Origin of the sequence: Pantoea sp. VS1, from assembly GCF_002207995.1 — a bacterium.
In the GTDB taxonomy this organism is placed as follows: domain Bacteria; phylum Pseudomonadota; class Gammaproteobacteria; order Enterobacterales; family Enterobacteriaceae; genus Pantoea; species Pantoea dispersa.
Window position 1 is genome coordinate 505,815 of sequence record NZ_NHZE01000013.1, and the last position, 55,275, is coordinate 561,089.

Below are 55,275 nucleotides of genomic sequence, written 5' to 3' on the forward strand. Positions count from 1 at the left end.
GAAAATTGCTTCAGCGATTTCCGGTGAAGTGTGACGTAAGGTCGCCCATTCGCCCACGTGGTGAGCTTTAAACTGTTCTGTTGCCATAACTCTCTCCTGTTGGGAATTTATCCTTTCAGTTTTACCGCCAGACCGGCGACGTATTGGCCCTGATAACGGGCAATTTCCAGTTCTTCCGCCGAGGGCTGGCGCGATCCATCACCGCCCGCCAGCGTGGTTGCGCCATACGGCGTACCGCCACGCACCTGCGAAATATCAAACAACTCTTTGGTGCCGTAGCCGATGGGCACAATCACCATGCCGTGATGTGCCAGGGTGGTCCACACCGAGGTGATAGTCTGCTCCTGACCGCCGCCAGTGCCGGTAGACGCAAACACGCTGGCAATCTTGCCGTACAGCGCGCCAGAGGCCCACAGGCCGCCGGTGCGGTCCCAGAAATTACGCATCTGACCGGACATGTTGCCGAAGCGCGTCGGGGTGCCGACGATGATGGCATCGTACTGCGGCAGGTCGTCCGGTTTGGCTTCCGCCGCCGGCTGGTTAACCTTCCCGCCGACCTGAGCAAACCGTTCGGCATCCATACTTTCCGGCACGCGCAGAATGGTGACTTCTGCACCGCTCACGCTCATCGCACCGTCCGCCACCGCGTTAGCCATGGTTTCGATATGTCCGTACATGGAGTAATAAAGCACCAGAATTTTTGCCATCGTGTTTTCATCCTGTGGTGTAAGGAACAGAAAGAAGTATAGAAGAGGCTGCGCGCTATGCTGGTCAGCCATTGAACAGTCACGGAGATCGCGCTGCGACTTCTGCCGCTAACCGCTTGTTTTTCAGCTGAATATCTCGTCATAAAAACGATGCTAAGCGGTTTATCTGTTGCAAAGTATGAATATGTGCCTGATTGTGCGCATCCATTGGCTATGCTTTAAGCGGGTGTGGCGAGATATTACGCACCTGACCTGACACTGTTAGCGCAGTGAAATGTCTTCACCACCTATGCTCAATACCTGGAGGAAATGATGGCTCAACATCGTGGAGGATCAGGCAACTTCGCGGAAGATCGCGAAAGGGCCGCGGAAGCGGGTCGAAAAGGCGGTAAAAACAGCGGCGGGAATTTCAGAAATGATCCGCAGCGTGCTGCCGAAGCAGGTGAAAAGGGGGGACGCAGCCGCGCAAAAAAATAGTGCGTCTGTGACGGTATCCCCGGCCGCCGGGTACGCCCGGCGGTTACAATGATTGCAATTTGCCCGTCTAATCAGCAAAAATGTGCGCCAGTCCTCTATTCTGGTGCGTTATGTCTGCTTCCACTTCCCGCCTCAGCCTGCGTATTACGCGTCAGGAGCTGGTACTTATTTTTATCACTATGGTCTGGGGTGGCACCTTTCTGGTGGTGCATCGCGCCATGGCGCATTCGGGGCCGTTCTTTTTTGTCGGGCTGCGTTTTGCTACCGCCTCGCTGCTGCTGGCCTTTTTCTTTCGCCGCTATTTGCGTCACATTACCTGGCTGGAAATCAAAGCGGGTACGCTGATTGGCGTGGCGATTGCCGGTGGTTACGGATTGCAAACCTGGGGTATGCAAACCATTTCCAGCAGCCAGTCGGCGTTTCTTACCGCGCTTTACGTGCCGGTGGTGCCGCTGTTGCAATGGCTGTTTCTGCGCCGGCCGCCGGGCCTGATGGCGTGGCTGGGCATTTTGCTGGCGTTCACCGGTCTGGTGCTGGTGGCAGGTCCGCAGGATGGCAGCCTGACGCTGAATGCCGGTGAGATCGCCACGCTGCTCAGCACCCTCGCCATTGCCGCCGAGATCATTCTTATCAGCCGCTACGCCGGACAGGTCGATGTGCGCCGCGTGACGCTGGTACAGCTGCTGGTGGCCTCGGCCTGCGCCTTCGTGCTGATGCTGCCCAACGGCGAATCTTTACCCACGTTATCGGCGCCGCTGCTGTTCAGCGCGCTGGGCCTCGGCGCGGCCAGCGCGCTGATTCAGGTCACCATGAACTGGGCGCAGCGCAGCGTCTCGCCGACGCGCGCCACGGTGATTTATGCCGGCGAGCCGGTGTGGGCCGGTGTGGTCGGACGCATTGCCGGCGAACGGTTACCGGCCGCGGCGCTGCTGGGCGGCGCACTGATTGTCTGCGGGGTGATTGTCAGTGAACTGCGCCTGCGGCGCAAAAAAGCGGTGCCGGAGCAGGCACCGCAGAAGCCTTAAGGCTGCGGGCGCGCCGCCGGCTGGGTCAGCGCGGCACCGCGTCGCTGCAGAATTGCATTGAGGATAATGGCACCGAAGGTGGCCGTGCCGATGCCGCCGAGGGTAAAGCTGCCAATCTTCAGCGCAAAATCCCCGGCGCCGAGCACCAGCGTGGTGGCCACCATAATCAGATTGCTGTTCTGGCTAAAATCGACATGGTTTTGCACCCAGATACGTGCGCCGGCCACAGCGATTAAGCCAAACACCACAATTGAAGCGCCGCCAATCACCGGGCCGGGAATGGTGTGGATGAGCGCGCCGAACTTAGGCGAAAAGCCCAGTACCAGCGCAATCAGCGCCGCAGCGACAAACGCCAGCGTGGAGTAGACTTTGGTCACCGCCATCACGCCAATGTTTTCGGCATAGGTGGTGACGCCGCTGCCGCCGATGGAGCCGGACAGCATGGTTGCCAGGCCGTCGCCGACGAACGCGCGTCCCATCCACGGATCGAGATTACGCCCGGTCATGCCCGCCACCGCTTTAATATGGCCGAGGTTCTCCGCCACCAGAATAATCGCCACCGGTGCGATCATCACGATTGCCTGCATATCAAATACCGGCGCGGTGGTGTGCGGCAGACCAAACCACGCGGCGCTGGCCACGCGGCTGAAATCCACCGGCTTGCCGAAGCCCATGACGTTGGTCAGCAGAGCGTACAGCGCCCAGGCGACAATCAGCCCGACCAGAATCAGCAACCGCTGCACCATACCGCGGGTGAACACCGCCACCAGCCCGATGCACAGCACCGTCATCACCGCCATCCAGCTATCAAACATCGAGGCGGAGACGCTGTGCACCGCAATCGGTGCCAGGTTAAGGCCGATGGCCATCACTACCGCACCGGTTACCACCGGCGGCATCAGCCGTTCAATCCAGCCGGTACCCACTTTCATCACCACCAGGCCAATCAGCGTGTAGAGCGCGCCGCAGGCAATAACGCCGCCCAGCGCCAGCGCCAGGTTGGGATTGAGCCCCTGACCGTTGAAGCCGGTAATGGCGATCACCACGCCGACAAACGCGGCGCTCGATCCGAGATAACTCGGCACGCGACCACCGGTAATGACAAAGAACAGCAGGGTGCCGATACCGGAAACCAGAATCGCCAGGTTGGGATCCAGCCCCATCAGCAGCGGCATCAGCACCGTTGCGCCAAACATTGCTACCGCATGCTGCAGGCCCAGCACGAACGTCTGCCCGAGCGGCAGGGTTTCGTCGGGGGCAATCAGCCCGTTATCGCTCATGGCTGACTTTTTCTGCCAGCGGGGGAACCAGGAACTCGCCATCGTCTTCTCCAGGGTAGTGGTCGAACCGGGCCGCACGGTGCGGCGTTAGCGGGCGTCCTGCCGTGAAAGGGCATGGTAGCGACGGTCAAACCACATCAGACCGGGCTGGGCATCATGGCGCTCCAGCGCCATCACGTTGCAAAACAGAATGTCGTGTGTCGCCACGCTGACGACCTGCGTGATGGTGCAGTCGAACGCCATCAGCGCCCCCTGCAGCAGCGGTGCGCCGCTGCGCTGCGTGTACCAGCGGGCGGCGGCGAAACGTTCGGTCATCGGGGTTTTGCCGCCAAACAGCGTCGACAATGACTCCTGCCCGGCGGCCAGGGTGTTCACGCACAGCACGCCGTTATCGCGGAAGAGGGGCCATACCGACGCGTTGCGATTGAGGCAAACCAGCAGCGTCGGCGGCGTATCACTGACGCTGCACACCGCGGTGGCGGTAAAACCGGCGCGTCCGGCGGGACCGTCGGTGGTGATGATATTGACCGCCGCGCCCAGGCCAGACATGGCATCGCGGAAAGCCTGCTGGCTCACTTCGGGCAGCAGGGGCAGTTCATGTACGCTCATCATCGGCTCCGTGATTAGCTGGCGCGGCGAGCCGGCGTGGCGGTGTCCGCCAGCCAGCGCAGCAGCAGCGCATTAAAGTTGTCGGCATCGGTCACGCTCATGGCATGGCCGCCCCACGGCATCTCAATCAGGCTGCCGTTGGGCAGCGCCTGCGCCAGCTGCGGCGAGCAGCTCCACGGCACCAGCAGGTCATCCTGACTGCATATCGCCAGCACCGGCTGGGTGATTCGCGAGGCGTGCGGACGGAAATCGGCCGATTTCAGCGCGTGCAGACGCCGCAGCAGGTTCTCCATGCCCTGGAAATGCGCCACGTGATGCACATCCTCCGCGCTGATGCGCGACTGATGGCGTGCCAGCCATTCGGCCGGATAAAGAAACAGCGGCTGCGCGCGCACAAACGCTTCAACACCAACGTTGAGCAGCAGATCCTGGCGCACCTGGAAGCAGCGCTCGGTGTGGGCATCCAGCGCCAGCCAGCCGTTAATCACCACCACGCGTCCCACGCGCTGCGGATAATCGAGTGCCAGCTGCAGGCCAATCAGCCCGCCAAGCGCATGGCCCACGATGTCATACTGTTCGATGCCGTGCTCCGCCAGCGCGTCGGCCAGTTCCGCTGCCATCATCGCCATGCTGTAACCTTCCGGCAGCGTATCGGGGCTGCGACCGGTACCGCGCTGATCGTAGGTCACCACGCGATAGTGTGGCGTCAGTGCCGCCAGCTGCGGTTGCCAGAAAGCGGCCACGCCGCCCAGCCCGGACGACAGTACCAGCGTCGGCGCGTCGGGCGCGCTTAATCCCTGAATGTCCAGATGCATTACGCCTCCTGCCGGCCAATGTGTGCCACGCTGGCGATTTCAATCAGCGCATCGGGTTTCACCAGACCGCACTGAATACAGAAGCGCGCCGGTTTGTCGCCGGGAAAATAGTCGGCATACACCTGGTTTACCGCCGCGTAGTTGCTCCAGTCGGTGATGAAAATCGAGTTGAAAGTAACGTCCTGCAGGCTGCCACCGGCGGTCTCGATCACTTTTTTGATGGTTTCCAGCACGTGGCGGGTTTGCGCCGCCGCATCCCCGACGTGCACCACGTTGTTGTCGGCATCGAACGGCAGCGTACCGGAAACGTACACCACGCCATCGGCTAAGGTGCCGGGTACAAACGGAGCGATCGGCGTCGTGGTGCCGGGAGGAATAATCACTGTTTTAGGCATGACTCAGAGTCCTTATTATTAAGCGTGCAGGTGAAACGGCGGTTACGACTTCAGCGCCTCGCAGAAGGTGTCGGTATCGCTGACCCAGCCAAAAAAGGTTTCAATGTTGAACAGCGCCGCCTGCTGAGCAAACGACGGTCCGGCCTGATGGGTGGCATCGGCCAGCACCACGCCGAAATACTCGAGGAAAAAGCCGTCGCGCAGCGTCGATTCCACGCAGACGTTGGTGGCAATGCCGGTAAACACCAGATGACGAATACCGCGGCTGCGCAGCATGCTGTCGAGCGGCGTGTTGAAAAAGCCGCTGTAGCGCGGTTTGGGCAGCACGATATCGCCGGCTTGTGGCACCAGTTCATCCACCAGCGCATAATCCCAGCCGCCTTTTGCCAGCAGCGTGCCTTGCAGCTCCGGCCGCTGACGCATGGTTTTCAGCGCGTTGGATTTATGGAAATTGGGCGAACCGGCGTCACCGGCTTCGACATACTGATTATCCCAGCCGTTCTGGAACCAGATGATCTGCATCCCTGCCGCGCGGGCGGCGGTGACCGCCTGATGAATCCGGGCGATAACCGGCTGCGTGGCGGAGACATCAAACCCGGCCAGATCGAGATAGCCGCCCTGGCTGGCGTAGGCGTTCTGCATATCCACCACAATCAGCGCGCTTTGCGCCGGCGGCAGGGCGATGGCTTCCGGGCGCGCCGGCAGAGTCACAGCAGGCTGGCTGCTGCTGTGGGCACAAACGACGGTATTCATTATGCAACCTCCTTGTGGGCGTCCATCAGCGCGCGGCGGCACGCCATCAGCGGCTGGATACGTTCACCAAAATCTTCAATGCCCTGCAGGAAATCATCAAAGGTCAGCAGCACGCCTTCGGTGCCTTCCACCAGCGCCACTTCATCCAGCATGCGTGCCACGCTGGCATAAGAACCGACCAGCGTGCCCATATTGATATTGACGGCAGAGGTCGGATCCGCCATCTGGCGCACATTGGTGTCGCTGCCGGATTTGGTGTCCTGCTGGCTCTGCGTGGTGAGCCAGGCGAGGGCTTCCTCGTCAGCACCGGCTTTGTAGTGTTCCCATTTGGCGCGCGCGGCTTCGTCGCTTTCGGCGGCGATAATCATAAACAGCACGTAGGAACCGACGTCGCGCCCGGTTTTGTCCGCGGCCTGTTTCATGCGTGCGGCGGTGGGCGCATAGGCGGTCGGGGTATTGACGCCCTTGCCGAAGCAGAAGTTGTAATCAGCGTATTGCGCCGAAAAGGCCATGCCGGCATCACTTTGACCGGCGCAAATCACCTTCATCGGCTTCTGCGGCTGCGGACTGACGCGACAGTCGTTCATGGTGAAGAACTCACCTTTGAAGTCGCTCTGGCCAGTGCCCCACAGGTCGCGCAGCACCGTGACGTACTCCGTCAGGTAGTTGTAGCGGCTGGCAAAATATTCATCGCCCGGCCACAGCCCCATCTGCTCATACTCCGGCTTCTGCCAGCCGGTGACCAGATTGACGCCGAAGCGGCCGCCGGAGATGGAGTCGATGGTGGCGGCCATGCGCGCCACGATGGCAGGCGGCAGCGTCAGGGTGGCGGCGGTGGCGTAGATTTCAATGCGTGAGGTCACCGCGGCCAGCCCGGCCATCAGGGTGAAGGACTCCAGGTTGTGGTCCCAGAATTCGGTTTTGCCGCCGAAGCCGCGCAGCTTAATCATCGACAGGGCAAAGTCGAAGTGATAGTGCTCAGCCTTGAGCACAATCGCTTTGTTGAGCTCAAAGGTCGGCTTGTATTGCGGGGCATGCGTGGAGATGAGCCAGCCATTGTTGCCAATCGGAACGAAAACGCCAATTTTCATGTGAAACCTCTCTGCATTGAACATGGATTGCTTCACGCGCTGCGTTGCTTCCTGCACGCATCCTGCGGGCGGCGCTCGATCACAAAATTGCAAAGCCTGTGCCACAATTTTAAAAGTGATACATAACAATCAGTTAAAATTGGCGACGTAATGAATCCTGAGTGACTGGTCCAAAACAGACCATCTGGTCAAAACAAGTTGCACGTTTTTCATGCGTCATCTGAGCGAAAAAGGTGCAGGGCACAGCATTAGGCAGGAAACAGGGCGTTTGTTATGATGCGATTTCGCAGGATGGAAGAGGTAACAGTGTGAAAAGCGATGAAAAAAAGCCAGGACGCCGATCGCGGGCCGTTGCGGCGAAACGGGCAGCTATTCTGGAAGCGGCATTGGCCTTCTTCTCGCAGTTTGGCATTCACGGCACCAGTCTGGATAAAGTGGCTGAGCGCGCGGACGTCTCAAAAACCAATTTGCTTTACTACTATCCGTCAAAAGAAGTGCTGTATGTGGCGGTACTGAAAGAGATTCTTGATGTGTGGCTGGCGCCGCTGCGTGCGCTGCGTCATGACCAGGATCCGCTGGTTGCCATCCGCAACTATATTCGTCTCAAGCTGGAAGTGTCGCGTGACCACCCGCAGGCATCGCGCCTGTTCTGCCTGGAGATGCTGCAGGGCGCGCCGCTGCTGAAGGGCGAGCTGGCGGGGGATTTAAAAGCGCTGGTGGATGACAAAGCGGCGATTATCGAACAGTGGATCGCCGAAGGGCGTATTGCCGGCGTGCAGCCGCAGCATCTGTTCTTTCTGCTGTGGGCGACCACACAGCACTACGCTGATTTCGCGTCCCAGGTGGAAGCCATCACCGGCCAGACGCTAAACGATGCGGAATTTTTTGCCCAGACGCTGGATAACGTTCAGCGCATGATCATTGAAGGGATCCGCGTGCGCTGATCCCGAAGGCTGACCAGGAGAGTGCATGGATTCGCTATCACAACTAACGCTGGGCGCGGCGGTGACCGTGGCCGTAATGGGCAAACGCGTGCCGCTGTGGCAGGCGGCGCTGGCGGGGGCGGTCGCGGGCACGCTGCCGGACCTCGACGTGTTTATCGACCACGGCGATGCCATTCGCAACATGACGCTGCACCGCACCGAGAGCCACGCGCTGCTGTGGCTGACGCTGGTGGCACCGTTACCTGGCTGGCTGGTGGCCGGCGTGACGCGCAGCCGGCAGCACTGGCGCGCCTGGTGCCTCGCCGTCTGGCTGGCATTGATCACGCATCCGCTGCTGGACCTGACCACGGTGTACGGCACGCAGCTCGGGCTGCCGCTGACCGATTACCCGTTCGCCATCGGCAGCATGTTCATCATCGATCCGCTCTACACGCTGCCGCTGCTGATCGCCCTAATCGTCGCACTGTGGCGGCGGGATGCGTGCGGGCTGCGCTGGAATCAGGCCGGATTGCTCATCAGCACGCTGTACCTGGGCTGGAGCATGGTGGCGCAAAGTGTTGCTACCCGGCATATTGAGCACCAGCTGACGCAGCAGGCTGTGCAGCCGCAGCAACTGCTGGTGACGCCCACCGCGTTTAACACGCTGGTGTGGCGCACGGTAATTATCACGCCGCAGCGCTACGGGGAAGCCTGGTGGTCGCTGCTGTCGCCCGATCGTCCCTTACAGATCCGCTGGTACGATCGCCATCCCGCGCTTTTTGCCCCGTTTAAAGGCCAGTGGCACGCAGAACGCGTTGCGTGGTTCAGCCATGGATTTTATGCCATGCGCCAGCAGGGCAACGACACGCTGATCGTGGATTTGCGCATGGGGGAAGAGCCGGATTACACCTTTACCTTTAATCTCGGTCCCGCCGCAGCGCCGGCAGCAGCACCACAGCGGGAAGATTCGCTGCGGCCGTCGCTGGCGCAGGCGTGGCACAAATTCACAGAACGCTTATAACGAAAAAGGCCCGCATAACCGGGCCTTTTCGTTTAGGTGGATCAGGCTTTACGCCGGCGTAGCAGCCAGCCCATGGTCAGCACCACAAACCACAGTGGCGTCACCATCAGCGCCTGGCGCGTATCTTCCTGCAGGGTCAGCAGCACCAGCACAAAGGCAAAGAAAGCCATGCACACCCAGCACATCAGCTTGCCGAGTGGCATTTTGAAGCGTGACGCCGCATGACGCTGCGGATGCTGTTTGCGGTAGGCCAGGTAGCTGCACAGGATAATGGTCCAGACAAACATAAACAGAATCGCCGAGACCGTGGTCACCATGGTGAAGACCGTCATCACATCCGGAATCAGATAGATCAACGCCACGCCAGCCAGCAGACACAGGCAGGAGAAGAACAGGCCGGTGGTCGGCACCGCGCGCGCTGAAAGGCGGCCAAACGCTTTATGCGCCACGCCCTGTTCCGCCAGGCCATACAGCATGCGACTGGTGGAGAAGATGCCGCTGTTGGCTGAGGAGGCCGCGGAGGTCAGCACCACAAAGTTAACGATGCTGGCAGCGGCCGGCAGGCCAATCAGCACAAACATTTCAACGAACGGACTGCGATCCGGCATGACCTGGTTCCACGGCGTCACCGCCATGATCACCAGCAGCGCCAGCACGTAAAACATGATGATGCGCAGCGGGATCGCGTTGATGGCGCGCGGCAGAACTTTATGCGGATCTTTGGTCTCCGCCGCCGCCGTACCCACCAGTTCAATGCCGACAAAGGCAAACACCGCAATCTGGAAGCCGGCAAAGAAACCGCTCAGCCCTTTCGGGAACATGCCGCCGTGATCCCAGATATTGCTCAGCGCCGCGTGGCTTCCGTTCGGCGAAGGGTAGTGCAGGCTAACCAGCACAATACCGGTGATGATTAACGCCACGATGGCGACGATTTTGATAATGGCGAACCAGAACTCCATCTCGCCAAACAGTTTCACCGTGGCGATGTTCAGGGCAAGGAAAACAAACACGCACAGCAGCGCGCTCATCCAGATCGAAAAGTCCGGGAACCACAGCTGGAAATAGGCGCTGATCGCCACCACGTCGGCGATGCCGGTCACCACCCAGCAGAACCAGTAAGTCCAGCCGGTGAAATAACCGGCCCACGGCCCGAGCAGATCGGCGGCAAAGTCGCTGAAGGATTTGTACTCAAGGTTGGAGAGCAGCAGCTCACCCATGGCGCGCATCACAAAGAACAGCATAAAACCGATGATCATATAGACGAAGATGATCGACGGACCCGCCAGGCTGATGGTTTTACCGGAGCCCATGAACAGACCGGTGCCAATGGCACCGCCGATAGCGATAAGCTGGATGTGACGGTTATGCAGGTTGCGCCGGAGTTTTTCCGGCTGTTCGGCCTCAATGGGCGCCGCTTTAGATTGATCAACCATAAAAATATCTTTCCTGTCTTGATGTTGTGTCAGCTCTGCTGGCTGTTGAATAACGTGCTGTTGCACAGGGCAAGAGGGCATAAGATAGAGGAAAGGCGGCCACTCTCGGTAATGGTTTTTAAACCTTTGTGCCCTTTTGCGTGCTTTACCGTGTCAGTAAATATTTACATGGCGCGCCGTGCCGTCATTTTGCGTAAATGTTCTGCAAATGAGCCGCTTGCACCACGCAGCGCTGCGCAGGGTTCTACACTTGTCATTTCGATGAACCCGGAAAAAGTGAGGCAGCGTGCGCGCTTTGCTCGCGATAGTGCTGCTGGCCCTGTGCGGCTGGTGGAGTTTACCCTGGCTGAAAACGCATCTGCCGCCACAGTGGAATCCGTTTATACCGCTCCAGGTTACCGATCCGCCAGGCTGGATGACGCGCTACAAGCTGCAGCGGCTGAGCAGCGATCCGGCCGCGTGTCTGGCGGTGATGCGCGCGGCCAGCGCGCAGGGCAGAGTCAGTTTCCGTGAGGTGCCGCCGCTGCAGGGCGATTGTCCGATTGATCAACCGCTGCGTATCAGCCGCTTCGGTGAGGTCACGCTGAGCAGCAGTTTTCTTGCCAGCTGTCCGATGGCGGTGGCCAGCACGCTGTATGTTACGCGCAGCAATGCGGCGCTGCAGCAGGCCGGCATTACCTCGCCGCTGCGCCGCATCGCGCACGTTGGCAGTTACGCCTGCCGCAATATTTATCACCGCCAGGAAGGACGCCGCAGTGAACACGCGACGGCGGAGGCGTGGGACATCACGGGGTTTCAGCTGGCGGACGGGCGCTGGCTGCAGGTAGGCAAAAACTGGCAGCAACCGCCGCAGGCCGCTGCCGGTTTGCACGCGTTATGGCGCAACGGCTGTGCCAGCTTCGGTAATGCGCTGGGGCCGGATTACAATGCGGCGCATGCCAGCCATTTCCACCTTGGCATGCGCGGCGCAGGCTTTTGTCGCTAAACTACACCGCCGGGTTTAATCCGCGTTTGATGAGGAAATGATTTGCCGGCCAGGAGAAAATAAATCCGGTGAGCATCGCCAGCTGTAACATAAACCAGAAGGCGCTGAGCAGGGGATTGAGCTGTTGATTAAGCACATATTTTAGGGCCAGCGTCATAAAGATAAAGATTCCCGTTTGATAAATCAGCAGCGGAAAGGTTTCTGTTTTCAGCGCTAATAATAACGTACGGACAATAGAAAGTTGTTCCCGCTGGCGAATGGCCAGAAACTGAAAAAATAATCCCGCCAGTAACGAAATCATCACGCAAATAACCGCCTGTAACCACAGCGCCGGGCTAATAGCAAAATGCTTGAGCAGAGTGACTATTGGCAGGGTGATGATGTCGCCGAATATACAGGCGGCGGCAGAGAGCGAAGTGGAAATAAAAATGGTTTGCCAGCTGGCATAACCGGTTAATCCGGGTGGCAGCAGCAGCGCCAGTTTTCGCTGACGTGACGGTTTACGCCCGAGATACCACCATGCCAGCCAGCCGAAAAACGGCATGTACAGCCCGGTGAGCGGCCAGATGATATTCATGACCGCCAGCGGATGCGGGTGACGCAACAGATCTTTAGCGATCATCAGGGCGGTACACATGCCCACGACCAGAAAGGGTAATGCCAGCTGGTTTAACATAGTCAGTCCCACTCAGTTTGCTGAAATCGCGCCAGCCTGCGGAGCTATGCTGGTGCCTGCCACCTTGCGCCTCTGCTAAAGCGTAGCTGGAAAAGACGGTGCCGGAAATGTCTGCCACAGGGGCACGGCAGGGAAACACTGCAGAAATAACTGGAATTAAGCCGCGCTGCGGACTTAATCAGCAGGAAGATTATGACGGGCGGTATAAAAAAGGGAAATGGCAAAGATAATAGCGATTAATGATGAGGCGAATGTTTTATCTGCGAAGTCTGGCGTTTAATCAACAGGACGATTGAAAATTCTTCAGAAAAATCTTATTCTGATTCGCACGACTTATCATCCTGATGGTGCCGCTGGCAAACGCACCATAGTTTAATTTCTCATTTGGGTAACATATTGACAACAAGGTAGTTATCACTTTTTGCCCGCAATGCCGCTCTGGTTTCAATCAATATTTTTTCTCTGGTTAATTTATTTTTTACATTAATCGGCACAGATATCCTGTTATGAATAAGGCGTGAAACAGCGCCAGGGCAATAATGACCATCGATAATTATTTCGTCTGGCGAGGCGAAACTGAAAAAGAATTTCAGGCGCTTTCCGAAGTGCTGCAATTGAAATCGCTGCTGCAAAAACATGTTGAGGCCCTTGGATTTGATGCTTTTGCCTTTTTGGTACAGCATCCGGTGCCTTTTACCCGACCGCGTATTTTTCTCTTTAGCACCTATCCGCAGAGCTGGGTGAAACGCTACGAGAGTGAAAATTACTATGCAGTGGATCCGGTGTTAATGCTCTGCCAGCAGCCCGGTCGCGGCGTGGAGTGGACGCGTGATTTATTTACCGGCGCAGGCAATTTATGGGCAGAAGCCAATGCAGCAGGGCTGGTAAGTGGCTTTTCATGCTCGGCAATGGCGCTAAATCGTGCCATTGGTATATTATCTATAGCATCGCAACAACCCAGCCAGACCCAGCACAGACGCGTTGAGCTGGAGGTGCAACTGCACTTCCTGGCGGAACTGAGTTTGCGTGTGCTGGACCGTCTGAATGACGGCTCAATGGTGGTGTTATCGAATGATTTTAGTCAGCGCGAGCTGGAAATATTGAAATGGACAGCGGAGGGAAAAACCTCAGCCGAAATTTCCCTCATTCTGGCTATTTCTGAACACACGGTAAATTTTCACCAAAAGAATATGCAGAAGCGTTTTAATGTTTCCAATAAAACGCAGATTGCCTGTTATGCCGCAGCCATCGGCCTGATATAGCGAAAAGGCAACTACTAATTTTAGTAGTTCCTAAGCCGCAGTCAGTTGTCTACCCTGCGCCGGAAACTCCGCCAGGCTGGCGCTTAATAAATCATTGCAAACATGGGGATGTCAGGGGCGCATGATGAAAATAATTCAAACACAGCTAAAGGATATGCCGTCCTCTTTGCTGGCCGAGTTGGGCACCTATCGTTACAGCGTATTTGCGCGTGGCGAGGGCTGGTCAATTCCGCCGCGACTCAGCACGCCGGGACAGGAGTATGATCGCTTCGATCGTTCCGATGTCACCTGGCTGATTGCCTGGACTGCGCGTCAGGGCATTTGTGGCTGCGCACGTCTGTTACCGTGGCACGAGCCGGAAGTGCCGGAAGGCATGGTGCTGCCTTTTGATCAGCAAAAAGTGTGGGAAATGTCGCGCTATTCGGCCCGCCTTGAAGTGGATGCCGAGCTGCCGCTGAACATCTTATGGCATTCGGTACAGCTGGCAGAGCTGAGCGGGATGGAGTATTTGATCAGTTCGGCCACGCCGATGCTGGAGAAGATGTTTGAACAGCATCAGGTGGTGTATGAGCCGCTCTCGCCGGGACTGATCCAGTCTGAAGACAATCTGTTTGCCATTCGTATTCCGGTGCAGCAGCCGGCGCTGGCGGAGAAGTATCGCGGCACGCGTCGCTTCAGTCCGGAAGAAGTGCTGCCCTCGCTGGGCGTGTCGGTCAACTGGCAGTCACACAGCTAACGCCCCGCGCAGGATGCGCAGGGCACGCCGCTTACTGACGGTAGGCGGTTTTAATCTGGCGGATGGTGTTGCTGAACACCTCGGCCTGCGGTTTATCCGCCAGCGCGGACTGGACGTAGCGCTCCATGTTGATGATCACCTTACCGGCATCAGCCTGGCCCATGCCTTTCAGGATCAGCGTCACCATCATTTTCAGGCAGGCGACTTCATCCGCCAGCGCCTGGGTATCGCGCGATGTTACGAAATCTTCATCACTCATCATTATCTCCTTTGTGGAATGACCTTGTGCGCACACATTCTTCCCGTGCATAAAAAACAGAGTATATCATACGCTTGATGGAAGAATTTAGGCCACATCATCGACCCGCGCGCAGACGGTTAATTAATTGCGCCGTTCGTTATTTTTTGTGCGCAAAAAACTTCCACGGAAAGATTATTTTTTTGTGCTGCGGGCGAGAAGAAGCGAAGGCGGGTTATAAATTATAACTTAATGATATTAGTCACATTTTAACAATTTTATTCCAGTATGGTATTGCATAAGCTAAAAAAACAATCACCGCTGCCTGCTATTTGACATGGGTCATTGGTTTTGAGATTTATCTGGCGCCCCTGATGTTCTTTCCACGCGAAACCCGGTAAGATAACGCCCCTGAAATATATTTTCCCCCACTAACCTGCGGAGTACGTCCCGTTGATCAGCCTGCTTCTTGTTGATGACCATGAACTGGTACGCGCCGGTATTCGTCGCATACTGGAAGATATGAAGGGACTGGTGATTGCCGGGGAAGTGGCCTGTGGTGAGGATGCGGTAAAATGGTGCCGTACTCATCCTGTGGATGTGGTGCTGATGGACATGAACATGCCTGGCATTGGCGGACTGGAGGCGACGCGCAAAATCGTGCGCTTCAATCCGGATATCCGCATCATCATGCTGACTATCCACACCGAAAATCCTCTGCCAGCGAAAGTCATGCAGGCCGGTGCGGCAGGTTATCTCAGCAAAGGGGCGGCGCCGCAGGAAGTGGTCAGCGCCATTCGCTCGGTGCACGCCGGCCAGCGTTACATCGCCTCTGATATCGCTCAGCAGATGGCGCTGAGCCAGATTGAGCCGCAGCGCGCCGAATCACCGTTCAGCTGTTTGTCGGAAAGGGAATTGCAGATTATGCTGATGATTACCCGAGGGCAAAAGGTGACGGAGATTTCCGAGCAGCTTAACCTGAGCCCGAAAACCGTTAATAGCTATCGCTATCGCATGTTCAGCAAGTTGAACATCAGTGGTGACGTAGAGTTAACGCATCTGGCCATACGCCATGGCCTGTTCAATGCGGAGCCGTTAATCAGTAGTGAGTGACGTTTTCAATCCTAAAGCCTTTCTCAGCACCGTGACCAGTCAGCCCGGCGTCTACCGCATGTATGACGCGACAGGCACGGTGATCTATGTTGGTAAAGCCAAAGACCTTAAAAAACGCCTGAGCAGCTATTTCCGCACGCAGGTGGGGAGCCGCAAGACCGAAGTGCTGGTCAGCAACATCCATAATATTGATGTCACGGTCACCCATACGGAGACCGAAGCGCTGCTGCTGGAGCACAACTACATCAAGTTGTATCAGCCGCGCTACAACGTGCTGCTGCGCGATGATAAGTCGTACCCCTATATTTTCCTTAGCGGCGATCCGCATCCGCGCCTGGCGATGCACCGCGGTGCCAAACACGCCAAAGGCGAATACTTTGGTCCGTTTCCCAACGGCTATGCGGTGCGTGAAACGCTGGCGCTGCTGCAAAAGGTGTTTCCGATTCGCCAGTGCGAGAACAGCGTCTACCGCAACCGTTCGCGCCCATGCCTGCAGTATCAGATTGGCCGTTGCCTCGGCCCCTGCGTCGCCGGCCTGGTGAGCGAAGAGGAATATGCGCAGCAAACCGACTATGTGCGGCTGTTTCTGGCCGGTAAAGACGATCAGGTAATTAATCAGCTGGTGCAGCGTATGGAGCAGGCCAGCGTGGGCCTGCGCTTCGAAGAGGCGGCGCGCCTGCGGGACCAGATTCAGGCGGTGCGGCGGATTACGGAGAAACAGTTCGTCTCCAATCAGGGCGATGATCTCGACGTGATGGGCGTGGCCTATGACGCCGGCATGGCCTGTCTGCACGTGCTGTTTATCCGGCAGGGCAAAGTGCTGGGTAGCCGCAGCTATTTCCCGAAGGTGCCGGCGGACACGGAACTTACCGAAGTGGTGCAGACGTTTGTCGGGCAGTTCTATCTGCAGGGCAGCGAAGCGCGTACCTTACCGGCGGACATCCTGCTGGACTTCAATTTGCCTGAGCGGGAACTGCTGGCCGCGTCATTGAGCGAACTGGCCGGGCGCAAAGTCAGCATTCAGAGCAAACCGCGCGGCGACCGTGCGCGCTACCTGAAGCTGGCGCGCACTAATGCCGCCACGGCGCTGACGACGCGGCTGGCGCAGCACTCGACCATCCAGCAGCGTCTGGCAGCGCTGGCGGCGTTCCTCAAACTGGAGCAGATTAACCGCATGGAGTGTTTCGACATCAGCCACACCATGGGCGAACAGACCATCGCGTCCTGCGTGGTGTTCAATCGTGACGGCCCGCTGCGCGCTGACTATCGCCGCTACAACATTGAAGGAGTCACCCCCGGTGATGACTACGCGGCGATGAATCAGGTGCTGCGCCGTCGTTACGGCAAGGCGCTGGAACCGGAAAAGATCCCGGATGTGATCCTGATCGATGGCGGTAAAGGGCAGCTGGCGCAGGCGCAGCAGGTGTTTGCGGAACTGGATGTGCCATGGGATAAAAACCGGCCGATTCTGCTCGGCGTGGCAAAAGGCAGCGACCGTAAAGCCGGCCTGGAAACGCTGTTCTTTGCGGCGGAAGGCGAGGGCGTTTCGCTGCCGCCGGACTCGCCGGCGCTGCATGTTATCCAGCACATTCGTGACGACGCTCACAATCATGCAATTTCGGGCCACCGGAAAAAACGCGCCAAAGTGAAGAACACCAGCGCGCTGGAGAGCATTGAAGGCGTCGGACCCAAACGGCGTCAGCAACTGCTGAAGTACATGGGCGGCCTGCAACCGCTGATGAATGCCAGCGTCGATGAAATCGCTAAAGTACCGGGTATCTCCTTCGCCCTGGCGGAAAAAATCTACTACTCGCTGAAACACTAACATTGAAACAGGGTGGGCAATGTAGGAACATACGTTAAATCCTACTCACACCAGACAGTTACTGGCATATGCAATTTAACATTCCGACGTGTCTTACCCTGTTTCGAGTTGTTCTGATCCCGTTCTTCGTGCTGGCGTTCTATCTGCCATTTCACTGGGCTCCCTTCGCGACGGCGCTGCTGTTTGTCATTGCTGCGGTCACTGACTGGTTTGATGGCTTCCTCGCGCGTCGCTGGAAGCAGACAACACGTTTTGGTGCCTTTCTCGATCCGGTCGCTGACAAAGTGATGGTGGCGATGGCGCTGGTGCTGGTCGCCGAGTATTTCCACGCCTGGTGGATCACGCTGCCGGCCGCCACCATGATCGCGCGTGAAATCATTATCTCGGCCTTACGTGAGTGGATGGCGGAGATTGGCAAGCGCAGCAGCGTGGCGGTGTCGTGGATTGGCAAAGTGAAGACCACGGCGCAGATGCTGTCGCTGGTGGCGCTGCTGTGGCGTCCGGACGCGACCGTAGTGGGCGTTGGCGTGGTGGCGTTGTACATCGCAGCGGTGCTGACTTTCTGGTCAATGTTCCAGTATTTAAGCGCGGCACGCGGCGATTTGCTCGATAGCTGATCGATGCGATTTAAAAAGCAGCAAACGGACGCAGTGTGTGGATAATTTTATTGACTCGTTGCGTCAGATAAGTAGAATGCATCGCATCGAACGGCAGCAAGGCTGCAAGAAGCTGAATAAAATCAGCAAGTTCGGTGAAGCATAAACAAATGCGGGAATAGCTCAGTTGGTAGAGCACGACCTTGCCAAGGTCGGGGTCGCGAGTTCGAGTCTCGTTTCCCGCTCCAGATATTGCAATACGTCGCAGACGGCTTGCACCTCAGATTAAAAGGCGCGTTGGCAGAGTGGCCATGCAGCGGATTGCAAATCCGTCCACCTCGGTTCGACTCCGGGACGCGCCTCCAGTTTACACCCTGCCCGGGTGGTGAAATCGGTAGACACAAGGGATTTAAAATCCCTCGGCTTATGGTCGTGCGGGTTCAAGTCCCGCCCCGGGCACCATATTTAATACCGAATAAAATCAAAGCAATAAGTAGCAATGTCGTGACCGCCCAAGGGCGGTTTTTTTGTGCCTGAAAATCTTTCCTGATATCACTTCATAATATCAAACGGTCTTCATCTGCCCGCTGACGGCTTGAACCATCCTGCTTTTTCGACCACATGCAGCGGTCGGTTTTACATTTATAGGGCCAGTAAACCATACCAGAGATGACGGTGGAAGTGGTGCATTGTGGCGTCGCTCACCTCATGGCATGCGCGCCCTTATCTGGTGCAGGGAATGGCGGATCCCTTTAAGGCGAAGGGATGTTTCTCTACGAAACTGAGATGTATAAACTCAATCGCAAGCGAAACATAACAGAGTATAAAAAATACACTCTTGAGGTTGTGGTGCGAGAGTCAGACTGGACGATCACCCATTTTAAATATTTCGATTAACCGGCAGGAAAGCACGCATGTTTGATTTTAGAAATGAAGGATTCGTCTTCACCATCTCACCCTTTGAGCGTGTTGTTGATAACGAAACCGATCCGGTTAATCACCTCTGGGACTGGATTAAGTCTTATGTGGAGTTTTCCGTCAGCGGAGTGAAGGTGCAGTTTCAGACTGAGTTTACCGTCGGCGAACTGAAGGAACTGCGCGCAACATTTTCTCTATACTACAAGGCGGTAATGGCCCGCCATGAAATTGAATCTTTTAGTTTTCGCAGCCAGCTCAACCAGCTCAATATGATTCTGAGTAAGGTCACGGGTGATGATATCGTGATTATTGAATATGTTCTTCGTCCGGAAGACCATGCTGATAGCGTCCAGATAAAGGGCGAACTGGCTATCAATGAGAGTTACTTCCCGGACATTCTCAGGCAGTTGGAGGAGATGATCAGCTGGCCGGAATAAAATTCTGATTTATCCGCCATCTCTTGAAGTGGGCAATCGCAATCAGGATTTGCCGATTAGCAGCGAGATTACTGGGGAAGTTAAGGGCTTTGCATCGCTTACCAGACGATCCAGCTCGTTAACCATGGCTTCACTTATGCCGGAATTAATGGAGTGAACGTCTGGCAGTCAAATAAAAACGGGACATAACTTCTGTCCCATTAATCTCAATCCTGTGGCTGCCCGACCGGGCCTTCGCCTTCGCTGGCACCAGGTACTGACTGCTTGCTGGGCGCATGTGGACGTCCGTCACTGCCCACTGCATCGCTGTGTTGCATACAGCCGGCCAGGGTAACCAATGTCAGTGCCGCTAAGGCTGCCTTCATCAAACCGCTCATTTTGCTCTCCTCCTGTTACGAACCGCGTAATCGTTAACGCACTGAGAAATAAGCAAAGCCACGAATAAGCCTTTACGCAAGCGAAGCGCGGCCATCGTAGAGCAGAAAATAGCGCAGCGCAGAAAGATTTCCCGCCGCCCACCTGCCGAACAGGACGCCCGCGTCGGGCGTCCCTATCGTACATCTAGCCGAGATTGCCGCTCAGGCGATCGCGGAAATCGCTGCTGCGGTTATCCAGGCCGGTGAAGGTGACGCTGGCGCCGTGCCGCTGGTAGCGGTACTCAATGGCGTCGAGCGCCGCCACGCTGGAGGCATCCCAAATCTGCGCGTGGGTCAAATCGATGGTGACGCGCTGCGGATCGTGGCCGTAGTCAAAATGCTCAAACAGATCGTTGCTGCTGGCGAAAAACAGCGGGCCGCGCACCGTGTAGTGCACCTGCTGGCCATCGTCACTTAGCTGGCGCTCGGCATCGATCACGTGAGCGATGCGGCGGGCAAACAGCATCATGGCGAGCATCACACCCACCAGCACGCCAAGCGCGAGGTTGCCGGTCCACACCGTGACGGCGACGGTCAGCACCATCACCAGCGTTTCCGACCACGGCATGCGTTTTAGCGTGGCCGGCTGCAGGCTGTGCCAGTTCACGGTTTTCACCGCGACCACCATCATAATGCCCGCCAGTACCACCATCGGAATCTGCGCCATGATCTGGCTCAGACCGGTGACCAGCAACAGCAGCACCAGCGCCGCGGCCACGGTGGACACCCGGGTACGCGCCTTGCCCAGCTCAACGTTAACAATGGTCTGGCCGATCATCGCGCAGCCGGCGATACCGCCGTAAAAGCCTGCCAGAATATTGCCGACGCCCAGCGCCCAGGATTCACGCCGCTTGCCGGAAGGCGTATCGGTCATGTCATCCACCAGTTTGGCGGTCAGCAGGGATTCCATCAGGCCGACGAAGGCGACCGACAGCGCGGTGGGCCAGACAATCTGCAGCGTCTGCAGATTAAGCGGCACCAGCAGGGTATTGAAATCCGGCAGGCCTGCACGCATTGGCCCTTCATCGCCGACGTTGGGCACGCGATAGCCCAGCAGCAGCGCGACAGCGGTGACAGCCACGATAGCCACCAGCGGCGAAGGCACGCTTTTAAGCACTTTGGGCAGCAGCAGCACGATGGCCAGCGTGGCGGCGAACAGCAGCCACACCAGACCCGACTGGCCCCAGACGTGCGGCACCTGCGCAAAGAAAATCAGTATACCCAGCGCGTTAACGAAGCCGATCATCACCGAGCGCGGAATATAGCGCATCATGCGCGACAGCCCGGCAAGGCCGAAAATGATCTGAATAACACCGCCGAGGATCACTGCCGGCAGAATGTACTCCACGCCATGCGCGTGCACCATCGGCCCGATCACCAGCGCGACGGAACCGGCCGCCGCGGTGACCATCGCTGGCCGTCCTCCCAGAATCGACAGCGTCAGGCACAGCACCACCGAAGCGACAAGGCTGACTTTAGGGTCGACGCCGGCAATCACGGAAAACGAAATCACTTCCGGTATCAGCGCCAGGGCGGTAATCACCCCGGCCAGGCACTCACGGGTGAAAAGAGAAGGTGAACGCAGCACACGTGCGACCGTGATGTCGCTCGCTGTGGCAGCGGGGCGATCGGCAGTTTGACTCATCTGTTGCAGGCTCTTTTATTGGATGCGCATGCCGTCACGGCATAGCAATATTTAGTGGAAAAGTTAACGCGGGCGATGTTACCGGGGGATGACGCGAGGCGCCAGTAAAACGGGGCGATAAGGTTGATTCCATCCCTGGAATCCGCTGCGGCTACAGCGAAAAATCATCCGGAGTCTGGTGAACCACCAGTTCCAGCAGGTGACGGTAGACATCCAGCTGGACGACATCGGCTTCCTGCTCCAGGCGGCCAATCAGGGCGGCAATAATGGCCTTATTGGTCACCGGCATACCGCTGTGCAGGATTTCAGCAATCAGATGGCCTAAGACTTCCATCTCATTGGTTTCACTGTTAACGGCCTGTTTAAAATTGTCAGCGAGGACATCGCTGCTGTTGACGGCATTTTGCATGTGTAAGCCCTTAAGATTGGCTGATGGCCCAGCGGCCAGCACAACCAGGAAGAAATATTTCCGCGCGGACAGGCGCGAAAAACCTGACTCACCACCCAACACAAAAAGACACCTCTGAAGGTGGAAATCCACAACACCTTCAGAGGCGACGCAACTGCATCATTCGTTACCGAATCGTTAACCGATTCATGGCGGCTAAAGTTATACAGTAACCCCTAATCTGTACAAGCGGCGGCTTGTGCATTTCGTGCTTATCAGGCTAATTTACTCAATATTATAGGGTATTTTGCCGAAAGAAGTTATACAGGCAAGCTGTACACGCGGCCTGATCGGGCCTTTTTGCGACTTAAGTGAAACTGGTAATCTGCGTGCAGCACGACTAAATTTGCTGATGTAAGCAAACTTTTCATTCGCGCGTCGCTTAGCTTATAATAACCCTCCCATTTAGTTAGAACTCTAACCATTAGGCCGCTACGCTTTGACTGACCATCCACAACCGTTTTCCCGTCTGTTGCATCTTACTGCCCATGCGTGGCGGCTGGCGGTTGATCGTCGCCTGAAAGAGAGCGGTTTGAGTATGAGTAGCTGGCTGGCAATTGCCAGCGTAGCGACCGCCAGTGAACCGCCGACGCAAAAGGCGCTGGCACAGCTATTGGGGCTGGAGGAAGCCAGTGTGGTGCCGCTGGTCGATAGGCTGGTGAAACAGCAGCTGCTGGCACGGGTGCAGCCAAAGGAAGATCGTCGCAAGCGCCTGCTGGTGTTAACCGAGCAGGGCGGCGAGGCGTTCGCTACGGTGAAAACGCAGGCGGATGCGCTGCGCGCGCAGCTGCTGGCCGATATCGATCCCGCCGCGCTGGCAGTGACCGAAAACGTGTTGCAGCAGCTGCTTGAACGCTTAGGAAACGTATAGCTGTGGCGAAACGTAACCCGTATGCCCCTCGCGAATGGCTGCCGCACGAAAAGCCGATGCTGCCGGGATCGCCCTCGACACCGCTGCATGCGCCATCGAAACGCATCGCGTTTGGCCTGATCGGCCTGCTGATCTCCATTACCGGCGCGCTGAGTAATGCGCTGGTGACTGCCAACCTCACCAATCTGCAGGGCACCTTCGCCGCATACAGCAACGAAATCGCCTGGCTGCCGGCGGTCTACGTGATGGGCAATATCTCCATTAATCTGTTGCTGGTGAAGTTCCGCCAGCAGTTTGGTCTGCGGCTGTTTACCGAAGCTTTTCTGGTGCTGTACGTCATCGTGGCGTTTTTTCACATCCTCGCGAACGATCTCAGCTCGGCGATTATCGTGCGTACCGCGCACGGCATGGTGGGCGCGGCGCTCAGCTCACTGGGTATCTATTATCAGATCCAGGCCTGGCCGGCGAAGCACCGTCTCAAAGCGCTGGTTATTGGCATCACCGCCTCACAGCTGGCGATTCCGCTGGCGCGGCTGTTCTCCAGCGAGCTGCTGCAGCTGGAGGAGTGGCGCGGCCTCTATCTGTTTGAGCTGGGCCTGGCGATGATTGCGCTGGGCTGCGTGCTGGTGGTCAAGCTGCCGCCGGGTGACCGTATCAAAGCGTTCGAAAAGCTCGATTTCGTCACCTTTATGCTGCTGGCACCGGGCATGGCGTTATTGTGCGGCGTGCTGTCGCTCGGGCGCATTGAGTGGTGGTTCAGCACGCCGTGGCTCGGCGTCTGTCTGGCGCTGGCGCTGGTGCTGATTGTCGCGGCGGTGGTGCTGGAGCATAACCGCGCTAACCCGCTGATTAACACCCGCTGGCTGAGCAATGGCATGATCGTGCGGCTCGGCATCGTGATGATCATGATGCGCATCGTGCTGGCCGAGCAGAATACCGGTGCGGTGGGCTTTCTGCAGCAGCTGGGCCTGCTCAACGATCAGATGCGCGGGCTGGCGCTGGCGATCATTGCGGGCGTGATCTGCGGCATGATTGCCAGCGCGCTGACCATCAAACCCAACCATCTGAGCTGGCCAATCGTGGTCTCGCTGGCCGTAATGATTGTCGCCTCGCTGATGGATGCGCAATCCAGCCCGCTGACGCGCGCCAGCAATCTCTACTTCAGCCAGTTTCTGCTCGGTTTCAGCAGTGCCTTTTTCCTTGGGCCAGCGATGCTGCTTGGCATCGGCGGCGTGGTGACTCAGCCGAAAAATCTGGTGAGTTTTGTTGTGCTGTTTGGCATGAGCCAGAATCTTGGCGGGCTGATTGGCTCCGCCATTCTCGGCACCTTCCAGACGTGGCGCGAAAAATATCACTCCAGCCTGCTGGGCGATCAACTGTCGCTGCTCGATCCCAATGTGGTGGATCGCCTCAGCCAGTACAGCGCGCTGTTTCGCAGCCAGCTGGCGGACAGCGGCCTGCTCAGCACGCAGAGCAGCAGTCAGCTACAAACCGTGGCCACGCTGCAGGCCAACGTGCTGGCTTATAACGATACCTATTTACTGACCGCCGCGCTGGCAATGATAACGCTGATGTGGGTGCTGTGGCGCCTGACGCGGCTGCGTTATCTTAACTGGCGCCAGGCGCGACATAATCTGACTGAGCAACAGCAGCAGGCTGCGCCAGCAAACCGAACGGAGACCCCATGAGTCAACAGGACGATCTACAGGCTGCGGAGCGCGAGCGCACCAACCGCCGACGCATTCTCTCTATCGCTGCCGGGAGCGGTATCGCCATCGTGGGCGTGCTGGTGATCTTATACGCCTGGCAACTGTGGCCCTTTACCAGCACCATCCAGTCAACGGAAAACGCCTACGTGCGCGGCCAGGTGACCTTTATCAGCCCGCAGGTCAGCGGCTATCTGACGAACGTAGAGGTAGTTGATTTACAGCCGGTGCGCAAAGGACAGCTGCTGATGACCATTGATGATCGTATCTATCGCCAGCGCGTGCATCAGGCGCAGGCACAGCTGGCGATGAAGATTGCCGCGCAGAATAACAACCAGCAGCAGCAGAAGAGTGCGGAGGCCACTATCGCCAGCAATAAAGCCGCACTGGAGAATGCCAAAGCGCAGGCGCTGAAAAGCAGTCTGGATTTGAAGCGGGTGGAAAATCTGGCGGCGGATGGCTCGCTGTCGGTACGCGAGCGTGACGCCGCGCGCGCAGCCAATGCGCAGGCTCAGGCCCAGCTGCGCCAGGCGGCAGCGCAGGTGGCGGTCTCGCAGCAGAATCTGCAAACCACCATCGTCAACCGCGCGGCGCTGGCCGGCGACGTAGCCAGCGCGCAGGCGGCACTGGAGCTGGCCAATATCGATCTGGACAACACGCGTATTATCGCGCCGGACAGCGGCCAGCTCGGTCAGCTGTCGGTGCGCAAAGGCACCTACGTTACTGCCGGCACGCGGCTGACCTCGGTGGTGCCGGATAATAAATGGGTGATTGCCAACCTGAAGGAAACCCAGCTGGCGCGCGTGCGCCCCGGCCTGCCGGTGTCGATCCGCGTTGATGCGCTGGACGGCAAGCGCTTTGACGGCCGCGTTGAGTTTATCTCGCCCGCCGCCGGATCTGAGTTCAGCGCCATCTCGCCAGATAACGCCACCGGTAACTTCGTGAAAATCGCCCAGCGCATTCCGGTGCGCATCAAAATTCTTGGTGACGATCTGCAGCAGCTGCGGCCGGGGATGTCGGTGGAAGTCGACATTGATACCGCCGCCGAACCACACCGGGATGCGTTATGAAGCGGCCGTTACTCGCGGTGCTCATCGCGCTGCTGCTGACCGGCTGCGCCCGCGACGTGGAGCAGGCGCCGTCGTCGCTGCCGATTCCGCCCGACTGGCGCCAGCAGGTCGGGCCCGCTGCCGCGCCGGAAGCGCAGTGGTGGCGCAGCTTTGGTGATGATCGCCTCAACTGGCTGGTGAACCAGGCGCTACAGCACAACAGCGATATTCTCATTGCCCGGTCGCGCGTCGATCAGTATCGCGCCGAGCTGCGCGCTGCGCAGGGCGACAACTTCCCCACGCTGTCGGCGGGCGTGGCGGCAACCCATCAGCGTGCGCTGTCAGCGGCGACCGGTCAGCCGTACGAAAGTGCGGTATTTCAGGGACTGCTGCAGGCGAATTATGAGGTCGACTTATGGGGCAGCCGCAGCAACAGCATCCGCGCGGCTGAAGCCACGCTGGCGGCGCAGCGTGCGGCTGCCTCGGCAGCCGAGCTGACGGTGGCCAGTTCGGTCGCGTCCGGTTACCTCAGCCTGTGCGCGCTCGACGAGCAGCTGCGCGTCACCGAGGCCACGCTGGAAACGCGGCAGAACTCGCTGAACCTGGCGCAGCGTCAGTTCGAAACCGGCTATACCTCGCGGCTCGAATGGATGCAGGCGGCGTCGGAGTATCAGACGGCGAAAGCGCAAATTCCGCAGCTGCAGCATCAGATCGCCCAGCAGGAGAACGCGCTCAGCATTCTGGTCGGCATGAATCCGCGCCAGATTGCGCGCAGCAGCCAGTTCGACCAGCTGCGACCACACGTACTGCCGGCGCTGTTGCCGTCGCAGCTGCTGAATCGCCGGCCTGACATAGTCCAGGCGCAGCGCCTGCTGCTGGCGAGCGACGCGTCGCTGGCAGCGGCACAGGCACAGCTGCTGCCATCGCTCAACCTGACTGCGTCCGGCACGCTGCAGAGTAGCCAGCTACACGATCTGCTGGATAATCCGTTCCGCCTGTGGAGCATCGGCGGCAGCGTGCTGGCACCGCTGCTCAACCGCGAAGCGCTGACCGCGCAGGTGGATGTGGCGATGGCGTCGCGCAACCAGGCGCTGTACGGCTACGAAAGGGTGGTGCGCAACGCCTTTGCCGAGGTGGATAACGCACTGGATGCCATCACGCGCAGCCAGCAGCAGCTAACAGAGTTGCAGGCGCAGGAGCGCTACGTTGCCGAGGCGTGGCGGATTGCGCGCAACCGTTATCAGAATGGCTATGCGTCCTATCTCGATGAGCTTGATGCGCAGCGCACGCTGTTCAGCACCCAGCTGAATATTGTGGCGGTGAAAAACACGCTGCTGCTGGCGCAAATCGATCTCTACCGCGCCCTTGGTGGCGGCTGGCAGGGGTAACACTGCGGCAGTTACGTTGGTACGTGACTGCTGCAACGCTTTCCTTGTTTAGCGGCTGTTCTTGCCTCTCCTCTCACTGAACATCACTTTTAGCAAATTGCTTGCATTTAGCTGTACGCTGCGCATAATCGCAAACCGCAATAATAATGATTCTCAGTATAATTTACATCAGGGGATAACCATGCGCAGAACGCCTTTCAATCCCGGAATGAAACCGACGCTGCTGGCCATGCTGGTCAGCGCCGGTTGTTTGCCAGTGATGGCTGCTACCACTAACACCAGTAACGCACCTCAGGGCGCTAACGAACAGCAGACGCTGACCGTCACCGCCACGCCGCAGAGTGAATTCAAACCCGGCGGCAACGACTTAGTACCGGCCTTTCTCGACGGCCAGATTGCCCACGGCGGTCGCCTCGGCATGCTGGGCGAGCAAAACGCCATGGACGTGCCGTTCAACGTCATCGGCTATACGGCAAAAATGATTCAGGACCAGCAGGCGCAAACCATCGCCGATGTGGTGCGCAACGATGCGGGCGTGCAGAACGTCAAAGGTTACGGCAATTTCGCTGAAACTTACCGCATTCGGGGGTTCACTCTCGACGGCGATGATATGACCTTCGGCGGTCTGCCGGGCGTGGTGCCGCGCCAGGTGATGGACGCTTCGCTGATCGATCGCGTGGAGATCTTCAAAGGCGCGAACAGTCTGGTTAACGGCGCAGCCAGTTCCGGCGTCGGCGGTATGATCAACCTCGAGCCGAAACATGCCGAAGATACGCCGATCAATCGCGTGGGCCTCGATTACACCTCCTCGTCTCAGGTCGGCGGAACGCTGGACGTGGGGCGTCGCTTTGGCGATAACAATCAGTTTGGCGTGCGGTTTAACGCCGTGCATCGCGAAGGCGAAACCGGCGTTGACGGCGAGAAAAAACGCACCACGGCGGCCTCGGTCGGTCTTGATTATCGCGGCGATCGGCTACGCACCTCGCTGGACGTTGGCTATCAGAAGAAAACCTTCCATGACGGCTTACAGGGGGTGAAATTCGCCAGCGCCGGGGTGATCCCGGCGGTGCCGTCGAATTCGCATAACTACAGCCAGAAATGGGTGTACAGCGATATGGAATCTGAATTCGGTATCGCCAAAGCAGAATACGATATTACCGACAGCTGGACGGCGTATGCCGGCCTCGGCGCACAGCACGCTCATGAAACCGGCAACTACGGCGCGCCGACCATTACCAACAGCAACGGTGACGGTACCATCAGCAGCTTCTACTCCAACCGTATTCAGGACAACATGAGCGGCATGGCGGGGCTGCGCGGTGAGTTCCACACTGGTTTCGTTAGTCATAAAGTCAACGTGGGTTACTCGGCGCTGACCACCAATGCGAAAAATGCCTACGACATGTCGCTGGTGGGCACGCCGTTTAATATCTACCACAGCGGTGACGTGGCGGAACCGGCGGCCACCTTCGCCGGCGGCAAGTTCTCCGATCCGCTCACCACGTCGCGCACCCGCACCCAGGGCTATCTGCTGAGCGATACGCTCGGATTACTGGACGATACGCTGCTGGTGACCGTCGGTGCACGCCATCAGAAAGTGGTGGTGCGCAGCTATAACTACAACACCGGCGCGGAAAGCGTTGATTCGCGCTTCACCAACGACCGCTGGATGCCAACCTACGGCGTGGTCTACAAGCCGTGGAAAGAAGTGGCGCTGTACGCGAACCATACGGAAGCGCTGCAGCCTGGTGAAGTGGCCCCTAAAGACGCCGTCAACTATGGCACTGTGACCGGCGTGGCGCACTCGAAGCAGAATGAGATCGGCGTGAAAACGGATTTCGGCCGCATCGGCGGCTCGCTGGGGCTGTTTGAAATCCAGAAACCGTCCGGCCTGATCAACAGTGACAATGTCTACGTCATGGATGGCGAGCAGCGCCATCGCGGCGTGGAAGCCAACGTGTTTGGTGAGCCGGTGCTGGGCCTGCGCCTCAACGCCAGCGCCACCTGGATCGATCCGGTGATGAAGAAAACCGCCGGCGGCACTTACGATGGCAAACAGGCGATCGGCGTGCCGCGCTACACCTACGTGCTGGGCGCGGAGTATGACATTAAGCCGGTGGAGGGGCTGACGGCCACGGCGCTGCTCAACCACAGCGGCTCTCAGTATGCCAACTCGGCCAACACCCTCAAGCTGGACAGCTATACCACGCTGGATCTTGGTATGCGTTACCGCATGAAGGTGAATCAGAACGATCTGGTGTGGCGCGTGGCGGTCGAAAACGTCACCAATGAGAAGTACTGGTCAAACGTTGATGACACCGGCACCTATCTCGCGCAGGGCGACCCGCGCACGCTGAAAATCAGCATGAGCTACGATTTCTAAGCGGCCACCACGGGGCGTAGTGACGCTCCGTGGTCTTTTCCGACAGAAATAGTGCTGTACGTTGGCCGCTATTCCATTACACTCTGTGCGGCAATCCCGCTGAAAAACGCCTCTTTCCTGTTGAGTCATCATGAGTTCACCCGCGCCACCTGACGATCACGACGAACCTTTACGGCAACCGCTGGATGATGCGCACTTCGCCATTGTGGTACTTGCAGTGACCTCGGTTACCCTTATAATCTTCGTCCTGATGCTTACATTATGGATGAGCTGAGGCCAGCAACCGACTACGGACGCCCGCAAGGAGATGTCGATGGAATCCCGGGATGACAAACTGATCGCCATCATTGGACTGCTTTCCGCCTGCCTGATCGGCGTAGTGTTCCTTTTCACCATGACCTGGCTGACGGACGTGCGCCATCCAGCCGATCCGTCACTGGATGTACAAACCTGCCCGCCCAAAACCGCCAGCCCGGTGCAGCACTCTTAATCCTGGGTGCGCCATTTAATCTGCTGACTGCGTAATTCCAGCGCCAGCGCTTCATGCAGGGTGCGATTGCCATTGGGATCGCCCAGACCAAACAGCGCGCCAGGCGAGCGCCGATCGTCGGCCCACGCCGGATACTCCACCACCGGATAGAGCGAAATACCTTCCAGCGCCACGCCCTGCGCTAAGGCCAGCCGCGCTTCCTCACTGACATGCCGCAGCCAGGGCGCGCGCGCGTCGCCTTCCGCGCCGGTTTCTGCCAGCAGCAGCGGGCGCTGATAACGCTGCCAGCACTGCATCAGCAGCCGGTGCAGCGGCTGACGTTGCGGATGATCGGGTGGAATGGTGTCGCCGGAGAAGAACCAGTGGTTGTCGGGATAATAGTTCAGCCCCAGGATGTCGAGAAAATCGGGCTGACCACCCAGCTCCGGCGCATCGCGTCCTGCCAGCCAGTCCCAGGCTTCAAACTGCGCCTGATGCTGGCTGTCGGCATAGGGTTTGCTGTCGGGGTTATGCGGATCGGCGGCGATCTGCACCAGCGGGTCGGTCAGCACGAAGCGGGCGTCCGGATAGACGTCGCGAATGGCGTGCATGGCCGCCAGCGAGGCGCGCACCAATTGACGTTTCAGTTCGCGGCCACGCGCGCTGGCGTAGGGATCGAGCCACGAGACATCGGCGCCGGCCCAGGACCAGAAGGATATCTGATTGATAGGCGTAAAGAACGGCTGCTCCACGCCCTCATCCCGCATCAGCTCAGCCATGGCGCGCGCGAAGCGGCCAAAGTGCTCCACAAACGCCGGCTTCCAGATATCGAGATGATCGGGGTAGCCAAAGTGCGCCAGCTCCCAGATGATTTGTAAATCATGGCGCGCCGCCGCGTGAATCATCGGCAGAAAGGTGCGCCAGTCGTATTCACCTGGCGTGGCCTCAATCAGGTGCCAGCGGGCGCCGTCGCGCGCGGTGCGCAATCCCTCCTGCGCCAGCGCGGCGTAATCTTTCTCCAGCAGCATGTCGTGGCCGCTGCTGATGACCATATCCAGTCGTCGCCCGCCGCTGCGGCAGGCGGTAGAGCAGGGGAAGCTGCCCTGAAAAAAGCTGCGAAATAGCCGGGGCTGATGGCGCGGGGATAGCTGAGTCATGATCTTCTCCTCACGAAGAACGCCGGATGCAGAACGCCTGGCTAAGTCTAGACTAAATTAACGCCGCACCCGACGCGGAAGTAGACGGCTCTGATTGCCTTTACGTGCGGTGATACCAACAATAACAGCTTAAGGGTAAGCAGGGATTGAGTATGAGCGAAGCGGCACTGCGTTCCTCACGCGAACGGCCGGGCGACGGGCTGAGAGAACATGCGCAACAGCAATGTGCCCGTCATCCGGGACTGAGCGGCATTCATCCGCTGAACGATGGGCTGGATGCGTTTGCGGCACGCTATCTGCTGATGGGCATGGCGCAGCACACCATCGACGTCCAGTATTATATCTGGCACAACGACATGTCCGGACGCCTGCTGTTCAGCGCGCTGCTGGATGCGGCGGAGCGCGGCGTGCAGGTGCGCCTGCTGCTGGATGACAACAATACGCCCGGGCTGGATGAAACGCTGGCTGAACTCGATCGGCATCCGAATATCGCCGTGCGGCTGTTTAATCCCTTCTCGTTTCGAACCCTGCGCGCGCTGGGCTATCTGACTGACTTCGCCCGCCTGAATCGCCGGATGCACAACAAAAGCCTGACCGTGGACGGCGCGGTAACGCTGGTGGGTGGCCGTAACATCGGCGACGAATATTTTGGCACCGGCAATGAGCCGCTGTTTACCGATCTCGACGTGCTGGCGCTGGGACCGGCGGTAGATGAAGTGGCGGAAGATTTCGCCCGCTACTGGCACAGCAAAGCGGTATCGCCATTGCGCAGCGTCGTGGACACCGGCGCACCGCCGCATGAAGCGGTGCGTTTACCGCCGGAGTGGCAGCAGAGCGAGGCGGTGCAGCGCTATCTGGCGCGGCTGGAGAAATCCTCGTTTGTCAGCCAGCTGGAGCAGGGCTCGCTGAGCATGACCTGGGCACACACGCGGCTGCTGAGTGACGATCCGCGCAAAGGGCTGGGCAAAGCGAAGCGCTCCTCTTTGCTGCCGCAGCGCATGCTGGAGGTGATCGGCACGCCGCAGCAGCAGTTCGATATCATCTCGGCCTATTTTGTCCCGACCCGTGCCGGCGTGGCGCAGCTGCTGGCGCTGAAGCGGCGGGGCGTTAAGATCGCCATCTTAACCAACTCGCTGGCCGCCAATGATGTCACCGTGGTTCACGCCGGCTATGCGCGCTGGCGCAAGAAGCTGCTGCGTCACGGTATTGCGCTCTACGAACTGAAGCCGCAGGCCAATGCCGCGGATGCCCCGCACGATCGCGGCCTGACCGGGAATTCCGGCTCCAGCCTGCACGCCAAGACTTTCACCGTCGATAACCGCAAAGTGTTTATTGGCTCGTTTAATTTCGATCCGCGTTCGGCGGTGCTGAATACGGAGATGGGGCTGGTGATTGAGAGCGAAGCGCTGGCGCAGCAGACCCATCAGCGCTTCAGCAGCGGCATGCGCGACCGCGCCTGGGCACTGCGGCTGGATAAGTGGGGCCGCGTTAACTGGGTGGAGTACAGCGGCGAAACGCGGGAAGTGGTGCATAAGCACGAGCCGCAGTGCACGCTATTGCAGCGTTTGCTGGTGCGGCTGGTATGGCGTCTGCCGGTGGAGTGGCTGCTATAGCCGGGCTGCAACGCGCGCAGCCCGGCAGATAAGTACGCCGTTACGTCTGCGCGGAGGTCTCTGGTTTGCGCTGCGGCTTGCCGGAGAACAAAAAGCGCAGCAGCGGGATACGCAGATGAATCTCGTACAGGGCAAAGGCAACGCCAAACACCATCAGCAGGCCGACAAAGAAGCCCAGCGTATTACTGCTGATGTGTGGCGTAACGTAGATGCCGTACAGAATGGTCAGCGGATGGTGCACCAGATAAATAAACAGCGACGCGTTCACCAGATACATGATGCGTGGCGAGTGACTGTTCAGCAGCTTGTGGCCGAAGCTAAAGCAGACGTTCAGCATACACAAGCCCATCAGCGTAGAAATGATGGCATCAAGCTCGTACAGCCAGCCTTCACCGCTGCTGTAGCGCTGATTCAGGCTGTACGCGATAAACACCGCAATAGCACCAAAGCACATCACCGGATTAAAACGCACAAACAGCGCTTTCAGCGCCTGATGTTTCCAGCTCAGCGCACCCAGCATAAAGAACGGCAGGAAGAACAGCGACTGCATAACCGCAATGCTGAACAGGCCATCCATTAACAGCGCGGGAGCAAAGTGGAAAATCAGCCGGCGGAAGGCGCACCACACCAGCGCATAGGCCAGCAGGGCCAGCGTCAGCTTGCCCCAGCCAACCTGCTGATAATCGATGCGGCGCTGCTGATCACGCAGCCAGCGGAAGCTCAGCATGCCAAACGCGGTCAGAATCACCAGTACCAGTAAAAACCACAGGTGCGAAATCAGATCCCACATCAGCGCGTTGTACTTGTCATACAGCGAGAAGTTTGCCCAGTCGCCGACTTTGCTGGTGAGATTTTTCAGCATAAAAAACTGCGGCAGGGTAATGAGCGGCACCGCGGTTAACAGCGGTATGCCGACGCGCTCCAGCCGCACCTTCAGCCAGCGGTTGGGCTGATAGCGCAGATAGAGCATATATGAGAAATAACCTGAAATAACAAAGAACACCTGCATGCGGAAGGCGTGAATAAAATCATTCAGCACCGTCAGCCACAGTGAGGCGTCCTGGCTGTTAACCGACCAGCGTTGGGTCGAGTAAATCAGCGAGACGTGGAAAGGCACGCCCAGCAGCATTAAATACGCTCGAATCGAGTCGAGGAAATATTCACGTTCGGGTTTGGCTGAACTCATAAGCTTCCAGTTTGTCAGTTTACTTGCCGGTTTCACCCTGAAACCGGATTATGCCGGACGAAATTCTACCGGCTGTAAACAGCGTATACTATCAGGTGAATCTGTTTCTTAATCTTCCGGGTTTAATTATCCGAAAAGTACACTTTCGGCTTACGAATCAGGGGAACAATCTTTTACATAAGCTGTCGGAAAACCGAATAATCCTTTAAGATAAATGGGTTTGATCTAAGCACACGAAAGGGGGGGATGTGCTGACTAAAGTGAAGAATAATGGCGGGCTGGTGAAGATGCGCTGGGTAGGCGCAGCAGTTCTGCTGGCGTTGTACGCCAACAATAGCTGGGCGTTCAACATTGATGATGTGGCAAAGCAAGCTAAGGCGCTGGCAGGGAAAGGTTTTGAAGCGCCAAAAAGCAATTTACCCTCTCAGTTTCGTGAAATGAAGTTTGCTGACTATCAGCAGATCCAGTTTAACCACGACAAAGCATACTGGGGCAAACTGCGCACGCCGTTTAAGCTCGAGTTCTATCATCAGGGCATGTATTTCGACACGCCGGTGAAAATCAATGAAGTCACCGCGTCTTCGGTACGTGAAATCAAATATAACCCTGACTACTTCAATTTCGGCAACGTGAAACACGATGCCGATGCGGTGAAAAACCTCGGTTTTGCCGGTTTCAAGGTGCTGTATCCTTTAAATAAAAAGGGTAAAGACGATGAGATCACCAGCTTCCTGGGTGCCAGCTATTTCCGCGTGATTGGCGAAGGCCAGGTGTATGGCCTGTCGGCGCGTGGTCTGGCGATTGATACCGCGCTGCCTTCCGGTGAGGAGTTCCCGCGCTTTAAAGAGTTCTGGATTGAGCGGCCGAAGCCGCAGGATAAACAGCTGGTGATTTATGCGCTGCTGGATTCTCCGCGCGCCGCCGGTGCCTATCGCTTTGTGATCCAGCCGGGCAAAGAGTCCACCGTGGACGTGCAGTCTAAAGTGTATCTGCGTGACAACGTCGGCAAACTCGGCGTAGCCCCACTCACCAGTATGTTCCTGTTTGGCGCTAACCAGCCGTCGCCGGTCAGCAACTTCCGTCAGGAGCTGCATGATTCGAACGGCCTGTCGATTCACGCCGGAAATGGCGAGTGGATCTGGCGTCCGCTCAATAACCCGAAACACCTGGCGGTCAGCACCTTTACCATCGAAAACCCGAAAGGCTTCGGTCTGCTGCAGCGTGGCCGTGACTTCAGCCATTACCAGGACCTGGACGATCGCTATGATCTGCGTCCAAGCGGCTGGGTTGAGCCGCAGGGCGACTGGGGCAAAGGCCGCGTAGAGCTGGTGGAGATCCCGACGGCAGATGAAACCAACGATAACATCGTGGCCTTCTGGACGCCGGAGAGCCTGCCAGAGCCAGGCAAAGAGATGAACTTCAAATACCGTCTGCACTTTACGCGTGAAGAAAACCAGCTGCACCAGGACGATGTGGCCTGGGTGAAAGACACGCTGCGTTCTGCGGGCGATGTGAAGCAGTCTAACCTGGTGCGTCAGCCGGATGGTTCCATCGCCTTTACCGTGGACTTTGTTGGTAAAGCGATGAGCAAGCTGCCGGAAAACACCCAGGTGGCGCCGCAGGTCAGCGTCGGTAACAACGCCGACGTGGTCGAGCAGAGCGTACGCTACAACCCGGTCACCAAAGGCTGGCGTCTGGTGCTGCGTCTGCGCGTGAAAGACAACAAGCAGCCGACCGAAATGCGTGCGGCGCTGGTGAGCGGCAACAAGACATTGACGGAAACCTGGAGCTATCAGTTACCTGCCAATGAATAAATCGACTTATTTACCTCAATCTTACGTGGAGGCGCTGCCGCTTGATGCGGCAGCACGCGCCACGCTCAGCGCCTCGCTGCAGAATGCGCAGGCGTTTCATGCCATTCACAGCGCGCTGGGGCAGGATATCGCCGCCAGCGAACGGCCGGACGATGCGCCGCTGAAATCGGTCTCGTCGCGCGTATCCATGGCGTGGCCGGATTCGCTCGCCGATGGCCAGCAGCTCAGTAAAGATTATCTCGACCGCACCACGCTGAAGGCGATGCCGCCGGTGAAGCGTTCGCTGATGTTCCCGGAAGCCTGGCGGACTAACCCGATCGCGCGCGCCTGGGATTCCCTGCGCGGGCAAAAAGGCAACCCACGCTATGCCACGGTGGAAGAGCAGAAAGCGGAAGACAAATGGCGCCACGTGGGTTCCATGCGTCGCTACGTGCTGCTGATTCTGACCATTCTGCAGACCGTGGTCGCCACCTGGTACATGAAAACCATTCTGCCGTATCAGGGCTGGACGCTGCTCGATCCGGTCGAGCTGTTTAACCAGAACTGGCTGCAGTCGGTGGAGCTGATCCTGCCGTATATTCTGCAGACTGGCATCCTGTTCCTGTTTGCCATCCTGTTCTGCTGGGTATCGGCTGGTTTCTGGACCGCGCTGATGGGCTTCCTGCAGCTGCTGATCGGTCGCGATAAGTACAGCATCTCGTACTCGACCACCGGTGATGAGCCGCTCAATCCGGAACATCGCACCGCGCTGATCATGCCAATCTGTAACGAAGACGTGGAACGCGTGTTCGCCGGTCTGCGCGCCACCTGGGAGTCGGTGAAACGCACCGGTAACGCGGAGCATTTCGACGTTTACATCCTGAGCGACAGCTACGATGCCGACATCGCCATCGCCGAGCAAAAAGCGTGGATGGAGCTGGTGCGGGATGTCGGTGGGGCGGGCAAGATCTTCTATCGCCGTCGTCGCCGTCGCGTGAAGCGTAAAAGCGGCAACATCGATGACTTCTGCCGTCGCTGGGGCAGCAACTACAGCTACATGGTGGTGCTGGACGCCGACAGCGTGATGAGCGGTGAGTGTCTTACCGGTCTGGTGCGCATGATGGAAGCGAACCCGAACGCCGGTATTATCCAGTCGTCGCCAAAGGCGTCGGGCATGGATACGCTGTATGCGCGCTGTCAGCAGTTCGCCACCCGCGTTTACGGGCCGCTGTTTACCGCCGGTCTGCACTTCTGGCAGCTGGGCGAATCGCACTACTGGGGGCACAACGCCATCATTCGCGTGCAGCCATTTATTGAACACTGTGCTCTGGCGCCGCTGCCGGGTGAAGGCTCCTTCGCCGGTTCGATCCTGTCACATGACTTCGTGGAAGCGGCGCTGATGCGTCGTGCCGGCTGGGGCGTGTGGATCGCCTACGATCTGCCGGGTTCTTATGAAGAGCTGCCGCCGAACCTGCTGGATGAGCTGAAGCGTGACCGTCGCTGGTGCCACGGCAACCTGATGAACTTCCGCCTGTTCCTGGTAAAAGGCATGCACCCGGTGCACCGCGCGGTGTTCCTGACCGGCGTGATGTCCTACCTGTCGGCACCGCTGTGGTTTATGTTCCTTGCGTTGTCGACCGCCCTGCAGGTGGTGCATACGCTGATGGAACCGACCTACTTCCTGCAGCCGCGTCAGCTGTTCCCGGTGTGGCCGCAGTGGCGTCCGGATTTGGCCATCGCGCTGTTCTCCACCACGCTGGTGCTGCTGTTCCTGCCAAAACTGCTCAGCGTGGTGCTGATCTGGTTTAAAGGGGCCAAACCGTACGGTGGCGCATTCCGCCTGTTCCTGTCGCTGCTGCTGGAGATGCTGTTCTCGGTGCTGCTGGCACCGGTGCGCATGCTGTTCCACACCGTGTTTGTGGTCAGCGCGTTCCTTGGCTGGGAAGTGGTGTGGAACTCGCCGCAGCGTGACGATGATGCCACGCCGTGGAGCGAAGCGTTCCGTCGCCATGGTTCACAGATGCTGCTGGGCATTGTCTGGGCCGTCGGGATGGGCGTGCTCGATCTCAACTTCCTGTGGTGGCTGGCGCCAATCGTCTTCTCGCTGATTCTGTCGCCGTTTGTCTCGGTGATGTCGAGTCGCGCCACGGTGGGGCTGAAGAGTAAGCGTGCAAAGCTGTTCCTGATCCCGGAAGAGTATGAGCCGCCGAAAGAGCTGGTCGACACCGATCACTATCTGCAGCTGAACCGGGAACGTGCGCTGAAGCATGGCTTCATGCATGCGCTGTTCAATCCGGCGTTCAACGCGCTGGCGACGGCGATGGCGACATCGCGCCATAAGCAGAGCGCACTGCTGGATCACGCGCGCGATCGCCGCGTCGATCAGGCATTGAGCGATGCGCCGGAAAAACTGAATCGCGAACAGCGTCTGCAGCTGATCAGCGATCCGGTGGTGCTGGCGCGCGTGCACACGCGCTTGTGGGAAAGTGCGGATAAATATCATCAGTGGGTAGAGAGTTATCAGAAACTCACGCTTAACCCGCAGGCCCTGCCTCAGCGCGCCTGACAGGCTAACGGTGATGAAAAAGCGGCAGCGATGCCGCTTTTTTTATACCTGCGCTTCAGAGGGGGGCACAACGCGCCTCACACAATCTTTACGCATAAAGGCATAGCGGTTTAGCTGCACCCGCAGCTAAAATGGCGCGATGACGCGTGCCAGCGTTCCTGAGCACATTTAAACAGTCACTGACGCACATCAGAATCAGGGGTGTCAGTTCAGGGTGAGTAAATGCAGTGAAATATTGCCTGAAGTTAATCGCGCTGTGCGCCGCCATTTTGCTGCTGACGGGCTGTGGCAGCATTATCAGCCGGACCGTACCCGGACAGGGGCACGGCAACCAGTATTATCCGGGCGTGCAGTGGGATGTGCGTGACGGGCCGTGGCGCGTGCTGACCATTCTCGATCTGCCGCTGTCGCTGGTGATGGACACGCTGCTAATGCCGGTTGACGCACAGCACGGCCCGTACGAGTAACTTACGCCCAGTTGTCTGACGGACTGTCGTCGTCTTCCCACTCTTCGGCCGCTGCCTCGCCTTCTTCCAGGTCGCGCGGCGGCTCCAGCTGAAATTCGCCTTCATCCCATTCGTGCAGGGTATTTTCCGACTGCCACTCCTGGCGCAGCTCAATTTCATCGAAATTACCGTCGAACACCGCCTGCGCCGCTTCACCGCTGCAAATTGGCAGGCATTCGCCCTGGCCGTCTTCGTCAGCGAAAAACTCCGCCTGCCACATAATGTCGCCATCCTGCATCACGTACTTCTGCAGCGCAAACTGGCTGACACTGGCGTCATCCTGCTCCAGCTCAGGCTGGCTGGCGAGGAACTCTTCGCGTGCGGCTTCAATGGCTTCTTCTAACGTACTATACAGGCTCATCTGCAACTCCTTGTCAGTGCAAAAAGGGATTTCACAGAAGAATAGACGAAAATTGGCGGCTGTCAGGGCGGGAGAGAACAATGACGGGGTGGATGCGTAAAAAGTCATCCACCCGCGCCGGTTACATCATTTTTTGCGGAAAGTGCAGAACCGGTCGTACCGACTCGCGTAACACGGGTGCAGAATAACGGATGCAGCATTTAATACAGGGTTTCACCTTTTTAAAATTAATTCGTGCGGTGGCCAAAGCCTGATTTAAATTATAGAGCGTACCGATGAACACCATATCCTCCTTAACCGGCAGACGTTTACACTCCTTCCGATGCAGCAGATGGTAACCCTCCTGATCGGTACTGATCGTCACGTAGTAGTAGATACCTTTATTCATATTATGTGTCCTGAATATATTTGCTGTGTGTAATCTTTTTATATTTTTAAACGCGCAGTTAACGAACTAACTGTCAGGGTCGAAACTAACTGGATTCGATCGGGCTAACCAATTCCATAAAGATATATTAAAGATGAATTTTTAATCAAAAGAGAATATGGCGGTTAACTTTCAGACAAACACTTGTTTAATCAGTAAAATTTATTAGATAAGTAAACAAGACGGCAAGCCTGAGTAAAATTAAATAGGAAAAGGCCTGGAAGTCATCAAAATCAGATCCGCACCCGCCATATTTTACGCATATTGCCGAACAAACTCAGGCACTGAAAAGCAGCGGCGGGCAAGGGAGAACGCGTAGGCGTAGCAACAAAAAACCGTGATTAATGCGTAAGATAGTAGCAGGCGGCGTAAAGGGTGTCGTTGGTGTAAGTGTCGCCGTGTGGAAGGCATAGCAGTTCAGGCTGGGCCTTTTTTAGCGCGCCACTGCGCAGAGAATCACGTGAATTAAGGCAAATGTGTGGTAAATAACGCGGGGCATTGATAATACCCCGCAACCGATTAATAGCGTGAAGGCTGCCCTTCGGGCCGGGTTTTAAAGCGGCGATGCAGCCACATATACTGCTCAGGCGCCAGCAGCACCGTCTCTTCTACCACTTTATTCATCACGATAGCGGTATCCAGTTCACTCTCCAGTGAGAATTTGTCGCGGATATCCGGCATCATTTTCAGTTCGTAGCCGCGGCCGTGCGGCAGGCGGCGTGCCAGAAAAGGCACCACGCTTGGATTAGCCAGACGAATCAGCATATGCGTGCCGGTGGTGGTCGCGGCTTCCTGAACGGCAAAGAACGGGGCGAATACACTGCTGCGCGGGCCGTAGTCGTGATCGGGCGCATACCAGATGATGTCGTTGTTCTTCATGGCGCGGATCATGCCTTTCAGATCTTTGCGATCCAGCATGCTTTTATTGGAACGCATGCGTCCCCAGGTTTGCAGCCAGTCCAGTAACTTGTTGTCGTTAGGGCGATACACGCCAATACCCGGGTTGTACATGCCAAACACGCGCGCACCCAGTTCCAGCGTCAGGAAGTGCATGCCAATCAGCAGGATGCCGCGCTTTTGTGCCAGCGCCTCGGTAACGTGCTCCAGGCCGCTGGTGCTGACCCATTTACGAATACGCCAGTCCGGCCAGAACCACGCCATGCCGGTCTCAATCAGCCCCATTCCCACCGATTCGAAATTGTGCTTCACCATGGCTTCGCGTTCGCTGGTCGGCATATCCGGGAAGCACAGCGCCAGATTACGTTGCGCGACCTGAACACGACGCTTCATAAAACGCATGGCAAGGCGTCCCAGCCCGCAGCCAGTCAGGTGCAGCAGCGGGTAGGGCAACAGCACCAGCACATAGAGGAAACCGATGCCCAGCCAGGTCAGCCAGTAGCGTGGATGAAGGAGTTCGCGGGTAAATTGCGGAAGTTGCGTCATGGAAATATCAATGTCCTGCGTCGTGTACCAGAGAGTCCGGTTTCTGTAATTGGCCGGGATTATGCCATTTTTTCTCTCTGACTGAAATCAACCATCCGTGCGTCAGCGCACGACGAACAGCATTTCTGCGCAGATATTAGCGAGCACAACGCAGAACCCCGTCGATTGTGGCTGATGGCAGGAGAATTGCACCAGAGGCTTTGCATCACGTTCAATTCAGGTATCATATGCGCGCTAAATTTCTCTGATTGCTAACAGGTGTTCACCATGCCAGTGTTACACAACCTCGTTTCCAATAAAGAGCTGAAAGAACGTATGCTGGCCGAAACCGAGCCGCGTACCACAGTCTCTTTTTATAAATACTTCCAGATTGCCGATCCACAGGCATTCCGCGACCGTCTCTATGTTGCCTTAACCCAGCTGAAGGTGTTCGGCCGCGTCTACGTGGCGCAGGAAGGGATTAATGCGCAAATCAGCGTGCCGGCCAGTCGCTATGAGGCGATGAAGGCGATGCTCTATGCCTTTGACCCGGCGCTCGACAATCTGCGCATGAACATCGCGCTGGATGACGACGGCAAATCGTTCTGGGTGCTGCGCCTGAAAGTGCGCGATCGCATCGTGGCTGACGGTATTGAAGACGGTAGCTTCGACGCCAGTAACGTCGGTAACTATCTCAAAGCGGCCGAAGTCAACGCCATGCTCGACGATCCGGATGCGGTGTTTGTGGATATGCGTAACCACTACGAATACGAAGTGGGCCACTTCGACAACGCGCTGGAAGTGCCAGCCGATACGTTCCGCGATCAGCTGCCGATGGCGGTGGATATGCTGCAGGCGCAGAAAGACAAAAAAATCGTCATGTACTGTACCGGCGGCATCCGCTGTGAAAAAGCCAGTGCGTGGATGAAGCACAACGGTTTTGATGATGTTTACCACATTGAAGGGGGCATCATCGAATATACCCGTCGTGCGCGCGAGCAGGGTTTACCGGTGCGCTTCAAAGGCAAAAACTTCGTGTTTGACGAGCGCATGGGCGAGCGTATCTCTGACGATATTCTCTCCAACTGCCATCAGTGTGGTGCGCCGTGCGACAGCCACACCAACTGCGTTAATGACGGCTGCCATCTGCTGTTTATTCAGTGCCCGAGCTGTGCGGAAAAGTATCAGAACTGCTGCAGCCCGCTGTGCATGGAAGAGTCGAAACTGGCGCCGGAAGAGCAGCGCGCGCGCCGCGCTGGCCGTGAAAATGGCAACAAAGTGTTCAATAAATCGCGCGGTTTACTCAACATGACCATGGCGATCCCCGCGCCGGACAAAAAGTAACGGCTTAACAGCCTGGCGCATTGCCCGCCAGGCTGTACTGCTGATTACTGACGCACACCTTCGACTGAAATGATCAGCTCGGCTTTTTGCGAGGCCGGACCGAGATCTTTGCTGATGTTGAACTCTTTCAGCACAATTTCGCCGCTGGCGGCAAAGCCGGCGCGATAACCGCCCCACGGATCCTTGCCTTCACCAATCAGCTGCGCATCCAGCGTGATCGGCTTCGTTACGCCGTTGAGCGTCAGGTTGCCGGTGATCTTATAATCCTTGCCCTGTTTTTTAACCTCAGTCGAGCTGAAGCTGGCCTGCGGGAATTTGCCGGTATTGAGGAAATCCGCGCTGCGCAAATGCTTGTCGCGCTCGGCATGGTTGGTATCGAGGCTGTTGGTATTGATGGTCACGTTGACCTTGTCCGCGGCGGGATTGGCTTCATCAAAGGTAAAGCTGCCATCAAAATCTTTAAAGCTGCCGTACAGCCAGCTGTAGCCAAGATGCTGAATGCGGAACTGAACAAACGCGTGCTGACCCTCTTTATCAAACTTATACTCAGCCGCGCTGGCACTCAGGCTGGTCGAAAAGAGGGCAGCGGCGCTGAGCGCCAGCAGGGTTTTCCTGATCATATTACTTTTCCTTTTCAGAGGTTAAGGGGATGCGGTAACCGAGCATCCGTTTCAGCGTCATGTCGCGATCGACAAAATGGTGTTTCAGCGCGGCCAGGGCGTGCAGGGCAGACAACAGCACCAGAGCCCACGCCAGCCATAAATGGACCTCACCGGCGACATCGGCCTGCTCACCCGCGCCGCTAAACAGTGCCGGTACCTCAAACCAGCCAAACACTGAGACCGGCTTGCCGTCTGCGGTAGAGATTAGATAGCCGCTGATCAGCAACACCAGCAGCAGGCCATACAGCAGCCAGTGCGCCGCATGGGCGGCACGGCGTACGTGCGGCGAGTAACTGGTGAGTGGTGCCGGCGGTGGCGATATGACGCGCCAGCCCAGGCGCAGCAGCAGAGCAGCAAACAGTAAGATGCCGATGCCTTTGTGAATCTCAGGGGCGCTGTGATACCAGCCGTCGTAATAGCCAAGTCCGACCATCCATAAACCCAGCGCGAACATACCGTAAATCGTCAGCGCCATCAGCCAGTGCAACGCAATGGTTAACGCACCGTAATGCCGTGGAGAATTACGCCACATAGTTAAGCCGTTATCAGGAAATAAGTGGTAATGAGAATCTACAACCTGAAATAGAAAATCAATCGTCCTTACTTTTCTATAACTTTGAATTTACGGGTTCGATATATATGGCGAAAGGCTGGCGGTGTAATTCAATAATTCTGAATAGATAAGCAAAAAGTAGTTTTAGCCCTGGCGGCAATGGGGATTGCTACACCAAATGCGCCATAAACGCGGGCGGAAAGTAAAACTGTGTCAGGAAGGGTCAATAACTGCCAGTGCACTCCGCACCGGCAGCAACAAAATCAGGCAAAACGCGTAAGTGAGAAGGGCGTGAGGTCAAAGGAGAACGGTTTATTCTGCGCAAATTCGCTGGCCAGTTCACCCAGCACGCTGGCGAATTTAAACCCGTGGCCGCTCAGGCCGGTGATGATCAGTCGGTCAGGCTCGCCGGGCAGCGTATCGATAATAAAGTCTTCATCCGGCGTGTTGTCATAGCTGCAGGCTTCACCATGCAGGCACACGCCTACGCCTGGCAGAAACTGGCGCAGGAAGCTAAAGGCTTCGTTACCGTCAGCGGCGATGCTGCCGAACGGTTTGCGGCCCGCTGGCGTCTGCATCGGCTGACCGCCATCGTGGCGTCCCACTTTCAGGGCATTATTGTCTGCCGGGAAGCCGTAGAAATGGCTGCCATCCGGCATCTCTACCGTAAAGCCGGGGAACTGGTTATTTTCGCTGTAGCGCCCATCGGCCTGATACCAGGCAAACACCTTGCGCACCGGCGTAACGGGCAGATTGTCCACCAGCTGACTGACCCAGGTGCCGGCGCTGATCAGCAGCTTGCGCGCGCGGAATACGCCATCGCTGGTGGTGACCTGCTGCAGATCGCCCTCGCGGCCAATCGCGCTGACCGGGCAGTTAAACAGCTGCGCGCAGCCGGCCTGTTCCGCCAGCTGTACCCAGCTGCGCACTGCCTGTTCGCATTTCAGGAAGCCAGAGTTGGGCTCAAATACGCCTACGTAGCCGTCCGGAACGCTAAGCTGCGGCCAGCGTTTACGCACCTCATCGGCCTGTAACACCTGCACCGCTAACTGCCAGCGGTTAGCACTGTCGATCACGTTGTGAATGAAATCCGAGCTGGCCGGCGCCAGATTAAGAATGCCGCTGCGGTGCATGATGCGTTCGCCGCTCTGGCGCTCCAGCTCGTCCCACAGCGTCTGGGCGCGCAGCACCAGCGGCACGTAGCGTTCACCTTCGCCGTAAGCGTGACGAATCAGGCGGGTTTCGCCGTGATGCGTCCCCTGGCTGTGGGGCGGGTGCGCGCTGTCGATCATCAGCACCGACAGGCCCGCCTGGGTTGCGTAGAAACCCGCGGCAGCTCCGACGGAACCACTTCCCACCACAATCAGATCATAAACCATGACGACATCACTCCTGTAAAACGGCGATTTTTTTCAATAGCATATCAAAAGAGTGCACCCATGAAAAAGGCACCCTGTAGGGTGCCTTTTCACGCGATGGTGATGATTAGTGCTTGCGATTATCGCGTAGGTATTGCTCAGTGGACTCGATCTTTGCAATGCCAGCTTCGAGGATAGAGATAAACTGTCTGGCTACGTCAGTTGTCAGCCAGTATGTTGGGCCCACGTCAGCTTCTTCTTCTTTCTGGTCCTGCGATGATAGCGAGTGCAGGCGGATCATCATGGCGTCATAGCTGTCAACGGTGCTGATATCCCATCCCACCAGCGGATGGGTCTGGATGACGTCTTTACTTCTGTCCATTATAACCTCCTTATTACTCGTTAAACGAAGTGCTTTCGAGGTTCAATGCGTCTGTATCTTGCACTAGCGAGATAATTATAACATGGAATTAACAGTACAGTAGTTAAAAAGTGTGGTGACTAAAAACACAGCAAAATAAAAGCAGCCAAAAGCCGGTTTTCAACGAATAAATAAACGCCTTACGCAGCTGGGTATTTATTGTCGCAGCGCAACGTGTCGTCATACCGATTATCGGCATCTCAGCATTAAAACTTTAACGGGCTGAACGCCAGGGTAAAAATCTGAAATTATCCCTGCGACTCGGCAGGCAGCTGCCCTTTGCGCCGGTGGATCTCGTCCGCCAGCCGGGCAAAATGCTGCTGTAACTGAGCGTCATGATTCTGGTTTTGCGCTTCGAGCGTCAGATTGTGGGCCAGCAGCTGGCTGGCGCGGTCGTCCAGACAGAAGGTCAGCGTAGCAAAGGCATTTTCCAGCACGGTCAAACGGCGTTGCTGTTCAGCAATGAAGGCCAGTAATTCCCCAAACGTCATCGCCTCTTCTGGTTTTTCAGTAGTCATGTGCAACACACCTCCTGTAAGCACGACGAGGCAAGAATAGGACATCGTTTAATCAGAGTCTAGCTGGCGCGGGTTTTTCTGGCGAGCGGGAAATAAAAACAAAAAAGCCGGGCGGCGGGCCCGGCAAAAACGGCACAGTGGCGGTTAATCGGTAATAAACCAGTCGTCAGCGCTTTCCCAGGTTTCCTGCAAAATATCGCTGATGCGGTCGCGTGATTCTTTACAGCCGCCAAACACGCTGAGCTGGTTACCACCGGCATAGCGCACTTTGACGTGATGATTGTCGTCGGGAAAATCGCGGGAGATACGGCGAGTGAGTTCAGCGCTCAGTGCATCCAGTGCACCGGCGGGAAGGGGCTGAGTCTTTGCTACGGTAATTTCAACACGCATAAACGCCTCCGGGATAATATACTGGTTATTTGTACAGTATAAAATTCCCGAAGGCAAGCGGCAGATGATTATTCTTTGATGCGCCAGTTAAGGGTTTCACCGGCGAGGAACGGAACCAGCGTATCGTCAGCGACCGTGATGCTCTCCTGCACCGTCCACGGCTCACGCACCAGCGTCAGGGTGCCGTCGTTGAGCGGCAGGCCGTAGAACCTGGGGCCGTTCTCAGAGCAGAAGGCTTCAAAATGCTCCAGTGCGCCAAGCTCTTCAAACACGGTCAGATAAGCGGGCAGCGACGTCGGCGCATTAAATACGCCAGCACAGCCACAGCTGGCTTCTTTCAGGTGGCGCAGGTGCGGTGCCGTGTCAGTGCCCAGGAAGACACGCCGGTTGCCGCTTGCCACCAGGTTACGCAGCGCTTCCTGATGAATGTTGCGCTTCAGAATGGGCAGACAGTAGAGATGCGGGCGCACGCCACCCACCAGCATATGGTTGCGGTTGAACATCAGATGCTGTGGCGTAATGGTCGCGCCAAGCAGTTCATTGCCGGCGGCCACATATTCCGCAGCTTCCTTCGTGGTGATGTGTTCCATCACCACTTTCAGGCCCGGGAACTGCTGGCGCAGCGGCTGCAGCACGGTTTCGATGAAGCGCGCTTCACGATCGAAGATATCAATGTGCGCATCGGTGACTTCGCCGTGCACCAGCATCGGCATACCGATTTCCTGCATGCGCTCCAGCACGCTGGCAATGGCGGCAATGTTGGTGACGCCATGGCTGGAGTTGGTGGTGGCGTGTGCCGGATAGAGTTTTGCCGCCGTAAAAATACCGCTGCGGAAGCCGCGTTCGATTTCGTCCGCATCGAGCGAATCGGTGAGGTAACAGGTCATCAGCGGCGTGAAGTGATGCTCAGCAGGCAGCGCCGCCATGATGCGTGCGCGATACGCTTCGGCAGCCGCAACGCTGGTGACCGGCGGAACCAGATTTGGCATGACAATCGCACGACCATTCACCGCGCTGGTATAGGGCAGCACTGCATTGAGCATCGCGCCATCGCGCAGGTGGATGTGCCAGTCGTCAGGGCGGCGAATCGTGATTTGCTGGGGTTGGGCTGTCATTCAAAAAGGCTCCGGCTGAGGTGAAAACGAAATGGCTCGTTTAGGCCGGGGACTAATCATAAGGGGGCGGGCAACCGTTTGCACGGGATTTTGCAGTGCGGCAGAGAAATAACCGCAGGCGCGGCAAATTGCGTAGCAGCGTGGCAGGCGCGGGCAGAATCATGCCGGCATCCTGCCACGCTATGCAGGGCCGCCACTGAGAACGGCCGCTTGCAACGTTAATCGGTAAACGGAATCACCAGCTGGCCAGGCTTCACTTCCAGCCCTTTAGCCAGTTTCTTCGCCAGCGCCTCGCCTTTGCTGCGGTCGGCGCTTAGCACGTAGGCGGGTTTTTCATTGAAATAGCGCTTGAGGGATTCGTTCAGATACGGCGTAAGGGTTTTCATGATCGACGCCATCTTCTCAGGTTGCACCTGCGCGTCGACGATTTCGAGGTCCTGCAGATAGATGGCGCCCTGCTGCGCGTTATACACCGGTTGCGCTTTCATCTTCAGCTGCATTTCGGCCTGCTGCGGACCAAACAGCGAGCTGACGTTGATGTTGGCTTTACCAGACAGCGTCACTTTGCCGGGTTCTTCACGGCCAATCTGGCTGCTCAGGTCGGTCAGTACAATATGAGCATTTACCAGCCCGGACACGCCGATGTCTTTCTCGTAGTTGTTGCGCTTTTGCAGCGCCTGATTCACTTCCTGCTCGCTGATGGTGTATTGCGTCAATTGGTTACAGCCGCTGAGCAGCACGGCAAAAAACAGGGCAAACAGCCCGGGAAACGCCTTCTTCATCATTTCTTCTTCCTGGTTGATACGGCCAAACAGCCTTAAGCCTGCCTGATTCAGGGCCAGGTGTCACCAGGAGAGAGATGAGAAACGCAGCCGCGCGCTTCTCATCACAGCGCCATCAGGCCGCAATCGACGACAGCAGATTCACCTGCGTCTGTTTCGCCATATTATCGCGGTAGTCGGCAACGCGGCTCGGCCATTCGATACCGGAAACCAGCGTCAGCGAGCGCAGCAGCGGAAACAGATGAATGTCATCCTCAGACAACTCGCCGTTCACCGCATTGGGTTTGACGATCAATTTATCCAGCTGGCGCAGATCATCACTGATATTTTTGATGAAACCCGGGGCATGCTTACGCAGTTCGGCAAAGTCACCGAGGCTGGCCTGTTTCTTTTCGCGGAAGTAATCACGCGCTTCGGGGGTGGCAAATTCAGCAAACGCGGCCTCGGCGATGCGCGGCAGCAGCAGCTTGTTGATGTAGCCATTGACCCGTCGCAGCCAGTCGGCGATGGCGGGATTTTGCTTGCCGGTCAGCAGCGGCTGGCGATCCTGATTATCGACAAAGCGCACGATATCCATGCTCTCCGGCATCGCACTGCCATCGGCTTTTTGCAGAATAGGTGCCATTTTCTGGCCAATCAGCTTTTTCGGCGTCGCTTCATCATCATTGAGCATCACAATCAGCTCAACCGGCAGGTTTTTCAGGCCAAATATCATGCGTGCTTTGACGCAGAAAGGGCAGTGATCGTAGATGTAAAGTTTCATCCCGTTTCTCCTGTGATTCTCAGGGTGACGGAGGTCACCCTTTTCCGGACGTGCGGGAAGTATGGAAGAGAACGCCTGAACCGGCAAACTAGCTGCTGAAGATCGCCGGTGCCACCTGGCGCGGCTGGAACTGCCACCACAGCGCCAGCAGCGTGATCATGCCGACGGTGCTGAGCAGCATCCACGGCAGCTCCGGCAGGGCCAGCTGCTGGCCCATATCGAACATCCAGCCGCCACCGGAGTAGCCAATCAGCCCGCCAATCGCCAGGCCGAGCCGGCTGAACCCCATGTAGCTGCCGCGTGCCCGGGCGCTGGCCAGGGAGGCACTCAGGGTTTCACGCGCCGGTTCAGCGATGATCGATCCGAGATAAAAAACGGCGATCAGCAAAAACAGCGACGGCAGCGAATCGGTCATGCCAACCGGCAGCAGGCTGAAGGTCATCAGAAACAGTCCGGCCATCAGGCGCGTCTCGAGGCGGAAGCGCTTTTCACTCCAGCGCGCCAGCGGATAGAGCAGGCTGAGTGACAGCAGCGCTTCAATCGCGTACATCCACTTCACCGCCGCCGGTGCGCCCGCCACCTGATTGACCATGACCGGCAGCATCAGCATCACCTGCACGGCGAGAATGTAATAGCCGGTCAGGGTAAAGACATACAGGCGGAAACGGCGGTCGCGCCACACGCGCTGCATTCCCTCGCGCATGGCGATACGCTCTGTAGAGATGCGCCATGCTGGCAGCCACACGGCGTTAAAGATGGCGGCGACGACAAACACCGCCGCACCGACCCAGCACACCAGACGGAAATCCCACGCCAGCAGCCAGCTGCCAATCAGCGCGCCCAGCACCGCGCCGGCGCTGTCCTGCATCATCAGCAGCGAAAAGAAGCGTCCGCGCTCGCGTGCCCGCACCAGTTTCACCACCAGCGCGCTGCGTGGCGGATCGAACAGCGTGCCGCCCAGTCCGGACAGCAGGCAGGCCAGCCACAGCAGCCACGGCTGATGCGCCAGCGCCATACAGGCGAAACCGGCGGCACGCATCAGCATGCCGGTGACAATCAGCGGCCGCGCGCCAAAGCGGTCAGCAATCGCCCCACCGAAGATGCCAAGCCCCTGCTGCACCAGCTGACGCAGGCCGAGCGCAATGCCCACCAGCAGCGCGGCCCAGCCAAGCTGTTCCACAAAGTGAATGGAGATCAGGGGAAACACCACAAAGAATCCCATTACCACCAGCATGTTATCGATTAACAGAAACGTTTTTCCAAGGCGTCGTGCCCGCGCAACCCGTGACATGCTGAATCCTGAGCAAGTGAGAAGGAAAAGTGACCAGTTGGTCTATTTTCTGCCTGCTCCGGCGGGAAAAATAGCGTTTTCAGGATGATATTTTTTTATCCAGCCTGAAGAGAAATTAATCCTTAATCGGAATCAATTGCCGTGAGCGATGCGCGGGGTTTTACCGCAGCCGGGGTGACGGTTATAGTGAGAAGTAACGCCGCTGGCGTACATCTTTATTTCGTTATGGATTTCAGGAGTCATGATGTTTGGCTATCGCTCTGCTGGCCCGCGCGTGCGGCTTACCACCGATCGTCTGGTGGTGCGTTTAGTACATGAACGCGATGCCTGGCGTCTGGCGGATTACTACGCCGAAAACCGCGCCTTTCTTAAACCCTGGGAACCGGTGCGCGATGAGAGCCACTGTTATCCCTCTGGCTGGCAGGCGCGCCTGGGTTTAATTGCCGACATGCATAAACAGGGCTCCGCGTTCTATTTTGTGCTGATGGACCCGGAAGAGCATGAAGTGCGCGGCGTCGCCAACTTCAGTAATGTGCTGCGCGGATCGTTTCATGCCTGCTATCTCGGCTACTCGCTGGGAGAGAAGTGGCAGGGGCAGGGCATGATGTTTGAGGCGCTGCAGGCGGCGATTCGCTACATGCAACGCCAGCAGCGCATTCATCGCATCATGGCCAACTATATGCCGCACAATCAGCGCAGCGGTGATTTGCTGGCGCGCCTCGGCTTTGAAAAAGAGGGCTACGCCAAAGACTATTTACTGATTGATGGCCGCTGGCAGGATCATGTGCTGACGGCGCTTACCTGGCGCGAATGGAACCCGGATCGTCGCGGACAATAATAAAAGGAACACGTAATGAAGATGGCTCTCTCCGCGCAGGCATTGCGCGTGATCGGCTGCCTGCTGGAGAAGCAGGTCACCACGCCGGATCAATATCCGTTATCCCTCAATGGCGTGGTCACCGCCTGTAATCAGAAATCTAACCGCGAGCCGGTGATGAACCTGAGCGAAAGCGAGGTGCAGGCTAAGCTCGATGAGCTGGTGAAAAAGCATCTGGTCACCGCTAACAGCGGTTTCGGTCAGCGCGTCAGCAAATATGAACAGCGTTTCTGCAACTCGGCGTTTGGCAATCTGCAGCTGAATGCCGCCGAAGTGGCGGTGCTGACGCTGCTGTTCCTGCGCGGCGCGCAGACGCCGGGTGAACTGCGTACCCGCAGTGGTCGTCTGCATGAGTTTCAGGACATGGCCGAGGTGGAACGCACGGTGGAGGGGCTGACAACGCGCGACGACGGCCCCATGGTGGTGCGTCTGGCGCGCGAGCCGGGCAAGCGTGAAAGCCGCTATATGCACCTGTTTGGCGGCGAGGTGGTGGACGAACTACCCGCGAGCCACACAGCGTCGCCTGAATCAGACGATCTGGCCGCGCGCGTTGCTCAGCTGGAAGCGCAGGTGGCGCGCCTTGATGCTCAGCTGCAGCAACTGCTGCAGCGGGAGGCGTGAAATGACGCTGCGTATTGGTGTGGTGGGGCTTGGCGGTATCGCGCAGAAAGCCTGGCTGCCAGTGCTGGCACAGGCCAGCGGCTGGCAGCTGGTGGGCGCGTTCTCGCCCAGCCAGGCGCGGGCGCAGCCGATCTGCGACAGTTACCGTATTCCTTATTTTAGTCAGCTGGATGCGCTGGCGGCGGCCAGCGATGCGGTGTTTGTACACAGCAGCACCGCCAGCCATTTTGAGGTAGTGCAGGCGCTGCTGCTGGCCGGTAAAGATGTTTGTGTCGATAAGCCGCTGGCCGAAACGCTGCAGCAGGCCGAGACGCTGGTGGCGCTGGCGGAAAAGCGCAAACGCAAACTGATGGTGGCCTTCAACCGGCGCTTTGCACCGCGCTACCAGCAGCTGAAAGCGCAGCTGCCGGGCGCGTCCTCGCTGCGCATTGAGAAACACCGGGCAGACAGCGTCGGCCCGCACGACCTGCGCTTTACCCTGCTGGATGATTATCTGCACGTGGTCGATACCGCGCTGTGGCTGGCCGGCGGCAAGCTCAGGCTGGAGCTCGGCCATATCGACACCCATGATGACGGCGCAATGCTCTACGGTGAGCACCATTTCTCGGCCGGATCGCTGCAAATTACCACCAGTATGCATCGCCGCGCGGGCACGCAGCGTGAAGTGGTCAGCGCCATCTGCGACGGGCGTTACATCGAAATTAATGAGATGCGCGACTGGCGTGAAGAGACGCTTAGTGGCCTGCGCAGTGATGTCCCGCCGGCGTGGCAGAGTCATCTGACCCAGCGTGGCTTCAGCGGTGCGGCACACCATTTTATCCAGTGTGTGGAAAATCAGACGATGCCTGAAACCAGCGGTGAACAGGCGCTGGCGGCGCAGCGTCTGGTGGAAAAACTGTGGCGCGACGCCGTACAGGAATAATCCCTTGTAACACTCAATGCTGGTCATTTCCCACCGCAGCAGTAGACTATCGCCGGACATCGCAGGATGTCCGCGCTAAGTTGCTCATTTATCCGACACTTTTCAGGATGCGCCACTCATTATGAATTTGCTGAAATCGCTGGCTGCGGTCAGTTCGATGACCCTGTTTTCCCGCGTGCTGGGCTTTGCCCGCGACGCCATTGTGGCGCGCGTTTTCGGGGCTGGCATGGCCACCGATGCCTTTTTCGTGGCGTTCAAACTGCCCAATCTGCTGCGCCGTATTTTCGCCGAAGGCGCCTTTTCACAGGCCTTCGTGCCAATTCTTGCCGAATATAAAAGCAAGCAGGGCGAAGACGCCACGCGGGTGTTTGTTGCCTATGTATCAGGCCTGCTGACGCTGGTGCTGGCGGTGGTGACGGTGCTGGGCATGGTCGCTGCGCCCTGGGTAATCGTGGTAACGGCGCCGGGTTTTGCCGATACCGCCGACAAGTTCGCCTTAACCAGTTCGCTGCTGCGCGTCACCTTTCCTTATATTCTGCTGATCTCGCTGGCGTCGCTGGCCGGGGCGATTCTTAATACCTGGAACCGCTTCTCCGTCCCGGCGTTCGCGCCCACGCTGCTGAATATCAGCATGATTGGCTTTGCGCTGTTTGCCGCGCCGCACTTCCATCCGCCGGTGATGGCGCTGGCGTGGGCAGTGGTCGTGGGCGGGCTGCTGCAGCTGTTTTATCAACTGCCGCACCTGAAAAAGATTGGCATGCTGGTACTGCCGCGCGTCAACCTGCGCGATGCCGGCGTGTGGCGGGTGATGCGCCAGATGGGCCCGGCGATTCTCGGCGTGTCGGTGAGCCAGATCTCGCTGATCATCAATACCATTTTCGCCTCGTTTCTGGTCTCCGGCTCGGTGTCGTGGATGTACTACGCCGATCGTTTGATGGAGTTTCCTTCTGGCGTGCTGGGCGTGGCGCTCGGCACCATCCTGCTGCCGTCGCTGGCGAAGAGTTTTGCCAGCGGCAACCACGATGAATATTCCCGTCTGATGGACTGGGGCCTGCGTCTGTGCTTCCTGCTGGCGCTGCCGAGCGCGGTTGCGCTGGGTATTCTTTCCGGTCCGCTCACCGTGGCGCTGTTCCAGTACGGCAAATTTACCGCTTTTGATGCGGCGATGACCCAGCGCGCGCTGATTGCCTATTCGGTGGGGCTGATGGGGCTGATCGTGGTGAAAGTGCTGGCGCCGGGCTTCTATTCGCGTCAGGACATCAAAACGCCGGTTAAGATTGCTATCGCCACCTTGATCATGACCCAGCTGATGAACCTGGCGTTTATCGGCCCGCTGAAGCACGCCGGTCTGTCGCTGTCGATTGGTCTGGCGGCCTGCCTGAATGCGGCGCTGCTCTACTGGCAACTGCGCAAACAGCAAATCTTTCAGCCGCAGCCGGGCTGGCACGGTTTCCTGCTGCGTCTGCTGGTCGCCGTCGCGGTGATGGCTGCTGCGCTGCTGGGCATTCTGCAGGTGATGCCGGCGTGGGAAGAGGGGCAGATGTGGTGGCGGTTACTGCGGCTGGCGGCGGTGTGCGCCATTGGCGGCGGCGCTTACTTCGTGATGCTCGGTTTACTGGGCTTCCGCCCGCGCGATTTTGCCCGCCGCACGGCGGTGTGAGCGCGCAATAAAAAAGGGTCGCCCGGTGTGGCGACCCTGATTCAGCGGACCCGCAGCACGGCTGCGTTTAGCCTTTGCGGCTTAGCGTGGACTGGCCTAAACCACGACCGTCCGGGCCGTAAAATGACTGGGTCTGATGCGGTTTCAGCACCGACAGCGCCTGTTCGGTAAAGGTCATCTGATGCTGCAACAGCATGCCATTGTGCTGATTGGCGTCGCGCAGACGCTGGGTATGTTGCTGAATGCTGTGCCAGCGGCGTGCGATATCACTGTGACCACGATAAGGCGCTTTGGTACCCAGCGACAGCTCGGTTTTGCGGCGCATCTCGTCCAGATAATTCAACGTCGTCAGCAGCGCGCTTTTATCTTCTGTAATGCGCTGCAGCAGGTTGCCATTAATCCGTCCGGCAGAAAGTTGCTGCTGCTCTTCATCCATCACGACGTTAAGCGAACTCAGCACATCCTGCATTTTATCTAAGGTGGTCAGCAGATTATCCATCGGGACTATTTACCCTCTAAAAACGCCCTGGTATCGGCGATCAGCGCATCGGCGATCTTACCGGTATCCATTTTCAGTTCACCATTACGAATGGCGGTCTTCAGCTGCTCTACGCGCGCTGTGTTAATATCTTTGCTGCCCGGCTGCATCAGCTGCGCCTGAGCGGGACTCAGCGTCACTTCCGCACCATTCTGGCTTGTGCTGGCGGCCGGTGCGCTGTTCTGACGCACTTTTGCCTGGTTGTCGCTGCTGTCACGGGTTTGTACAGTGCTCACCGGTTTTAAAGGCTGCGTTCTGTCGATACTCATGGTGTGGCTCCTGTTAGGGTCAGTTGGGGATCAGCCAACTGAGTCAGCATAGGGTAATATCATTGTTGATATCTCTATCGGCAGAACAACAGCGTTCTTTAACGCTTTATAGCGATATCAGAATATTCCCATCCTCGCTGACACGACCGCTTACCACCTGGCCATTGCTCATGCGCACGCGCACCGTCTGCGCCGCGCTGGCGTTGTTTAACGCACGACCTTCACTGCTGGCATTAAAGCCGTTGCCGCTGGCAATCACCATCACATTCTGACCGGCTTTCACCCGCCACGGCTGGCGCAGCATAGTGGCCGTCACCGGCTGGCCTGGCGCAATGTCACGCAGGGCAATGGCGTCCGCCAGATTGCTGCTGCTAAGCAGCGCGCGCGCCGGCAGCGTGTCCAGCCGGCCACTTTCCAGGCGGAAATCACTGGCGCTGACGTTGCTGCCGCGCGCCAGCTGACGATTGGCC

General features: G+C 57.7%; 58 protein-coding genes and 3 tRNA genes (2 of these 61 running past the window's edge). 29 read left to right on the forward strand and 32 right to left on the reverse strand.

What is annotated here, in order from left to right; genetic code table 11:
- Together CBW22_RS08460 and wrbA are read right to left on the reverse strand one after the other, a co-directional pair.
- A protein-coding gene (locus CBW22_RS08460; protein WP_021508292.1) for a YccJ family protein crosses the window boundary here: on the reverse strand, positions 1-87 show its 5' end (the start). Its footprint begins 144 nt before the window's first position; 87 of the gene's 231 nt are visible here — the first part of the coding sequence; its start codon is at positions 85-87; its stop codon lies off the left edge, out of view.
- A 20-nt stretch (positions 88-107) separates the two neighbouring features.
- Complete coding sequence (gene wrbA / locus CBW22_RS08465) at positions 108-707, reverse strand: NAD(P)H:quinone oxidoreductase (RefSeq protein ID WP_088516443.1); 600 nt, start codon at positions 705-707, stop codon at positions 108-110.
- A 312-nt stretch (positions 708-1,019) separates the two neighbouring features.
- Here wrbA and CBW22_RS08470 point away from each other — a divergent pair, with 312 nt between their 5' ends.
- Together CBW22_RS08470 and CBW22_RS08475 are read left to right on the forward strand one after the other, a co-directional pair.
- Complete coding sequence (locus CBW22_RS08470) at positions 1,020-1,184, forward strand: general stress protein (RefSeq protein ID WP_010616548.1); 165 nt, start codon at positions 1,020-1,022, stop codon at positions 1,182-1,184.
- Positions 1,185-1,294: 110 nt separating this feature from the next.
- The gene (locus CBW22_RS08475) at positions 1,295-2,209 is read left to right on the forward strand and encodes a DMT family transporter (protein ID WP_058775397.1); all 915 of its coding nucleotides are present in this window, start codon (positions 1,295-1,297) and stop codon (positions 2,207-2,209) included.
- Here the strand turns inward: CBW22_RS08475 and rutG are convergent.
- From rutG to rutA, 6 genes are read right to left on the reverse strand one after another with little or no spacing between them, the layout of a single operon-like run.
- Positions 2,206-3,531 (reverse strand): pyrimidine utilization transport protein G, encoded by a 1,326-nt coding sequence (gene rutG / locus CBW22_RS08480; protein ID WP_021508289.1) that lies wholly within the window; start codon positions 3,529-3,531, stop codon positions 2,206-2,208. The genes CBW22_RS08475 and rutG overlap by 4 nt on opposite strands.
- Before the next feature lie 45 nt (positions 3,532-3,576).
- Entirely contained in the window at positions 3,577-4,098 is a 522-nt protein-coding gene (rutF, locus tag CBW22_RS08485; protein WP_088516444.1) for an NADH-dependent FMN reductase RutF, read from the reverse strand.
- Positions 4,099-4,112: 14 nt separating this feature from the next.
- Positions 4,113-4,913 (reverse strand): pyrimidine utilization protein D, encoded by an 801-nt coding sequence (gene rutD, locus CBW22_RS08490; RefSeq protein WP_021508287.1) that lies wholly within the window; start codon positions 4,911-4,913, stop codon positions 4,113-4,115.
- The gene (rutC, locus tag CBW22_RS08495; RefSeq protein WP_021508286.1) at positions 4,913-5,308 is read right to left on the reverse strand and encodes a pyrimidine utilization protein C; all 396 of its coding nucleotides are present in this window, start codon (positions 5,306-5,308) and stop codon (positions 4,913-4,915) included. Before rutC ends, rutD begins: the two co-directional genes overlap by 1 nt.
- A 42-nt stretch (positions 5,309-5,350) precedes the next feature.
- A complete protein-coding gene (gene rutB / locus CBW22_RS08500) occupies positions 5,351-6,061 on the reverse strand; it encodes a pyrimidine utilization protein B (protein WP_059008915.1) in 711 nt (236 codons plus the stop codon).
- Positions 6,061-7,152: a pyrimidine utilization protein A gene (gene rutA / locus CBW22_RS08505; protein WP_088516488.1), complete on the reverse strand. Its 1,092-nt coding sequence runs from the start codon at positions 7,150-7,152 to the stop codon at positions 6,061-6,063. The genes rutB and rutA overlap by 1 nt, the downstream gene beginning before the upstream one ends.
- A 308-nt stretch (positions 7,153-7,460) precedes the next feature.
- On the opposite strand from rutA, the gene rutR reads away from it, so the two are divergent.
- On the forward strand, positions 7,461-8,096 hold the full coding sequence (rutR, locus tag CBW22_RS08510; RefSeq protein ID WP_031279844.1) for an HTH-type transcriptional regulator RutR: 636 nt from the start codon (positions 7,461-7,463) through the stop codon (positions 8,094-8,096).
- Between the two features lie 25 nt (positions 8,097-8,121).
- The gene (locus CBW22_RS08515) at positions 8,122-9,096 is read left to right on the forward strand and encodes a metal-dependent hydrolase (RefSeq protein WP_088516445.1); all 975 of its coding nucleotides are present in this window, start codon (positions 8,122-8,124) and stop codon (positions 9,094-9,096) included.
- A gap of 41 nt (positions 9,097-9,137) precedes the next feature.
- On the opposite strand, the gene cycA is transcribed toward CBW22_RS08515, so the two are convergent.
- On the reverse strand, positions 9,138-10,529 hold the full coding sequence (gene cycA, locus CBW22_RS08520; RefSeq protein WP_021508281.1) for a D-serine/D-alanine/glycine transporter: 1,392 nt from the start codon (positions 10,527-10,529) through the stop codon (positions 9,138-9,140).
- 286 nt (positions 10,530-10,815) lie between these two features.
- On the opposite strand from cycA, the gene CBW22_RS08525 reads away from it, so the two are divergent.
- Complete coding sequence (locus CBW22_RS08525) at positions 10,816-11,514, forward strand: extensin-like domain-containing protein (protein WP_058769587.1); 699 nt, start codon at positions 10,816-10,818, stop codon at positions 11,512-11,514.
- 1 nt (position 11,515) lies between these two features.
- Here CBW22_RS08525 and CBW22_RS08530 read toward each other — a convergent pair whose 3' ends face one another.
- Positions 11,516-12,190 carry a DUF4396 domain-containing protein gene (locus CBW22_RS08530; RefSeq protein ID WP_088516446.1) on the reverse strand — a complete coding sequence of 225 codons (675 nt, stop codon included), beginning with the start codon at positions 12,188-12,190 and terminating at the stop codon, positions 11,516-11,518.
- Between the two features lie 539 nt (positions 12,191-12,729).
- Here CBW22_RS08530 and sdiA point away from each other — a divergent pair.
- Both sdiA and CBW22_RS08540 read left to right on the forward strand, forming a co-directional pair.
- A complete protein-coding gene (sdiA, locus tag CBW22_RS08535) occupies positions 12,730-13,452 on the forward strand; it encodes a transcriptional regulator SdiA (protein WP_021508278.1) in 723 nt (240 codons plus the stop codon).
- A gap of 124 nt (positions 13,453-13,576) precedes the next feature.
- Positions 13,577-14,188 carry an acyl-homoserine-lactone synthase gene (locus tag CBW22_RS08540; RefSeq protein ID WP_031279842.1) on the forward strand — a complete coding sequence of 204 codons (612 nt, stop codon included), beginning with the start codon at positions 13,577-13,579 and terminating at the stop codon, positions 14,186-14,188.
- 31 nt (positions 14,189-14,219) lie between these two features.
- Here CBW22_RS08540 and CBW22_RS08545 read toward each other — a convergent pair whose 3' ends face one another.
- A complete protein-coding gene (locus tag CBW22_RS08545; protein WP_010616664.1) occupies positions 14,220-14,447 on the reverse strand; it encodes a DUF2594 family protein in 228 nt (75 codons plus the stop codon).
- 432 nt (positions 14,448-14,879) lie between these two features.
- Between CBW22_RS08545 and uvrY the strand changes: the two genes are divergently transcribed.
- The 7 genes from uvrY (at position 14,880) to CBW22_RS08580 (ending at position 19,315) form a co-directional block, all read left to right on the forward strand.
- Positions 14,880-15,539: a UvrY/SirA/GacA family response regulator transcription factor gene (gene uvrY / locus CBW22_RS08550; RefSeq protein ID WP_021508277.1), complete on the forward strand. Its 660-nt coding sequence runs from the start codon at positions 14,880-14,882 to the stop codon at positions 15,537-15,539.
- Entirely contained in the window at positions 15,532-17,364 is a 1,833-nt protein-coding gene (uvrC, locus tag CBW22_RS08555) for an excinuclease ABC subunit UvrC (RefSeq protein WP_088516447.1), read from the forward strand. The genes uvrY and uvrC overlap by 8 nt, the downstream gene beginning before the upstream one ends.
- 68 nt (positions 17,365-17,432) lie before the next feature.
- Positions 17,433-17,981, forward strand: coding sequence for a CDP-diacylglycerol--glycerol-3-phosphate 3-phosphatidyltransferase (gene pgsA / locus CBW22_RS08560; protein WP_021508275.1), 549 nt, complete (start codon positions 17,433-17,435; stop codon positions 17,979-17,981).
- Positions 17,982-18,132: 151 nt separating this feature from the next.
- Positions 18,133-18,208 (forward strand) — tRNA-Gly (locus CBW22_RS08565).
- Positions 18,209-18,251: 43 nt separating this feature from the next.
- Positions 18,252-18,325: transfer RNA gene (locus CBW22_RS08570), tRNA-Cys, on the forward strand.
- Positions 18,326-18,336: 11 nt separating this feature from the next.
- Positions 18,337-18,422 (forward strand) — tRNA-Leu (locus CBW22_RS08575).
- A 452-nt stretch (positions 18,423-18,874) separates the two neighbouring features.
- Positions 18,875-19,315 carry a WapI family immunity protein gene (locus CBW22_RS08580; protein ID WP_088516448.1) on the forward strand — a complete coding sequence of 147 codons (441 nt, stop codon included), beginning with the start codon at positions 18,875-18,877 and terminating at the stop codon, positions 19,313-19,315.
- A gap of 206 nt (positions 19,316-19,521) precedes the next feature.
- On the opposite strand, the gene CBW22_RS26275 is transcribed toward CBW22_RS08580, so the two are convergent.
- From CBW22_RS26275 to CBW22_RS08590, 3 genes are all read right to left on the reverse strand, one after another.
- Positions 19,522-19,680 carry a hypothetical protein gene (locus CBW22_RS26275; RefSeq protein WP_165899361.1) on the reverse strand — a complete coding sequence of 53 codons (159 nt, stop codon included), beginning with the start codon at positions 19,678-19,680 and terminating at the stop codon, positions 19,522-19,524.
- 196 nt (positions 19,681-19,876) lie between these two features.
- Positions 19,877-21,376, reverse strand: coding sequence for a SulP family inorganic anion transporter (locus CBW22_RS08585; protein WP_059008900.1), 1,500 nt, complete (start codon positions 21,374-21,376; stop codon positions 19,877-19,879).
- 151 nt (positions 21,377-21,527) lie between these two features.
- A complete protein-coding gene (locus CBW22_RS08590) occupies positions 21,528-21,785 on the reverse strand; it encodes a biofilm/acid-resistance regulator YmgB/AriR (RefSeq protein ID WP_058759735.1) in 258 nt (85 codons plus the stop codon).
- Positions 21,786-22,263: 478 nt separating this feature from the next.
- On the opposite strand from CBW22_RS08590, the gene CBW22_RS08595 reads away from it, so the two are divergent.
- From CBW22_RS08595 to CBW22_RS26280, 6 genes are all read left to right on the forward strand, one after another.
- Positions 22,264-22,695 (forward strand): MarR family winged helix-turn-helix transcriptional regulator, encoded by a 432-nt coding sequence (locus tag CBW22_RS08595; protein WP_058769594.1) that lies wholly within the window; start codon positions 22,264-22,266, stop codon positions 22,693-22,695.
- A gap of 2 nt (positions 22,696-22,697) precedes the next feature.
- On the forward strand, positions 22,698-24,383 hold the full coding sequence (locus CBW22_RS08600; protein WP_088516449.1) for an MFS transporter: 1,686 nt from the start codon (positions 22,698-22,700) through the stop codon (positions 24,381-24,383).
- Complete coding sequence (locus CBW22_RS08605; protein WP_088516450.1) at positions 24,380-25,471, forward strand: HlyD family secretion protein; 1,092 nt, start codon at positions 24,380-24,382, stop codon at positions 25,469-25,471. The genes CBW22_RS08600 and CBW22_RS08605 overlap by 4 nt, the downstream gene beginning before the upstream one ends.
- On the forward strand, positions 25,468-26,838 hold the full coding sequence (locus CBW22_RS08610; RefSeq protein ID WP_088516451.1) for an efflux transporter outer membrane subunit: 1,371 nt from the start codon (positions 25,468-25,470) through the stop codon (positions 26,836-26,838). The genes CBW22_RS08605 and CBW22_RS08610 overlap by 4 nt, the downstream gene beginning before the upstream one ends.
- A gap of 181 nt (positions 26,839-27,019) precedes the next feature.
- Positions 27,020-29,221, forward strand: a complete 2,202-nt coding sequence (locus CBW22_RS08615) for a TonB-dependent receptor (RefSeq protein WP_088516452.1) — start codon at positions 27,020-27,022, stop codon at positions 29,219-29,221.
- A 313-nt stretch (positions 29,222-29,534) separates the two neighbouring features.
- Positions 29,535-29,711 carry a hypothetical protein gene (locus CBW22_RS26280; protein ID WP_021506450.1) on the forward strand — a complete coding sequence of 59 codons (177 nt, stop codon included), beginning with the start codon at positions 29,535-29,537 and terminating at the stop codon, positions 29,709-29,711.
- On the opposite strand, the gene CBW22_RS08620 is transcribed toward CBW22_RS26280, so the two are convergent.
- Positions 29,708-30,847 carry a beta-glucosidase gene (locus CBW22_RS08620; RefSeq protein WP_088516453.1) on the reverse strand — a complete coding sequence of 380 codons (1,140 nt, stop codon included), beginning with the start codon at positions 30,845-30,847 and terminating at the stop codon, positions 29,708-29,710. The two genes, CBW22_RS26280 and CBW22_RS08620, sit on opposite strands and share 4 nt — an antisense overlap.
- Before the next feature lie 152 nt (positions 30,848-30,999).
- Here CBW22_RS08620 and CBW22_RS08625 point away from each other — a divergent pair, with 152 nt between their 5' ends.
- Complete coding sequence (locus CBW22_RS08625; RefSeq protein WP_088516454.1) at positions 31,000-32,460, forward strand: phospholipase D-like domain-containing protein; 1,461 nt, start codon at positions 31,000-31,002, stop codon at positions 32,458-32,460.
- 40 nt (positions 32,461-32,500) lie between these two features.
- Here CBW22_RS08625 and mdoC read toward each other — a convergent pair whose 3' ends face one another.
- The gene (mdoC, locus tag CBW22_RS08630) at positions 32,501-33,646 is read right to left on the reverse strand and encodes a glucans biosynthesis protein MdoC (protein WP_021506447.1); all 1,146 of its coding nucleotides are present in this window, start codon (positions 33,644-33,646) and stop codon (positions 32,501-32,503) included.
- Between the two features lie 278 nt (positions 33,647-33,924).
- On the opposite strand from mdoC, the gene CBW22_RS08635 reads away from it, so the two are divergent.
- The 3 genes from CBW22_RS08635 (at position 33,925) to CBW22_RS08645 (ending at position 38,472) form a co-directional block, all read left to right on the forward strand.
- Entirely contained in the window at positions 33,925-35,460 is a 1,536-nt protein-coding gene (locus CBW22_RS08635; RefSeq protein ID WP_176428097.1) for a glucan biosynthesis protein G, read from the forward strand.
- The gene (gene mdoH / locus CBW22_RS08640) at positions 35,453-38,005 is read left to right on the forward strand and encodes a glucans biosynthesis glucosyltransferase MdoH (protein WP_088516455.1); all 2,553 of its coding nucleotides are present in this window, start codon (positions 35,453-35,455) and stop codon (positions 38,003-38,005) included. Before CBW22_RS08635 ends, mdoH begins: the two co-directional genes overlap by 8 nt.
- A gap of 227 nt (positions 38,006-38,232) precedes the next feature.
- Positions 38,233-38,472, forward strand: a complete 240-nt coding sequence (locus CBW22_RS08645; RefSeq protein WP_088516456.1) for a YceK/YidQ family lipoprotein — start codon at positions 38,233-38,235, stop codon at positions 38,470-38,472.
- A 1-nt stretch (position 38,473) separates the two neighbouring features.
- Here the strand turns inward: CBW22_RS08645 and CBW22_RS08650 are convergent, their stop codons facing one another.
- The 3 genes from CBW22_RS08650 to CBW22_RS08660 all read right to left on the reverse strand — a co-directional run bounded on the left by CBW22_RS08650 (position 38,474) and on the right by CBW22_RS08660 (position 40,742).
- The gene (locus CBW22_RS08650) at positions 38,474-38,872 is read right to left on the reverse strand and encodes a MysB family protein (protein WP_021506443.1); all 399 of its coding nucleotides are present in this window, start codon (positions 38,870-38,872) and stop codon (positions 38,474-38,476) included.
- Positions 38,873-38,993: 121 nt separating this feature from the next.
- Entirely contained in the window at positions 38,994-39,260 is a 267-nt protein-coding gene (locus tag CBW22_RS08655) for a hypothetical protein (RefSeq protein WP_021506442.1), read from the reverse strand.
- A 558-nt stretch (positions 39,261-39,818) separates the two neighbouring features.
- Positions 39,819-40,742, reverse strand: a complete 924-nt coding sequence (locus CBW22_RS08660) for a Kdo(2)-lipid IV(A) acyltransferase (protein ID WP_088516457.1) — start codon at positions 40,740-40,742, stop codon at positions 39,819-39,821.
- A 267-nt stretch (positions 40,743-41,009) separates the two neighbouring features.
- Between CBW22_RS08660 and trhO the strand changes: the two genes are divergently transcribed.
- Positions 41,010-42,065 carry an oxygen-dependent tRNA uridine(34) hydroxylase TrhO gene (gene trhO, locus CBW22_RS08665; protein ID WP_088516458.1) on the forward strand — a complete coding sequence of 352 codons (1,056 nt, stop codon included), beginning with the start codon at positions 41,010-41,012 and terminating at the stop codon, positions 42,063-42,065.
- Between the two features lie 44 nt (positions 42,066-42,109).
- On the opposite strand, the gene CBW22_RS08670 is transcribed toward trhO, so the two are convergent.
- The 10 genes from CBW22_RS08670 to mdtH all read right to left on the reverse strand — a co-directional run bounded on the left by CBW22_RS08670 (position 42,110) and on the right by mdtH (position 49,918).
- Positions 42,110-42,685, reverse strand: a complete 576-nt coding sequence (locus CBW22_RS08670; protein WP_021506439.1) for a YceI family protein — start codon at positions 42,683-42,685, stop codon at positions 42,110-42,112.
- 1 nt (position 42,686) lies between these two features.
- On the reverse strand, positions 42,687-43,259 hold the full coding sequence (locus CBW22_RS08675) for a cytochrome b (RefSeq protein WP_088516459.1): 573 nt from the start codon (positions 43,257-43,259) through the stop codon (positions 42,687-42,689).
- 284 nt (positions 43,260-43,543) lie between these two features.
- Entirely contained in the window at positions 43,544-44,659 is a 1,116-nt protein-coding gene (solA, locus tag CBW22_RS08680; protein WP_088516460.1) for an N-methyl-L-tryptophan oxidase, read from the reverse strand.
- 106 nt (positions 44,660-44,765) lie between these two features.
- Positions 44,766-45,020 (reverse strand): biofilm formation regulator BssS, encoded by a 255-nt coding sequence (gene bssS / locus CBW22_RS08685; protein ID WP_021506436.1) that lies wholly within the window; start codon positions 45,018-45,020, stop codon positions 44,766-44,768.
- A 287-nt stretch (positions 45,021-45,307) separates the two neighbouring features.
- Positions 45,308-45,577, reverse strand: coding sequence for a hypothetical protein (locus CBW22_RS08690; protein ID WP_010617279.1), 270 nt, complete (start codon positions 45,575-45,577; stop codon positions 45,308-45,310).
- Positions 45,578-45,721: 144 nt separating this feature from the next.
- Positions 45,722-45,967 carry a DNA damage-inducible protein I gene (gene dinI, locus CBW22_RS08695; protein ID WP_021506435.1) on the reverse strand — a complete coding sequence of 82 codons (246 nt, stop codon included), beginning with the start codon at positions 45,965-45,967 and terminating at the stop codon, positions 45,722-45,724.
- Positions 45,968-46,035: 68 nt separating this feature from the next.
- Positions 46,036-47,082, reverse strand: a complete 1,047-nt coding sequence (gene pyrC / locus CBW22_RS08700) for a dihydroorotase (RefSeq protein ID WP_088516461.1) — start codon at positions 47,080-47,082, stop codon at positions 46,036-46,038.
- A gap of 218 nt (positions 47,083-47,300) precedes the next feature.
- Positions 47,301-47,864 (reverse strand): lipoprotein, encoded by a 564-nt coding sequence (locus CBW22_RS08705; protein WP_021506433.1) that lies wholly within the window; start codon positions 47,862-47,864, stop codon positions 47,301-47,303.
- 115 nt (positions 47,865-47,979) lie between these two features.
- Entirely contained in the window at positions 47,980-48,627 is a 648-nt protein-coding gene (grxB, locus tag CBW22_RS08710) for a glutaredoxin 2 (RefSeq protein WP_021506432.1), read from the reverse strand.
- 88 nt (positions 48,628-48,715) lie between these two features.
- Positions 48,716-49,918, reverse strand: a complete 1,203-nt coding sequence (gene mdtH, locus CBW22_RS08715) for a multidrug efflux MFS transporter MdtH (protein ID WP_088516462.1) — start codon at positions 49,916-49,918, stop codon at positions 48,716-48,718.
- Positions 49,919-50,162: 244 nt separating this feature from the next.
- On the opposite strand from mdtH, the gene rimJ reads away from it, so the two are divergent.
- The 4 genes from rimJ to murJ all read left to right on the forward strand — a co-directional run bounded on the left by rimJ (position 50,163) and on the right by murJ (position 53,998).
- Positions 50,163-50,756, forward strand: coding sequence for a ribosomal protein S5-alanine N-acetyltransferase (rimJ, locus tag CBW22_RS08720; RefSeq protein WP_021506430.1), 594 nt, complete (start codon positions 50,163-50,165; stop codon positions 50,754-50,756).
- Between the two features lie 15 nt (positions 50,757-50,771).
- The gene (locus CBW22_RS08725) at positions 50,772-51,416 is read left to right on the forward strand and encodes a DUF480 domain-containing protein (RefSeq protein WP_088516463.1); all 645 of its coding nucleotides are present in this window, start codon (positions 50,772-50,774) and stop codon (positions 51,414-51,416) included.
- Position 51,417: 1 nt separating this feature from the next.
- Positions 51,418-52,338 carry a Gfo/Idh/MocA family protein gene (locus CBW22_RS08730; protein WP_088516464.1) on the forward strand — a complete coding sequence of 307 codons (921 nt, stop codon included), beginning with the start codon at positions 51,418-51,420 and terminating at the stop codon, positions 52,336-52,338.
- A gap of 121 nt (positions 52,339-52,459) precedes the next feature.
- Complete coding sequence (murJ, locus tag CBW22_RS08735; RefSeq protein ID WP_058759461.1) at positions 52,460-53,998, forward strand: murein biosynthesis integral membrane protein MurJ; 1,539 nt, start codon at positions 52,460-52,462, stop codon at positions 53,996-53,998.
- A 67-nt stretch (positions 53,999-54,065) separates the two neighbouring features.
- On the opposite strand, the gene flgN is transcribed toward murJ, so the two are convergent.
- The 3 genes from flgN to flgA form a co-directional block, all read right to left on the reverse strand.
- Positions 54,066-54,497 (reverse strand): flagellar export chaperone FlgN, encoded by a 432-nt coding sequence (gene flgN / locus CBW22_RS08740; RefSeq protein ID WP_058775420.1) that lies wholly within the window; start codon positions 54,495-54,497, stop codon positions 54,066-54,068.
- A 5-nt stretch (positions 54,498-54,502) separates the two neighbouring features.
- Complete coding sequence (gene flgM / locus CBW22_RS08745; RefSeq protein WP_058775421.1) at positions 54,503-54,805, reverse strand: flagellar biosynthesis anti-sigma factor FlgM; 303 nt, start codon at positions 54,803-54,805, stop codon at positions 54,503-54,505.
- Positions 54,806-54,911: 106 nt separating this feature from the next.
- A protein-coding gene (gene flgA, locus CBW22_RS08750) for a flagellar basal body P-ring formation chaperone FlgA (RefSeq protein ID WP_021506424.1) crosses the window boundary here: on the reverse strand, positions 54,912-55,275 show its 3' portion. 296 nt of this gene lie beyond the right edge of the window; 364 of the gene's 660 nt are visible here — the last part of the coding sequence; the start codon falls outside the window, past its right edge — the gene reads right to left on this strand; the stop codon is at positions 54,912-54,914.

Excerpts from the sequence above, each read along its gene's own strand:
- wrbA (WP_088516443.1), bottom strand. The coding sequence starts at position 707 with ATGGCAAAAATTCTGGTGCTTTATTACTCCATGTACGGACATATCGAA.
- CBW22_RS08470 (WP_010616548.1), top strand. The coding sequence starts at position 1,020 with ATGGCTCAACATCGTGGAGGATCAGGCAACTTCGCGGAAGATCGCGAA.
- CBW22_RS08475 (WP_058775397.1), top strand. The coding sequence starts at position 1,295 with ATGTCTGCTTCCACTTCCCGCCTCAGCCTGCGTATTACGCGTCAGGAG.
- rutG (WP_021508289.1), bottom strand. The coding sequence starts at position 3,531 with ATGGCGAGTTCCTGGTTCCCCCGCTGGCAGAAAAAGTCAGCCATGAGC.
- rutF (WP_088516444.1), bottom strand. The coding sequence starts at position 4,098 with ATGAGCGTACATGAACTGCCCCTGCTGCCCGAAGTGAGCCAGCAGGCT.
- rutD (WP_021508287.1), bottom strand. The coding sequence starts at position 4,913 with ATGCATCTGGACATTCAGGGATTAAGCGCGCCCGACGCGCCGACGCTG.
- rutC (WP_021508286.1), bottom strand. The coding sequence starts at position 5,308 with ATGCCTAAAACAGTGATTATTCCTCCCGGCACCACGACGCCGATCGCT.
- rutB (WP_059008915.1), bottom strand. The coding sequence starts at position 6,061 with ATGAATACCGTCGTTTGTGCCCACAGCAGCAGCCAGCCTGCTGTGACT.
- rutA (WP_088516488.1), bottom strand. The coding sequence starts at position 7,152 with ATGAAAATTGGCGTTTTCGTTCCGATTGGCAACAATGGCTGGCTCATC.
- CBW22_RS08515 (WP_088516445.1), top strand. The coding sequence starts at position 8,122 with ATGGATTCGCTATCACAACTAACGCTGGGCGCGGCGGTGACCGTGGCC.
- cycA (WP_021508281.1), bottom strand. The coding sequence starts at position 10,529 with ATGGTTGATCAATCTAAAGCGGCGCCCATTGAGGCCGAACAGCCGGAA.
- CBW22_RS08530 (WP_088516446.1), bottom strand. The coding sequence starts at position 12,190 with ATGTTAAACCAGCTGGCATTACCCTTTCTGGTCGTGGGCATGTGTACC.
- sdiA (WP_021508278.1), top strand. The coding sequence starts at position 12,730 with ATGACCATCGATAATTATTTCGTCTGGCGAGGCGAAACTGAAAAAGAA.
- CBW22_RS08540 (WP_031279842.1), top strand. The coding sequence starts at position 13,577 with ATGAAAATAATTCAAACACAGCTAAAGGATATGCCGTCCTCTTTGCTG.
- CBW22_RS08545 (WP_010616664.1), bottom strand. The coding sequence starts at position 14,447 with ATGAGTGATGAAGATTTCGTAACATCGCGCGATACCCAGGCGCTGGCG.
- pgsA (WP_021508275.1), top strand. The coding sequence starts at position 17,433 with ATGCAATTTAACATTCCGACGTGTCTTACCCTGTTTCGAGTTGTTCTG.
- CBW22_RS08580 (WP_088516448.1), top strand. The coding sequence starts at position 18,875 with ATGTTTGATTTTAGAAATGAAGGATTCGTCTTCACCATCTCACCCTTT.
- CBW22_RS26275 (WP_165899361.1), bottom strand. The coding sequence starts at position 19,680 with ATGAAGGCAGCCTTAGCGGCACTGACATTGGTTACCCTGGCCGGCTGT.
- CBW22_RS08585 (WP_059008900.1), bottom strand. The coding sequence starts at position 21,376 with ATGAGTCAAACTGCCGATCGCCCCGCTGCCACAGCGAGCGACATCACG.
- CBW22_RS08590 (WP_058759735.1), bottom strand. The coding sequence starts at position 21,785 with ATGCAAAATGCCGTCAACAGCAGCGATGTCCTCGCTGACAATTTTAAA.
- CBW22_RS08605 (WP_088516450.1), top strand. The coding sequence starts at position 24,380 with ATGAGTCAACAGGACGATCTACAGGCTGCGGAGCGCGAGCGCACCAAC.
- CBW22_RS08610 (WP_088516451.1), top strand. The coding sequence starts at position 25,468 with ATGAAGCGGCCGTTACTCGCGGTGCTCATCGCGCTGCTGCTGACCGGC.
- CBW22_RS08615 (WP_088516452.1), top strand. The coding sequence starts at position 27,020 with ATGCGCAGAACGCCTTTCAATCCCGGAATGAAACCGACGCTGCTGGCC.
- CBW22_RS26280 (WP_021506450.1), top strand. The coding sequence starts at position 29,535 with ATGGAATCCCGGGATGACAAACTGATCGCCATCATTGGACTGCTTTCC.
- CBW22_RS08620 (WP_088516453.1), bottom strand. The coding sequence starts at position 30,847 with ATGACTCAGCTATCCCCGCGCCATCAGCCCCGGCTATTTCGCAGCTTT.
- CBW22_RS08625 (WP_088516454.1), top strand. The coding sequence starts at position 31,000 with ATGAGCGAAGCGGCACTGCGTTCCTCACGCGAACGGCCGGGCGACGGG.
- mdoC (WP_021506447.1), bottom strand. The coding sequence starts at position 33,646 with ATGAGTTCAGCCAAACCCGAACGTGAATATTTCCTCGACTCGATTCGA.
- mdoH (WP_088516455.1), top strand. The coding sequence starts at position 35,453 with ATGAATAAATCGACTTATTTACCTCAATCTTACGTGGAGGCGCTGCCG.
- CBW22_RS08650 (WP_021506443.1), bottom strand. The coding sequence starts at position 38,872 with ATGAGCCTGTATAGTACGTTAGAAGAAGCCATTGAAGCCGCACGCGAA.
- CBW22_RS08655 (WP_021506442.1), bottom strand. The coding sequence starts at position 39,260 with ATGAATAAAGGTATCTACTACTACGTGACGATCAGTACCGATCAGGAG.
- CBW22_RS08660 (WP_088516457.1), bottom strand. The coding sequence starts at position 40,742 with ATGACGCAACTTCCGCAATTTACCCGCGAACTCCTTCATCCACGCTAC.
- trhO (WP_088516458.1), top strand. The coding sequence starts at position 41,010 with ATGCCAGTGTTACACAACCTCGTTTCCAATAAAGAGCTGAAAGAACGT.
- CBW22_RS08670 (WP_021506439.1), bottom strand. The coding sequence starts at position 42,685 with ATGATCAGGAAAACCCTGCTGGCGCTCAGCGCCGCTGCCCTCTTTTCG.
- CBW22_RS08675 (WP_088516459.1), bottom strand. The coding sequence starts at position 43,259 with ATGTGGCGTAATTCTCCACGGCATTACGGTGCGTTAACCATTGCGTTG.
- solA (WP_088516460.1), bottom strand. The coding sequence starts at position 44,659 with ATGGTTTATGATCTGATTGTGGTGGGAAGTGGTTCCGTCGGAGCTGCC.
- bssS (WP_021506436.1), bottom strand. The coding sequence starts at position 45,020 with ATGGACAGAAGTAAAGACGTCATCCAGACCCATCCGCTGGTGGGATGG.
- CBW22_RS08690 (WP_010617279.1), bottom strand. The coding sequence starts at position 45,577 with ATGACTACTGAAAAACCAGAAGAGGCGATGACGTTTGGGGAATTACTG.
- dinI (WP_021506435.1), bottom strand. The coding sequence starts at position 45,967 with ATGCGTGTTGAAATTACCGTAGCAAAGACTCAGCCCCTTCCCGCCGGT.
- pyrC (WP_088516461.1), bottom strand. The coding sequence starts at position 47,082 with ATGACAGCCCAACCCCAGCAAATCACGATTCGCCGCCCTGACGACTGG.
- CBW22_RS08705 (WP_021506433.1), bottom strand. The coding sequence starts at position 47,864 with ATGAAGAAGGCGTTTCCCGGGCTGTTTGCCCTGTTTTTTGCCGTGCTG.
- grxB (WP_021506432.1), bottom strand. The coding sequence starts at position 48,627 with ATGAAACTTTACATCTACGATCACTGCCCTTTCTGCGTCAAAGCACGC.
- mdtH (WP_088516462.1), bottom strand. The coding sequence starts at position 49,918 with ATGTCACGGGTTGCGCGGGCACGACGCCTTGGAAAAACGTTTCTGTTA.
- rimJ (WP_021506430.1), top strand. The coding sequence starts at position 50,163 with ATGTTTGGCTATCGCTCTGCTGGCCCGCGCGTGCGGCTTACCACCGAT.
- CBW22_RS08725 (WP_088516463.1), top strand. The coding sequence starts at position 50,772 with ATGAAGATGGCTCTCTCCGCGCAGGCATTGCGCGTGATCGGCTGCCTG.
- CBW22_RS08730 (WP_088516464.1), top strand. The coding sequence starts at position 51,418 with ATGACGCTGCGTATTGGTGTGGTGGGGCTTGGCGGTATCGCGCAGAAA.
- murJ (WP_058759461.1), top strand. The coding sequence starts at position 52,460 with ATGAATTTGCTGAAATCGCTGGCTGCGGTCAGTTCGATGACCCTGTTT.
- flgN (WP_058775420.1), bottom strand. The coding sequence starts at position 54,497 with ATGGATAATCTGCTGACCACCTTAGATAAAATGCAGGATGTGCTGAGT.
- flgM (WP_058775421.1), bottom strand. The coding sequence starts at position 54,805 with ATGAGTATCGACAGAACGCAGCCTTTAAAACCGGTGAGCACTGTACAA.